The organism is Lysobacter auxotrophicus (assembly GCF_027924565.1).
Lineage (GTDB): Bacteria > Pseudomonadota > Gammaproteobacteria > Xanthomonadales > Xanthomonadaceae > Lysobacter_J > Lysobacter_J auxotrophicus.
The window spans coordinates 1,020,030-1,074,644 of sequence record NZ_AP027041.1 but is presented as its reverse complement, the minus strand read 5'-3'; the positions used below and the strand labels follow the sequence as shown (position 1 = coordinate 1,074,644).

The window sequence follows — 54,615 nt, the reverse complement described above, 5'->3', positions numbered from 1 at the left end:
CTTCGTCGGCGAATGCATGTCGGACAGGCCCTTCAGCGTGGCGCGAACCAGGTTGATCGGGTTGCGCGAACCGACGGCCTTGGCCAGCACGTTCTTGACGCCGACGGCTTCGAGGACGGCGCGCATCGCGCCACCGGCGATCACGCCGGTACCTTCGGAAGCAGGCTGCATGAACACGCGGGCAGCGCCGTGGCCGGCCTTGACCGAGTGCCACAGGGTGCCGTTGTTCAGGTCGACATTCGCCATCGACTTGCGGGCGTATTCCATCGACTTCTGGATCGCGACCGGCACTTCGCGCGCCTTGCCGTAACCGAAGCCGACCTTGCCATTGCCGTCGCCCACCACCGTCAGCGCGGTGAAGGTGAACTGGCGACCGCCCTTGACGGTCTTGCTGACGCGGTTGACCGCGATCAGCTTCTCGATCATGCCGTCGTCGATCTCTTCGCGGTTACGGTCGCGATCACGACCCCGCGGTGCACGTTGCTCTTCTGCCATTTCGATTGCTCGGTAGTTAAGGGATTTGCGGCATCGCCGCTTATCGTTGTGAAGTGCTGCGGGCGCATCGCGACCATGGCAATCCATCGTCGCGCCCGGCATTCCCCATGCCGGCGGGTGGAAACCCTGGCGTGGGGACGAATCCCCACGCCTTCAAGGCATCAGAACTGCAGGCCACCTTCGCGGGCAGCGTCGGCCAGGGCCTTGATGCGGCCGTGGTAACGGTAGCCCGAGCGGTCGAACGCGACCTTCTCGATGCCGGCGGCCTTCGCCTTCTCGGCGATGACACGACCGACCTTGGCGGCGGCGTCGGCGTTCTTGCCGTTCTTCAGGCCGTCCTTGACGTCGGACTGCACGGTCGAGGCCGAAGCCAGGACCTTCGAGCCGTCGGCGGTGAAGACCTGGGCGTACAGATGCTGGCCGGTGCGCAGCACCGACAGGCGCGGCACGCCGAGTTCGCGGATGTGCGCGCGGGTCGACTTGGCGCGGCGCAGGCGGGCGGTGTTCTTGTTCATTTGCGTATCTCCGAAAGCTGAAGAGCCGATTAGGCCTTCTTGGCTTCCTTGCGGATGATGACTTCGCCGGCGTACTTCACACCCTTGCCCTTGTAGGGCTCCGGCGGACGGACGGCGCGGATCTTGGCAGCGAACTCACCCACCGCCTGCTTGTCGGCGCCGGCGATGACGATTTCGGTCTGCGACGGCGTGGCGATCGTGATGCCGGCCGGAGCGGCCAGGACCACCGGGTGGGAATAACCCAGCGCCAGGTTCAGATCCTTGCCCTGCATCGAGGCGCGGTAACCGACGCCGACCAGCTCGAGCTTGCGCTCGAAGCCTTCGGAGACGCCCTTGACCATGTTGGCCAGGATCGCGCGCAGCGTGCCGGCCAGCGGGATCAGCGCGACGTCCTCGGTGGAGAACGTGGCGGTGCCGTTGTCGACGTTGACGTTGATACCAGCCGGCTTCGCGACGTTCAGGGTGCCCTTCGGGCCCTTGGCGCTGATCGAATCGGCCTGGATGTTGAGCTCGACACCCTTCGGGAGGGCGACCGGCTTCTTGGCAACTCGGGACATGTCTATTCCTCCCTTAGGCCACGAAGCACAGAACCTCACCGCCGACGCCCTGCTGGCGCGCCTGCGCATCGGTCATGATGCCCTTCGAGGTGGAGATGATGGCGATACCGAGGCCGCCCAGGACCTTCGGCAGCTTGGCCTTGCCGCGGTACTGACGCAGGCCCGAACGGGAGTAGCGCTCGAGGCGCTCGATCACCGGCTTGCCTTCGTAGTACTTCAGCGAGATTTCGAGTTCGGACTTGCCGCCGCCGACGTCGGTCACGCGGGAGTCCAGGATGTAGCCTTCGTCCTGCAGAACCTTGGCGATGGCCACCTTGATCTTCGAAGACGGCATCTTCACCGTCTGCTTCCGAACAGCCGCCGCATTCTTGATGCGGACCAGCATGTCGGCAATGGGATCAGTCATGCTCATGTATTAATGCACCTATGAGTAGCACCGATATCCGCGGGATTGCGAATTCAGTTGTAGTGCCTGCTTGTTCGGGAAGTTCCCGGCAGGCGCCCCGCCCTGTCGGCCGGGGCCTGACGCGAGCGAGCCGGCAAGTCTAGCAGACTTGCCGGCGCCCGGTGTTACCAGCTGGCCTTGCGCAGGCCCGGAACGTCGCCGTTCATGGTGGCCTTGCGGAGCATGTTGCGGCCGAGGCCGAACTTGCGGTACACGCCACGCGGACGGCCCGACAGCTCGCAGCGGTTGCGCTGGCGGCTCGGCGAGGAGTCGCGCGGCAGCTTCTGCAGCTTGGTGGCCGCGTCCAGCTTGTCTTCGTACGAAGCGGTCTGGCTGGAGATGATCTTCTTCAGCGCTTCGCGCTTGGCGCCGTGCTGCTTCGCCAGCTTCGCCCGCTTGATCTCGCGGTTGACCATGGAGGTCTTAGCCATTGTTCAATCCTCGAGTTAGTTGCGGAACGGGAAGCGGAACGCTTCCAGCAGGGCCTTCGCTTCGGCGTCGGTCTTCGCGGTCGTGGTGATCGCGATGTCCATGCCGCGGATCGCGTCGACGGCGTCGAAGTCGATTTCCGGGAAGATGATCTGTTCCTTGACGCCCATGTTGTAGTTGCCGCGGCCGTCGAACGAACGACCCGACACGCCGCGGAAGTCACGCACGCGCGGCAGCGAGATGTTGATCAGGCGGTCGAGGAACTCGAACATGTGGGCGCGACGCAGCGTCACCTTGCAGCCGATCGGCCAGCCGTCGCGGATCTTGAACGAAGCCACCGACACGCGGGACTTCGTCACGATCGGCTTCTGGCCGGAGATCTTGGTCAGGTCGGCGACCGCGTTCTCCAGGATCTTCTTGTTCGTGGCGGCTTCGCCCACGCCCATGTTGATCGTGATCTTGGTCAGGCGCGGCACTTCCATCGGGTTCGTGTAACCGAACTTCTTGGTCAGGGCCGGGACGACTTCGTCCTTGTAGAACTTTTCGAGACGGGTGGTCATTTCAGCATTCCTCAGGCGTCAACCGCCTCACCGCTGGAGCGGAACACACGCAGTTTGCGTCCATCCTCCAGCACCTTGAAAGCAATGCGCTCACCCTTGCCAGTGGCCGGGTTGAACAGCATCACGTTGGAAATGTGGATCGGCGCTTCGCGCTCGACCACGCCGCCCGGCTGGCCAGCCTGGGGGTTCGGCTTGGTGTGGCGCTTGACGACGTTGATGTTCGACACGACGACCTTCTCGCCGAGCACGCGCACCACTTCGCCCTTCTTGCCCTTGTCCTTGCCGGTGGTGACGATCACCTGATCGCCCTTGCGGATACGGTTCATATAATTCCTCCGCTCAGAGCACTTCAGGAGCGAGCGAGACGATCTTCATGAACTTCTCGGTACGCAGCTCGCGGGTCACAGGCCCGAAGATGCGGGTACCGATCGGTTCCTGCTTGTTGTTCAGGAGCACGGCCGCGTTGCCGTCGAAGCGGATGAGCGAACCATCCGGACGGCGCACGCCCTTGCGGGTGCGCACGACGACGGCGTCATAGACGTCGCCCTTCTTGACCTTGCCACGCGGGATCGCGTCCTTGACGGTGACCTTGATGATGTCGCCGATGCCGGCGTAACGGCGCTTCGAGCCGCCCAGCACCTTGATGCACATCACTTCCTTGGCACCGGAGTTGTCGGCCACATCGAGGTAGCTCTGCATCTGGATCATGACTCAGCTCCTCTTATTCGGCCGCGCGGCTGACGATTTCAACCACGCTCCAGTTCTTGGTCTTCGACATCGGAGCAATCTCCTTCACGCGCACGACATCGCCTTCCTTGCAGGCGTTGTCGGCATCGTGGGCGTGGAGCTTGGTCGAGCGACGGATGTACTTGCCGTACAGCGCGTGCTTGACCTGGCGCTCGACGAGCACGGTGACGGTCTTGTCCATCTTGTTGCTGACGACCCGGCCTTCAACCGTGCGGACAGCCTTCTCTGTATTGTTGTCGGTCATGACTGGGGTCCTTACTTCTTCTCGCCGAGCAGCATGTTGACGCGAGCGATCTCGCGACGCACGCGGCGGGACTCATGGGTCTTGGCGAGCTGGCCAGTGGCCTTCTGCATGCGGAGAGCGAAGCTCTCCTTGTGCAGCTCGGCCAGGTGGGCCTTCAGTTCGTCGGCCGACTTCTCGCGCAGTTGCTTGAGTTCCATTAGCGCACCGTCCGGGTAACGAAAGTGGTGGTCACCGAGAGCTTGGCGGCGGCCAGGCGGAACGCTTCACGTGCCACGTCTTCAGCCACGCCTTCGATCTCGTAAATCATGCGACCGGGCTGGATCTGGGCGACCCAGTACTCGACGTTGCCCTTACCGGAGCCCATTCGGACTTCGATCGGCTTCTTGGTGATCGGCTTGTCGGGGAACACGCGGATCCACATCTTGCCGCCGCGCTTCACGTAGCGGCTGATGGAACGACGCGCGGCCTCGATCTGGCGCGCGGTCAGCTGACCGTGCGCCGTCGCCTTCAGGCCGTACTCGCCGAAGCTGACGGCATTGCCGTTCCAGCTCAGGCCTTCATTGCGGCCCTTGTGTACCTTGCGGTACTTGGTTCGCTTGGGTTGCAACATGGCTTAGTCCCTCGCCTCGCGGTTGGCGCGCGCCGGACGGGCCGGACGCTCGCTGCGCTCTGCACGCGGCGCTGCTTCTTCCTGCTTCTCCTGGCCCACCTGCGAGAAGTCGAACACCTCGCCCTTGTAGATCCAGACCTTGATGCCGATGATGCCGTAGGTCGTCTTGGCTTCAGCGAAGCCGTAGTCGATGTCGGCACGCAGCGTGTGCAGCGGCACGCGACCTTCGCGGTACCACTCCGAACGCGCGATCTCGGCGCCGTTCAGGCGACCGCCAACGTTGACCTTGATGCCCAGGGCGCCCAGGCGCATCGCATTGCCCACGGCGCGCTTCATCGCGCGACGGAACATGATGCGGCGCTCGAGCTGCTGCGCGATCGACTCGGCGACCAGCTGCGCGTCGAGTTCCGGCTTGCGGACCTCGGTGACGTTGATGTGCGCCGGAACGCCCATCACGTCGCTGACTTCCTTGCGCAGCTTCTCGATGTCCTCGCCACGCTTGCCGATCACCACGCCCGGACGGGCGGTGTGGATCGTCACGCGGGCGTTGTTCGCCGGACGCTCGATGAAGATCTTCGAGATGCCGGCCTGAGCCAGCTTCTTGCGCAGCAGGTCACGGACCTTCAGGTCCGCCGCCAGGAACTCGGCGTACTGCTTCTTGTTGGCAAACCACTTGGAGTTCCAATCCTTGGCGATGCCCAGGCGGATGCCGGTGGGATGAACTTTATGACCCATTGTCTGACTCCGCCTTACTTGCCCGCGCCCACAACCACAGTGATGTGGCTGGTGCGCTTGAGGATGCGGGTGCCGCGGCCCTTCGCACGCGCCATGAAGCGCTTCAGTGCGGGACCCTCGTCCACCATGATGGTCTTGACCTTGAGCTCGTCGATGTCGGCGCCCTGGTTGTTCTCGGCGTTGGCAATCGCGGACTCCACCACCTTCTTGATCAGGTGGGCAGCCTTCTTGTCCGAGAACTTCAGCAGGTTGACGGCGCGCTCGGCCGACAGACCACGCACCTGGTCGGCGACCAGGCGGGCCTTCTGCGGGGAGATGCGCGCGGTGCGCAGGATGGCTTTCGCTTCCATGGTCATCTCCTTACTTGCCCGACTTCTTGTCGCCGCCGTGACCCTTGAACGTACGGGTCAGGGCGAATTCGCCAAGCTTGTGGCCAACCATGTTCTCGTTGACCAGCACCGGGATGTGGTTCTTGCCGTTGTGCACCGCGATGGTGAAACCCACCATCTCCGGCAGCACCATCGAGCGACGCGACCAGGTCTTGATCGGCTTCTTGTTGTTGCCCGCGGTCTCCACCTTCTTCATCAGGTGGTGGTCGACGAACGGGCCTTTCTTCAGTGAACGTGCCATGGCCGATTAGCTCCTGCGATCGCGCACGATGAACTGCTGGGTGCGCTTGTTCTTGCGGGTCTTGTAACCCTTGGTCGGCACACCCCACGGGGTGACCGGGTGCGGGTTACCCTGGCCAGCCTTGGCCTCACCACCGCCGTGCGGGTGGTCGACCGGGTTCATGGCCGCACCGCGGACGGTCGGCTTGATGCCGCGCCAACGCGCTGCACCGGCCTTGCCCAGCTTTTCCAGGTTGTGCTCGTCGTTGCCGACTTCGCCGATCGTGGCGCGGCACTCGGCCGGCACCTTGCGCATTTCGCCGGAGCGAAGACGCAGCGTGGCGTAGCCCTGCTCGCGAGCGACCAGGTAGGCGCTGGCGCCGGCCGCGCGGGCCAGCTGGGCGCCCTTGCCCGGCTTCATCTCGACGCAGCACACCGTCGTACCGACCGGGATGTTGGTCAGCGGCAGCGTGTTGCCGACGCGGATCGGGGCGTCACGGCCCGCGATCACCTGATCGCCATCCTTCAGGCCCTTCGGGGCGATGATGTAACGGCGCTCACCGTCGACATAGCACAGCAGCGCGATGTGCGCGGTGCGGTTCGGGTCGTACTCGATGCGCTCGACGCGCGCGGGAATGCCTTCCTTGTCGCGCTTGAAGTCGATGATGCGGTAGTGCTGCTTGTGACCACCACCGATGTGACGGGTGGTGATGCGGCCGTGGTGGTTACGACCACCGGTCTTGCCCTGCTTCTCGACGAGCGCCGCGTGCGGCGCGCCCTTGTGCAGGCCCGGGGTCACCACGCGCACCGCGCTGCGGCGGCCGGCGGAGGTGGGCTTGAAAGTCATCAATGCCATGGGTCTTTCCTCAGGCCTTGGCCATCACGTCGATCGACTGGCCTTCGGCCAGCGTCACGTACGCCTTGCGCCAGCTGCCGCGGCTACCGGCGCGAAAACGGAAGGACTTGTTCTTGCCCTTGACGTTCACGACGTTGACCGCTTCAACCTTCACTTCGAACAGCTTTTCCACGGCGACCTTGATGTCGGCCTTGGTAGCGTCCGTCGCGACTTCGAAGACGTATTGATTGGAAACTTCCTGCAGACGAGCGGTCTTTTCGGACACGCGCGGCGCACGGATGATGTTGTAGAGCTTGGCCTCGTTCATGCCAGCCACTCCTCGATCTTCTTGACCGCGTCGGCGGTGACCACGACCGAGTCGGCGCCGACGAGGGCAACCGGATCCAGGCCCTGGACGTCACGCACTTCGACGTACGGCAGGTTGCGCGCCGAGAGGTACAGGTTCTCGGTGGCGTCTTCGGTGACGATCAGCGGACGACGACCGACTTCCAGGTCCTTGAGCTTGGAAACCAGGCCGGAGGTCTTCGGAGCGTCCAGATCGAACGACTCGACGACCTTGATGCGACCCTGGCGGTTCAGCTCGGACAGGATCGCGGCGATCGCGGCGCGGTACATCTTGCGGTTGACCTTCTGCGCGAAGCTGCGCGGCTTGGCCGCGAAGGTCACGCCGCCGCCGACGAAGATCGGAGCCGTCAGCGCGCCATGACGCGCACCGCCGCCCTTCTGCTTCTTCGACTTCTTGGTCGTACCGTTGACTTCCGAACGGGTCTTCTGCGCCTTGGTGCCTGCGCGACCGGCGTTGCGATAGGCAACGACCACCTGGTGGACCAGGTCTTCGCTGAATTCGCGGCCGAAGATCGCGTCGGAGACCGACACAGTCTTGCTGCTATTGGTGATGGCGAGTTCCATCGTCATCTCTCCTTATGCCTTGCTCGAGGGACGCACGATGACGTCGCCACCCGGCGCACCCGGCACGGCACCCTTGATGGCGATCAGGCCGCGCTCGGCGTCGACCTTCACCACTTCCAGGCGCTGCGTGGTCTGGGTTTCGGCGCCCATGTGACCGGCCATCTTCTTGCCCGGGAACACACGGCCCGGCGTCTGGCGCTGGCCGATGGAGCCCGGCGAACGATGCGACAGCGAGTTACCGTGCGTCGCGTCGCCCATCGTGAAGTTCCAGCGCTTGATCGTGCCCTGGAAGCCCTTGCCCTTCGTGACGCCCTGGACGTCGACCAGCTGGCCGGCGCTGAAGATGTCGGCCTTGATCTCGCCGCCCACTTCAAAGCCGCCGATCTGTTCGGCTTCCACGCGCAGCTCCCACAGGCCGCGACCGGCTTCGACCTTCGCCTTGGCGAGGTGACCGGCTTCCGGCTTGTTGACGAGCGCGGCGCGGCGCACGCCGACGGTGACCTGCACGGCGCTGTAGCCGTCGGTGTCGTCGGTCTTGATCTGGGTGATGCGGTTCGGGGTCGCTTCAATCAGCGTCACCGGAACCGACTTGCCGTCTTCAGTGAAGAAACGGCTCATGCCGGCCTTGCGACCGACGATGCCCAACGAATACTTCTTCGCGGTCATGGTGGTGGCCTCAGGTCAGCTTGATCTGGACGTCGACGCCAGCCGCGAGCTCGAGCTTCATCAGCGCGTCCACGGTCTTGTCGTTCGGATCGACGATGTCGAGCACGCGCTTGTGCGTGCGGGTCTCGTACTGGTCGCGCGCGTCCTTGTCGGCGTGCGGCGACACGAGAATGGTGTAGCGCTCGATCTTGGTCGGCAGCGGAATCGGGCCCTTGACCTGGGCACCGGTGCGCTTAGCCGTCTCGACGATCTCGCTGGCCGAGCGGTCGATCAGGCGATGATCGTACGCTTTGAGCCGGATTCGGATCTTTTGGTCCGCCATGACGGAATTCCTTGGTTAAAAGAGCGACGGGCCGGCCTCTGGGTGTGCCGAACCCCTGAAAAAATGCAGATACCCCGGAGCTGCACCCTCGCTCCGGAGCTTCCATGCCTGAAAAGCAAAGGCAGACCGGTTTCCCGATCCGCCCAGACTGAGTAGAACGCACGAAGAGCCCCGTTTAGCGTTCCTTGGAAGCCCGAAGGCCCGGAACGTACGGAGCGCGCCGTGCGACATGTCCCTGTCTGGCGAATACGAGGCGCTTCCTGCACCTCATTTCGCTGGTTGCGGCAGCTCCCGAAGGGTCCGCCGCAGTGGTCGTGCATTCTAACCGGATATCCACAGCCTGTGCAAGCACTGCGCCCGGCAAGACAAAGCCCGGCGCGGGAAGCGCCGGGCGTCGTTCATTACTTCAGGATCTTCGCCACCACGCCGGCGCCGACGGTACGGCCGCCTTCGCGGATCGCGAAGCGCAGGCCTTCGTCCATCGCGACCGGGTTGATCAGCGTGACGACCATCTTGATGTTGTCGCCCGGCATGACCATCTCGACGCCTTCCGGCAGCTCGACCGCACCGGTGATGTCGGTGGTGCGGAAGTAGAACTGCGGACGGTAGCCCTTGAAGAACGGCGTGTGACGGCCGCCTTCGTCCTTCGACAGCACGTACACCTCGGCTTCGAACGTGGTGTGCGGCGTGATCGAACCCGGCTTGGCCAGCACCTGACCGCGCTCGACGTCGTCACGCTTCGTGCCGCGCAGCAGCAGACCGGCGTTGTCGCCCGCCTGGCCCTGGTCGAGCAGCTTGCGGAACATCTCCACGCCGGTGACCGTCGTCTTCTGCGTCGGGCGGATGCCGACGATTTCGATTTCGTCGCCGACCTTGATGATGCCGCGCTCGATACGACCGGTCACCACGGTGCCGCGGCCCGAGATCGAGAACACGTCTTCCACCGGCATCAGGAACGGCTTGTCGACGTCACGCTGCGGTTCCGGGATGAACGTGTCCAGCGCTTCCACCAGCTTCAGGATCGCCGGCACGCCGATTTCCGACTGGTCGCCTTCCAGCGCCAGACGGGCCGAACCGTGGATGATCGGGGTGTCGTCGCCCGGGAACTCGTACTTGCTCAGCAGTTCACGTACTTCCATCTCGACCAGCTCGAGCAGCTCGGCGTCGTCCACCATGTCGGCCTTGTTCAGGAACACGACGATGTACGGCACGCCGACCTGGCGCGACAGCAGGATGTGCTCGCGCGTCTGCGGCATCGGGCCGTCAGCGGCCGAGCACACCAGGATCGCGCCGTCCATCTGCGCCGCACCCGTGATCATGTTCTTCACGTAGTCGGCGTGGCCCGGGCAATCCACGTGCGCGTAGTGGCGCGTCGGGCTTTCGTACTCGACGTGCGCCGTCGAGATCGTGATGCCGCGCGCCTTCTCTTCCGGCGCCGCGTCGATCGCGTCGTACGCCTTGAACTCGCCACCGAAACGCTCCGCGCCCACCTTCGTCAGCGCCGCCGTCAGCGTGGTCTTGCCGTGGTCGACGTGACCGATCGTGCCCACGTTCACGTGCGGCTTGGTGCGCTCAAACTTACCCTTGGCCATGGCTATCTCTCTTTAAAAAGTTGTTGCTAGTTGATCTGGCGTAACGGATGCCGGCGGGGGCCGGCATCCGGGATCCGGCTATCAGCCGCCCTTCTTCATCACCGCGTCGGCGATGTTGGCGGGGGCTTCGGCGTAGTGGTCGAATTCCATCGTGAACGTGGCGCGGCCCTGCGACATCGAACGCAGCGAGGTCGCGTAGCCGAACATTTCGCCCAGCGGCACCATCGCGTTGATGACCTTGCCCGACGGGCTGTCGTCCTGGCCGGACAGCAGGCCGCGACGGCGGCTCACGTCGCCCATGACGTCGCCGACATAGTCTTCCGGCGTCACGATCTCGACCTTCATCATCGGCTCCAGCAGGACCGGATCGGCCTTGCGGAAGCCTTCCTTGAAGGCCATCGACGAAGCGAGCTTGAACGCCATTTCGGACGAGTCGACGTCGTGGTACGAACCGAAGACGAGCTTGACCTTGACGTTCACCACCGGGAAGCCCGCGAGCGGACCGCTGGTGATCGTCTCGCGCAGGCCCTTCTCGACCGCCGGGATGAATTCCTTCGGGATCACGCCGCCGGTGATGTCATTGATGAACAGGAAATCGTTCTCGACGTCCGGATTGGCGCGATCGGCCTCGGTCATCGGCGACAGCTCGATCACGACGTGACCGTACTGACCCTTACCACCCGACTGCTTGGCGTGCTTGTAGTCCGACTTGACGTCCGACTTGCGGATCGTTTCGCGGTAGGCCACCTGCGGCTTGCCGACGTTCGCTTCCACGTTGAACTCGCGACGCATGCGGTCGACGATGATGTCCAGGTGCAGCTCGCCCATGCCGGCGATGATGGTCTGGCCGGATTCCTCGTCGGTACGAACGCGGAACGAGGGATCTTCCTGCGCGAGACGCGACAGGGCCATGCCCATCTTTTCCTGGTCCGACTTGGTCTTCGGTTCGACCGCCATCGAGATGACGGGCTCCGGGAAGGTCATGCGCTCGAGCGTGATGACGTGGTCGGCGGCGCACAGCGTGTCGCCGGTGGTCACGTCCTTCAGGCCGACGGCGGCAGCGATGTCGCCCGCGCGGACTTCCTTGATTTCGTCACGCTGATTGGCGTGCATCTGCAGGATGCGGCCAATGCGCTCCTTCTTCGACTTGACCGGGTTGAACACCTGGTCGCCGGAGTTGAGCACGCCCGAGTAGACGCGGAAGAACGTCAGCGCGCCGACGAACGGGTCGGTCATGATCTTGAACGCGAGCGCCGAGAACGGCTCGGAATCCGACGCCTTGCGGCTGTCTTCCTTGTCGTTTTCGTCGATGCCCTGCACCGGCGGACGATCGGCCGGCGACGGCAGCAGGTTGATCACGCCGTCGAGCATGGCCTGCACGCCCTTGTTCTTGAACGCCGAGCCGCAGAACACCGGCACGATTTCCACGCGCAGGGTGCGCTCGCGCAGACCGGCGACGATCTCCGCTTCCGACAGCTCGCCTTCGGACAGGTACTTGTCCATCAGCGTCTCGTTCGCTTCAGCCGCGGCTTCGACCATGAAGCTGCGCGCAGCCTCGGACTTCGCCTGCAGATCGGCCGGGATGTCGCGGTACTCGAACTTCGTGCCCTGCGAAGCGACATCCCAATGGATGGCCTTCATCTTGAGCAGGTCGATCACGCCCTCGAAGCCGTCTTCGGCGCCGACCGGCACCTGCATCGGCACGGCGTACGCACCCAGGCGCGACTTCAGCTGTTCGACGACCTTGTCGAAGTTGGCACCGGTGCGGTCCATCTTGTTGACGAACGCCATGCGCGGCACCGAGTACTTGTTGGCCTGGCGCCACACGGTTTCGGACTGCGGCTGCACGCCACCGACGGCGCACAGCACGAACACCGCGCCGTCGAGCACGCGCAGCGAACGCTCGACTTCGATGGTGAAGTCGACGTGGCCTGGGGTATCGATGATGTTGAAGCGGTGCTCCGGCAGGGACTTGTCCATGCCCTTCCAGAACGCGGTCGTCGCGGCCGACGTGATCGTGATGCCGCGCTCCTGCTCCTGCTCCATCCAGTCCATCGTCGCGGCACCTTCGTGCACTTCGCCGATCTTGTGGCTGACGCCGGTGTAGAACAGGATGCGTTCCGACGTGGTGGTCTTGCCGGCATCGATGTGGGCCATGATGCCGAAGTTGCGGTAACGCTCGATGGGAGTGGTGCGAGCCACGGGACCCTCTCGTAAATTTTGGAATTCCAGATGGCCAGATGCCGGCACTGGGCCGGCGTCCGGTTCGCATGGCGGCTCTTGTGCCGCCGCGGCAGCTCAGCAGGCTGCCGGGGCCGGCGACCCCGATATGGGGTCGCCTCGCTCAGATCACCAGCGGTAGTGAGCGAACGCCTTGTTCGCTTCCGCCATGCGGTGGGTTTCTTCGCGCTTCTTGATGGCGCCGCCACGGTTTTCCGAGGCGTCCAGCAGTTCCGCCGCGAGCTTGCGCGGCATGGTGTTTTCACCGCGCTTGCGGGCCGACTCGATCAGCCAGCGCATCGCCAGTGCCATACGGCGCGAGGCGCGCACTTCGACCGGCACCTGGTACGTGGCGCCGCCGACGCGACGCGACTTCACTTCGACAGCCGGCGACACGTTGCCCAGTGCCTTCTCGACGAGCTCGAGGGCGTTCGGGTTCTTCTCGCCGATGACATCCATCGCGCCGTAGACGATCTTCTCGGCGACCGACTTCTTGCCGCTCTGCATGACCATGTTGATGAAACGGGCGATCGTCTCGCTGCCGTGCTTGGGGTCCGGCAGGACCGAACGCTGGGGGGTGGAACCTTTACGCGACATGGTGCGTACCTATTCTTGAATTCTTGTACGAAGGGCCGTTGTAGCGACCGACCGGATTAGGACTTCGGACGCTTGGCGCCGTACTTGGAGCGGCTCTGGCGACGCTTGGTGACGCCGGCGGCGTCCAGCGAACCGCGCACGGTGTGGTAACGCACACCCGGCAGGTCCTTGACGCGACCGCCGCGGATCAGCACGACCGAGTGCTCCTGCAGGTTGTGGCCTTCGCCGCCGATGTACGAGATGACCTCGTAACCGTTGGTCAGGCGCACCTTGGCCACCTTGCGCAGCGCCGAGTTCGGCTTCTTCGGGGTGGTGGTGTACACGCGGGTGCAAACGCCACGACGCTGCGGGCAGTTCGCGAGCGCCGGCGAGGCACTCTTGTAGGTGGTCGCCTGCCGCGGCTTGCGGACCAGCTGATTGATCGTCGCCATCTGGAACTCTTTGAGGAAGGCCGTCGGGCCTACGTGGAAAAACACAAACGGCACGCCGGAACAACCCGGCATACCGAGACGAAAAAGTATAGCCCGCGCCTGACGTTACCGTCAACGCGGACTAAACCGGATGCCCTACCCGGCCACCTTCAGGCGGCGCACGGCAACGGGCCTCACTGCGATCCCGCCCTTCCTGGGCCGAACACGAGGCGCATCCGTTGCGACCTCATTTCGTGATCTGGGCGGACCACGAGGGTCCGCGAAAGCGCCGGAATTGTACCGGCAAACCGGGCGGGTGGGAACCCGCCCGGCAGCCACTTCTTACGACGCGCTGGACTCTTCGCCCTGGACGTCGGCGGTTTCGGCCGCGGGCTCGGCGGTCGTCACCGGGGACGCGAGCGCCTCCAGCTCCGATTCCGTCAGGCCCGTGGCGCCGCGACGGCGCTGGGTGTGGTACGCAAGACCCGTACCGGCCGGGATCAGACGACCCACGATCACGTTCTCCTTCAGGCCACGCAGGCTGTCGCGGGTACCGCGCACGGCGGCCTCGGTCAGCACGCGGGTGGTCTCCTGGAAGGAAGCCGCCGAGATGAACGACTCGGTCGCCAGCGACGCCTTGGTGATGCCGAGCAGCACCGGCTCGAAGCCGGCCACGATCTCGCCGCGGGCGGCCAGACGTGCGTTCTCCTCGATCATGCGCTGACGCTCGACCTGCTCGCCATTGAGGAACTTGCTGTCGCCCTGGTCGGTGATCTCGACCTTGCGCAGCATCTGGCGAACGATCACCTCGATGTGCTTGTCGTTGATCTTCACGCCCTGCAGGCGGTAGACGTCCTGGATTTCCTTGGTCAGGTACACGGCCAGCGGTTCGACACCCAGCAGACGCAGGATGTCCTGCGGGCTCGGCTCGCCGTCCACCACGGTCTCGCCCTTCTCCACGTGCTCGCCTTCGAACACGATGATCTGGCGGTACTTCGGGATGAGCTCTTCGTGCTCGTTTCCGTCGGTGTCCTTGATGATCAGGCGCTGCTTGCCCTTCGTGTCCTTACCGAACGACACGATGCCCGAACGCTCGGCCAGCACCGCCGGATCCTTCGGCTTGCGGGCTTCGAACAGGTCGGCCACGCGCGGCAGACCACCGGTGATGTCGCGGGTCTTCGACGCCTCCTGCGGGATCTTGGCGACCACGTCACCCACGCCCACCGGCGCGCCGTCCTGCAGGTTCACGATCGAGCGCGGCGGCAGCAGGTACTGCGCCGGCAGGTCGGTACCCGGGATGCTCAGGTCCTTGCCGTTCTTGTCGACGATGCGGACGATCGGACGCAGGTCCTTGCCCTGCGAGCCGCGACGCTTCGGATCGGTGATCTCGCGCGAGGCCAGGCCGGTCAGTTCGTCGGTCTTCTCGATGACGGTGACGCCGTCGACGAAGTCGATGAAGCGCACGAAGCCGGCCACTTCCGACACGATCGGGTGGTTATGCGGATCCCAGTTGGCGACCGTCTGGCCCGCCTTGATCTCCGCGCCATCCTTCACGTTGACGGTCGCGCCGTACGGCAGCTTGTAGCGCTCGCGCTCGCGGCCGTGGCCGTCGAGCACCGACAGTTCGCCCGAACGCGAGACCGCCACCAGGTTGCCGCTGGCGTGCTCGACGTGCTTGAGGTTGTTGAACTTGATCGTACCGGTGGTCTTGACCGTCACGTTGTCGATGGCCGCCGCACGCGACGCCGCACCACCGATGTGGAACGTACGCATCGTCAGCTGCGTACCCGGCTCGCCGATCGACTGCGCGGCGACGACGCCGACCGCTTCGCCGTGGTTCACCAGGTGACCGCGACCCAGGTCGCGACCGTAGCAGTGCGAGCACACGCCGAACGAGCTGGAGCAGGTGATGGTCGAACGCACCTTGATCGACTGGACGCTGGCGTCCTCGAGCTTCTGCACCCACGCTTCGTCGAGCAGGGTGTTACGCGTGACGATCGGTTCCTCGTCGTTGCCCGGCAGGAACACGTCCTCGGCCACGACGCGACCCAGCACGCGATCGCGCAGCGGCTCGACCACGTCGCCGCCTTCGACGATCGGGGTCATGGTGAGGCCTTCGAACGTGCCGCAATCGGTCTCGGTGATCACCACGTCCTGCGCGACGTCGACGAGGCGACGGGTCAGGTAACCCGAGTTCGCCGTCTTCAGCGCGGTATCGGCCAGACCCTTACGGGCGCCGTGGGTCGAGATGAAGTACTGGAGGACGTTCAGGCCTTCGCGGAAGTTCGCGGTGATCGGCGTCTCGATGATCGAGCCGTCCGGCTTGGCCATCAGGCCGCGCATACCGGCCAGCTGACGGATCTGCGCCTGCGAACCACGCGCGCCGGAGTCGGCCATGATGTAGATCGAGTTCATCGACTTCTGGTCGATGGTCTCACCCTTCGCGTTCTGCACCTTCTCGGTGCCGATCGCGTCCATCATCGCCTTGGCCACGCGCTCGTTCGTGCGCGACCAGATGTCGACGACCTTGTTATAGCGCTCGCCGGCGGTGACCAGGCCCGACTGGTACTGCTCCTGGATTTCCAGGACCTCGGCTTCGGCCTCGTCCAGGATGCCCTTCTTCTCGACCGGGATCAGCATGTCGTCGATGCCGATGGACACACCGGCACGCGTGGCGTAGCCGAAGCCGGTGTACATCAGCTTGTCGGCGAACACGACCGTGTCCTTCAGGCCGAGCATGCGGTAGCACGAGTTGATCAGGCGGCTGATGTTCTTCTTGGTCAGCTCGACATTGGCCAGCGCGAACGGCAGGCCTTCGGGCAGGATCTCACGCAGCAGGGCGCGACCCACGGTCGTGTCGACGATCGAGGTCTTCTGCTCGCTGGTGCCGTCCTCGTTCTTCACCGTCTCGGTGATGCGCACCTTGCACTTGGCGTGCAGCTGCACGACGCGGTTGTCGTACGCGCGCTTCACTTCGGCGACGTTGGCGAACGCCATGCCCTCGCCCGCCTTGTTCTCCAGGGCGCGGGTCATGTAGTACAGGCCGAGCACGACGTCCTGCGACGGCACGATGATCGGCTCGCCGTTCGCCGGCGACAGGATGTTGTTCGACGCCATCATCAGCGCGCGCGCTTCGAGCTGGGCTTCCAGCGAGAGCGGCACGTGCACGGCCATCTGGTCGCCGTCGAAGTCCGCGTTGAACGCGGTGCAGACCAGCGGATGCAGCTGGATCGCCTTGCCTTCGATCAGCACCGGCTCGAACGCCTGGATGCCCAGGCGGTGCAGCGTCGGCGCGCGGTTCAGCAGGACCGGATGCTCGCGGATCACCTCTTCCAGGATGTCCCACACCTCGGCCTCTTCGCGCTCGACGAGCTTCTTGGCGGCCTTGATGGTCGTGGCGAGACCACGGCGCTGCAGCTTGGCGAAGATGAAGGGCTTGAACAGCTCCAGCGCCATCTTCTTCGGCAGGCCGCATTCGTGCAGGCGCAGGGTCGGACCGACCACGATGACCGAACGGCCCGAGTAGTCCACGCGCTTGCCGAGCAGGTTCTGGCGGAAGCGACCCTGCTTGCCCTTGATCATGTCGGCGAGCGACTTGAGCGGGCGCTTGTTGGTGCCGGTGATGGCACGGCCACGACGGCCGTTGTCCATCAGCGCGTCGACCGACTCCTGCAGCATGCGCTTCTCGTTGCGCACGATGATGTCGGGCGCGTTGAGTTCGAGCAGGCGGCGCAGGCGGTTATTGCGGTTGATGACGCGGCGGTACAGGTCGTTGAGATCGGAGGTCGCGAAGCGGCCACCGTCCAGCGGCACCAGCGGACGCAGGTCCGGCGGCAGCACCGGCAGCACGGTCATGACCATCCACTCCGGACGGTTGCCGGATTCGAGGAAGGCTTCGACCAGCTTGATGCGCTTGGTGAGGCGCTTGAGCTTGGTTTCGCTGTTGGTCGCGGCGATCTCTTCCTTCAGCGTGACCATTTCCGACTGCAGGTCGATCGTGCGCAGCAGCTCATAGACGGCCTCGGCGCCCATCGACGCTTCGAAGTCGTCGCCGTGCTCCTGGCGCGCCTGCAGGAACTGCTCTTCGGTGAGCAGCGTGCCGCGCTCGAGCGCGGTCAGGCCCGGCTCCGTCACCACGTAGGCTTCGAAGTACAGGATGCGTTCGATGTCGCGCAGCGTCATGTCGAGCATCAGGCCGATGCGCGACGGGAGCGACTTCAGGAACCAGATGTGCGCGACCGGCGAGGCCAGGTCGATGTGGCCCATGCGCTCGCGGCGCACCTTGGCCAGCGTCACTTCCGTGCCGCACTTCTCGCACACCACGCCGCGGTGCTTCATGCGCTTGTACTTGCCGCACAGGCACTCGTAGTCCTTGATCGGACCGAAGATCGCGGCGCAGAACAGGCCGTCGCGCTCGGGCTTGAAGGTGCGGTAGTTGATGGTTTCCGGCTTCTTCACTTCGCCGTAGGACCAGGAACGGATCAGGTCCGGCGAGGCCAGCGCGATCTTGATGGCGTCGAAGTCGATCGCCGCGCGCTGCTGGTTGAAGAGGTTGAGCAGGTCTTTCATGTTTTTCTCCAATCGGAGGAATTCGTCGATGGGCCGTAAATCGCTGAGTCAATGCAGCGGGAAGCGCGCGTTCCGCGGCGCTTCCCGCAACCCGATCAGTTCTCTTCCAGCTCCATGTTGATCGCGAGCGAGCGGATTTCCTTCACCAGAACGTTGAAGGACTCCGGCATGCCGGCCACCATCTCGTACTCGCCGTCGACGATGTTCTTGTACATCTGGTTGCGGCCCTGCACGTCGTCGGACTTCACCGTCAGCATTTCCTGCAGGGTGTAGGCCGCGCCGTAGGCTTCCAGCGCCCAGACTTCCATTTCGCCGAAACGCTGGCCGCCGAACTGCGCCTTGCCGCCCAGCGGCTGCTGGGTGACGAGCGAGTACGGACCGGTCGAACGCGCGTGCATCTTGTCGTCGACCAGGTGGTTCAGCTTCAGCATGTGCATGTAGCCGACGGTGACCTTGCGCTCGAACGCTTCGCCGGTACGACCGTCGAAGAGTTCCGTCTGGCCGCTGGACGGAAGGTCCGCCAGTTCCAGCATGCGCTTGATCTCCGACTCGGCCGCACCGTCGAACACCGGCGTCGCCATCGGCACGCCATCGGTGAGGTTCTTCGCCAGGCGCAGCAGTTCCTCGTCCGTGAACTGCGTCAGGTCGACGCGCTCACCCACGACGGAGTTGTCGTGGTTGTAGATGTCGTTGAGGAACTTGCGAAGCTCGCCGATCGCCTGCTGTGCTTCCAGCATGCGCTGGATCTTCTGGCCCAGGCCCTTGGCGGCCCAGCCAAGATGCACTTCGAGGATCTGGCCGATGTTCATACGCGACGGCACGCCCAGCGGGTTCAGGACGATGTCGACGGTCTGGCCGTCGGCCGCATACGGCATGTCCTGCACCGGCACGATGGTCGACACGACACCCTTGTTGCCGTGGCGGCCGGCCATCTTGTCGCCCGGCTGGATGCGGCGCTTCACCGCGAGGAACACCTTCACCATCTTCAGCACGCCCGGTGCGAGGTCGTCGCCCTGGGTGATCTTGCCGCGCTTGTCGGCGAAGCGCTTCTCGAACTCCGCCTTGTGCACTTCGATCTGCTTCTGCGCGCGCTCGATCGCCTCGACGGCTTCGTCGTCCTTCATGCGCAGCGTGAACCAGTCCTTGCGGGACAGGCCATCGAGCACCAGCGAGGTGACGGTGTCGCCCTTCTTCAGGCCACCGCCGCCGTTGGCGACCTTGCCGACCAGCTGCGAACGCAGGCGGTCGTAGATCGCGGCCTCGAGGATGCGGAACTGGTCGTCGAAGTCCTTCTTGACGCGACGGATTTCCGATTCCTCGATCTGGCGGGCGCGCTTGTCCTTCTCGATGCCGTCGCGGGTGAAGACCTGCACGTCGATGACGGTGCCGTCCATGCCCGGCGGCACGCGCAGCGAGCTGTCCTTAACGTCGGACGCCTTCTCGCCGAAGATCGCGCGCAGCAGCTTCTCTTCCGGCGTCAGCTGGCTCTCGCCCTTCGGCGTGACCTTGCCGACGAGGATGTCGCCCGCACGCACTTCCGCGCCGATGTACACCACGCCCGACTCGTCGAGGCGGTTCAGCGCCTGCTCGGAGACGTTCGGGATGTCGGCGGAGATTTCCTCCGGACCCAGCTTGGTGTCGCGCGCGACGCAGGTCAGCTCTTCGATGTGGATCGTGGTGTAGCGATCCTGCTCGACCACGCGCTCGGAGAGCAGGATCGAGTCTTCGAAGTTGTAGCCGTTCCACGGCATGAACGCGACCAGCATGTTCTGGCCCAGCGCGAGTTCGCCGATGTCCGTCGAGGGACCGTCGGCCAGCACGTCGCCGCGCGCGACCACGTCGCCCACGTTCACCAGCGGACGCTGGTTGATGCAGGTGTTCTGGTTCGAACGCGTGTACTTGATCAGCGTGTAGATGTCGACGCCGGCGTCGGTCTCACCAACGATCTCCGACTCGTTCACCTTCACCACGATGCGGCCGGCGTCGATCTGCTCGATCACGCCACCGCGGCGCGCGTTCACCGTCACGCCCGAGTCGCGCGCCACGGCGCGCTCGATGCCGGTACCGACCAGCGGCTTCTGCGCACGCAGCGTCGGCACGGCCTGGCGCTGCATGTTCGCGCCCATCAGTGCGCGGTTCGCGTCGTCGTGCTCGAGGAACGGCACGAGCGCCGCCGCGACCGACACGGTCTGCATCGGCGAGACGTCCATGAAGTGGATTTCGCTCGGCGGACGCAGCATCGACTCGCCCTGGTAACGGCACGCGACGAACTGGGCGGTGATCGTGCCCTTCTCGTCCTGCGGCGCGTTCGCCTGGGCGATGACGTACTCGTTCTCTTCGATCGCCGACAGGTACTCGACGTCGTCGGTCACGCGGCCGTCCACGACCTTGCGGTACGGCGTCTCGAGGAAGCCGTACTTGTTGGTGCGCGCGAACACGGCCAGCGAGTTGATCAGGCCGATGTTCGGGCCTTCCGGCGTCTCGATGGTGCAGACGCGGCCGTAATGGGTCGGATGCACGTCGCGCACTTCGAAGCCGGCGCGCTCACGGGTCAGGCCGCCCGGGCCGAGGGCCGACACGCGACGCTTGTGCGTGACTTCCGACAGCGGGTTGTTCTGGTCCATGAACTGCGACAGCTGCGAGGAGCCGAAGAACTCCTTGATCGCGGCGGCCACCGGCTTGGCGTTGATGAGCTCCTGCGGCGTCAGGCCTTCGGACTCCGCCATCGACAGGCGTTCCTTCACGGCGCGCTCGACGCGGACCAGGCCGACGCGGAACACGTTCTCGGCCATTTCGCCGACCGAACGCACGCGACGGTTGCCCAGGTGGTCGATGTCGTCCACGGTGCCGCGACCGTTGCGGATCTCGGTCAGCACGCGGATGACGTCGAGGATGTCCGACGTCTGGCCGCACTCGCCGCGCAGGCGGACGGACTCTTCGTCCTTGCGCTCGGCGAAGTACTTGGCGTCGTACAGCACCGACGCGCCTTCGGTTTCCTTGCGGCCGAGGCGACGGTTGAACTTCATGCGGCCCACGGCCGAGAGGTCGTAGCGCTCGAAGGTGAAGAACAGGTTGTGGAACAGGTTCTGCGCGGCGTCCTTGGTCGGCGGCTCGCCCGGACGCATCATGCGATAGATCTCGACCAGCGCTTCCAGCTGCGTCTTGGTCGCGTCGATGCGCAGGGTGTGCGACAGGTACGCACCGCGATCCAGGTCGTTCACCCACAGCGTGCCGACCGACTCGATGCCGGCCTTGCGGAACGCAGCCAGATGGTCTTCGGTGATCTCGTCGTTGGCGGTCGCCAGCAGCTCACCGGACTTCGTGTCGACGACGTCGCTGGCCAGGATGCGGCCCACGAGGTATTCGTCCGGCACGGCCAGGGCGGAGATGCCCGACTGTTCCAGCTGCTTGACGTGGCGCGCGGTGATGCGGCGGCCGGCTTCGACGATGACCTTCTCGCCATCGGACAGATCGAAGTTCAGCGTTTCGCCACGCAGGCGCTCCGGCACGAGCTCCAGCTGCACGCCTTCGTTCGGATCGACGTGGAAGGTGTTGATCTCGAAGAACTCACGCAGCATTTCTTCGTTGTTGTAACCGAGCGCGCGCAGCAGCACGGTCACCGGCAACTTGCGGCGACGGTCGATACGGGTGAACAGCGCGTCCTTCGGGTCGAACTCGAAGTCCAGCCACGAGCCGCGGTAAGGAATGATGCGGGCGCTGTACAGCAGCTTGCCCGAGCTGTGCGTCTTGCCGCGGTCGTGGTCGAAGAACACGCCCGGCGAACGGTGCAGCTGCGAGACGATGACGCGCTCGGTGCCGTTAACGATGAAGGTGCCGTTCTCGGTCATGAGCGGGATCTCGCCCATGTAGACCTCCTGCTCCTTCACGTACTTGATGGCCTTGGTCGACGACTCGCGGTCGTAGATCACCAGGCGCACGGTCACGCGCAGCGGCGCGCCGTAGGAGAGGCCGCGGTTGCGGCACTCGCGCTCGTCGAACGGGGGTTCGCCGAGCTTGTAGCCGACATATTCCAGCGCAGCGTTGCCGCTGTAACTGACGATCGGGAACACCGACTTCAGCGCGGCGTGGAGACCGCGATCGGCACGCTTGGCCGGATCGGTGTGTTCCTGCAGGAACTCGCGGTAGGAATCGACCTGGATGGCCAGCAGGAAGGGCACTTCAAGGATCGACTTGCGCTTGCCGAAGTCCTTGCGGATGCGCTTCTTTTCGGTGAACGAATAATTCGTCGTGGAAGCCGTGGTCATGATGAGCTGCCGCCTCGGTTTTCTCTGGATCGAAGGTTCGGATCGAGGAGGAGAACGCGGTGCCTGCGGGCCATGTCATTCCAACCGGACTGACGTGTTTCGCTTGCGGCGTTTCCGTTGTCTCGAATCGCGACCCCTTCAGGGGAATGAACTGTCAGTTGGAAGCCGCGGGTATTGCCGGCACCCGCACGCCCTCTAGTGCTGCTTCCAACTACCAACTCGGTTGGGTTTTCTTTGTTGCCGGGACTAGGGAATCGGGAATGGGGAATCGTGTTGCGGCGAGTCCGGCCGCTGCCGCCCTTGTCAGGCTGGCGGCGACGCTCGTTACTTTTCGACGATTCTCTATTCCCGATTCCCTACTCCCGTTGGAACGGCCAAAGGCCGGGGACTTTCGTCCCCAGCCTTCAGGTGGTCGCCGGTACTGCGCTCTCGGTCAAGAGCTGGCGACGCGGGTACTGCTTACTTCAGCTCGACGGTCGCGCCAGCGGCCTCGAGTTCCTTCTTGAACTTCTCGGCTTCTTCCTTCGAAGCGCCTTCCTTCACGACGCCACCGGCTTCGGTGAGGTCCTTCGCTTCCTTCAGGCCCAGGCCCGTGATGGCGCGGACGGCCTTGATGACGTCGACCTTCTTCGCGCCGGCTTCCTTCAGGATGACGTTGAATTCGGTCTGCTCTTCGACGGCCGGGCCGGCAGCGGCCGGGCCAGCGGCCACGGCAACCGGAGCGGCGGCGGAGACGCCGAACTTGTCTTCGATCGCCTTGACCAGGTCCATGACCTGGCTGATGGTCATGCCGGCAACGGCGTCGACGATCTGTTCGTTGGTAAGGGACATGTTGTTAACCTCTGGAAATATTTGAACGTACGAATCGGTTCAGTCGCATCAACGAGCGGCGGTTACGCCGTCTCGGCTGCGGCCTCGGCAGTTGCTTCTTCGCCACCACCCTGCTTGTCGGCGACCGCCTTGACGGCGCGACCGAACATGGTGACCGGCTCGGCCAAGACACGGGCCAGCATGGCCAGGGCCTGTTCGCGGGTCGGCAGGGCAGCGAGGAACTCGACGTGCGCGCCCGGAAAGAGCTTGCCGTCGATGGAAACGACCTTCGCCTGCAGCTTGTCGTTGGTCTTGGCGAATTCCTTGATCAGACGCCCGGCAGCACCGGGGTCTTCCGACGAGAACGCATACAGCAGCGGACCGACGAGCGCGTCTTTCGTGCACTCGAACTCGGTACCTTCGACGGCACGCGCGGCCAGGGTGTTCTTGACAACCTTCAAGAACACGCCGGTCTCGCGAGCCTTCTTGCGCATCGCGGTCATCTGGCTGACCGTGGTGCCTGCGTACTCGGCAGCGACCAAGGAGTGCGCCTTCGAAGCGACTTCCGCCAGTTCGGCGACTACTTCTTGCTTCTGGGACAGATTGAGAGCCATTGCACTCCTCCAAATGAACTCCGCTCGCGGCTCCAGCCGCTTGCGGTCCTGGGCGGCACCGGATCCCTGGCGCCGGGGATGTCGAGCATCCCGGTGGTGGCCAATCCAGAATGATTTCCAGAAGGCACCATCTACGCAGGCCGACCCGGACGGGTCCGGATTAAGCAGTCCCGCTTCCACCGACGGCGATTCCCTGCCATGTCGAGCATCCCTGCCCGTCGCCGGTAGGCGCAGACCGCACCTGCGGTCTTTGACGGCTGCCGCGCGGACCGTGGTCGTTGCGACGCCCTCAAAAGTTTCGTTCGTCGATTCCGCTGCGCGGGTCGGGAACGGTTGATTCTTTTTCAGCGCCCCGTTGGTTGGAGCCTTGGGACGCTGGATCCCGGCTTTCGCCGGGCTGACGCATTGGCAAAGGCGCTCGCGCTATGCGCGAGCGCGCCAACGCGTTACTTCAGGGTCAGCGAAGCCTGGTCAACGGTCACGCCCGGACCCATGGTCGAGCTGATCGAGATCTTCTGCAGGTATTGACCCTTCGCCGTCGCCGGCTTGGCCTTGATCAGGTCGAGCAGCAGGGCGTGCAGATTGTCCTTCAGCGAGGCGTCTTCGAAGCTGGCCTTGCCGATGGTGCAGTGGATGATGCCGGCCTTGTCGGTGCGGTAGCGCACCTGGCCGCCCTTGGCGTTCTTCACCGCCTCGGCCGGGTTCGGCGACACGGTGCCGACCTTCGGGTTCGGCATCAGGCCGCGCGGACCGAGCACCTGGCCCAGCTTACCGACGACGCGCATGGCGTCCGGCGTGGCGATCACGACGTCGTAGTTCAGGTCGCCGGCCATCATCTTCTCGGCCAGGTCGTCCATGCCGACGGCTTCGGCGCCAGCGGCGAGGGCCTCATCGGCCTTCGCACCGGCCGGGGCGAACACCGCCACGCGCACGGTCTTGCCGGTACCGGCCGGCAGGACGGTGGAACCGCGGACCTGCTGGTCGGACTTCTTCGCGTCCACGCCCAGGCGCACGGCGACGTCGACGGACTCGACGAACTTGGCCTTGGTGGCGGTCTTGACGATCTTGATGGCTTCGTCGAAGGCGTAGGCCTTGCCCGGAACCACTGCGGCCTTGATGGCCTTTTCGCGCTTGGTCATTGCCATGTCTTAACCCTCCACCACCAGACCCATGCTGCGGGCCGAACCCGCAATCGTCTTCACCGCCGCATCCAGGTCGGCCGCCGTCAGATCGGCTTCCTTCTGCTTGGCGATGGCTTCCAGCTGGGCGCGGGTGACCTTGCCCACCTTCTCGGTGTTCGGGCGCTTGGAGCCGGAGGTGATGCCCACGGCCTTCTTCAGCAGCACCGAAGCCGGGGTCGACTTGGTGACGAAGGTGAACGTACGGTCGGAGTACGCGGTGATGATGACCGGGGTCGGAAGACCCGGCTCAAGCTTGGAGGTCGCGGCGTTGAAGGCCTTGCAGAACTCCATGATGTTCAGGCCGCGCTGGCCGAGGGCCGGACCGACCGGCGGCGAGGGGTTGGCCTGACCGGCCTTCACCTGCAGCTTGATGTAACCAACTACTTTCTTAGCCATTGCTCTCTCTCCGGGTGCAAGCGCCTTGACCGCAGGCTCCCCATCGCGCCGGGAAAATCACGTGTCCCGACATCACGTTGAATAGGCTGTGCCGCTGACACGGCAACGGCCGCCCTTGGGCGGCCGGCGTTCCGGCCCGCGCCACAGGCAGCGAGCCGGCAAGTATAGCAGGGTTTTAGGCCTTTTCGACCTGACCGAATTCCAGCTCGACCGGGGTCGAGCGGCCGAAGATCAGCACCGCGACGCGCAGGCGGCTCTTCTCGTAATTGATTTCCTCGACCACGCCGTTGAAGTCGTTGAACGGGCCATCGATGACGCGGACCATCTCGCCCGGCTCGAACAGCACCTTCGGCTTCGGCTTTTCGACGCCTTCCTGAACGCGCTGCAGGATGGCATCGGCCTCACGGTCGGCGATCGGGAGCGGGCGATCGGCGGTGCCGCCGATGAAACCCATGACCTTCGGGGTTTCCTTCACCAGGTGCCAGCTCTCGTTGTCCATGCGCGGGATGCCCGCTTCGTCATGGGTCGCGATCTGGACCAGGACATAGCCCGGGAAGAACTTGCGCTCGGAACGGCGCTTCTGGCCGGAACGCATCTCGACCACTTCTTCGGTCGGGACGAGCACTTCGCCGAACTTGTCCTGCATGCCGTCACGGACGATGCGGTCGCGCAGGGTCTGCGCCACGGACTTCTCGAAGCCCGAATAGGCGTGGACGACGTACCAGCGCTTGTGCACTTCGGTCATTTGCTTACTGCCCCAGAATCAACTTGACCAGGAACTGGATGAACAGGTCCATGGCGGCGAGGATCAGGCTGAGCACCGCCACGGCGATGATCACGACCCAGGTGGTGCGCATGGCTTCCTGACGGGTCGGCCAGACCACCTTGCGCAGCTCGAAGCGCGACTCGGAAAGGAACTCGCGGGTCTGCAGACCCTTGCCGCTGGTCAGGAACACGACGGCCGCGAGGACCAGGCCGACGGCGACGGCCAGCGCGCGGAGCGGGCCCGCCCACTGATCGAAATAGATGTACGCGGCAACGCCAGCGGCCACCAGCAGCACGGCAAGTGCGTACTTGACGATATCGCCGGTGGAGGCGGATCCGGGTTGTTCGACCTTGCTGTTCATCCGATCCATCGCGCGGCAGCCAGGCCGCGTCTGTAGTGGGTAAAGGCCGACCACGTCTGACCGGACTTCTGCGGAGGACCCGCATGGGTTGGCACGCCAGGAGGGACTCGAACCCCCAACCTGCGGTTTTGGAGACCGCTGCTCTGCCAATTGAGCTACTGGCGTATGGAACTAGTTTAGAGCTTTCTGAGACGGCAAAGGCGGACCGAAGTCCGCCCTGCTGCCTTTCCGGCGTCGCCTGGCCGCAGGGCGCGTCCAGGTCGTCGGATCCCGCGATGCGGGAATGCCCCGCGCGCCGAAGCGCACGGGGCCGGTTTCATTACTTCAGGATCTTCGCCACCACGCCGGCGCCGACGGTACGGCCGCCTTCGCGGATCGCGAAGCGCAGGCCTTCGTCCATCGCGACCGGGTTGATCAGCGTGACGACCATCTTGATGTTGTCGCCCGGCATGACCATCTCGACGCCTTCCGGCAGCTCGACCGCACCGGTGATGTCGGTGGTGCGGAAGTAGAACTGCGGACGGTAGCCCTTGAAGAACGGCGTGTGACGGCCGCCTTCGTCCTTCGACAGCACGTACACCTCGGCTTCGAACGTGGTGTGCGGCGTGATCGAACCCGGCTTGGCCAGCACCTGACCGCGCTCGACGTCGTCACGCTTCGTGCCGCGCAGCAGCAGACCGGCGTTGTCGCCCGCCTGGCCCTGGTCGAGCAGCTTGCGGAACATTTCCACGCCGGTGACCGTCGTCTTCTGCGTCGGGCGGATGCCGACGATTTCGATTTCGTCGCCGACCTTGATGATGCCGCGCTCGATACGGCCGGTCACCACGGTGCCGCGGCCCGAGATCGAGAACACGTCTTCCACCGGCATCAGGAACGGCTTGTCGACGTCACGCTGCGGTTCCGGGATGAACGTGTCCAGCGCTTCCACCAGCTTCAGGATCGCTGGCACGCCGATTTCCGACTGGTCGCCTTCCAGCGCCAGACGGGCCGAACCGTGGATGATCGGGGTGTCGTCGCCCGGGAACTCGTACTTGCTCAGGAGTTCACGCACTTCCATCTCGACCAGCTCGAGCAGCTCGGCGTCGTCCACCATGTCGGCCTTGTTCAGGAACACGACGATGTACGGCACGCCGACCTGGCGCGACAGCAGGATGTGCTCGCGCGTCTGCGGCATCGGGCCGTCAGCGGCCGAACACACCAGGATCGCGCCGTCCATCTGCGCCGCACCCGTGATCATGTTCTTCACGTAGTCGGCGTGGCCCGGGCAGTCCACGTGCGCGTAGTGGCGCGTCGGGCTTTCGTACTCGACGTGCGCCGTCGAGATCGTGATGCCGCGCGCCTTCTCTTCCGGCGCCGCGTCGATCGCGTCGTACGCCTTGAACTCGCCACCGAAACGCTCCGCGCCCACCTTCGTCAGCGCCGCCGTCAGCGTGGTCTTGCCGTGGTCGACGTGACCGATCGTGCCCACGTTCACGTGCGGCTTGGTGCGCTCAAACTTACCCTTGGCCATGACAGTCGACTCTCGCTTTAGGACGGAATTACGGGTGGTACGGGAAAGATGGTGCTCACGAAAGGAATCGAACCTTCGACCTCCTCCTTACCAAGGAGGTGCTCTACCGACTGAGCTACGTGAGCAAGTTGTTCCAGCAGATCGTCTGTCGCGGCATCAATGGAGCGGGAGACGGGAATCGAACCCGCACCATCAGCTTGGAAGGCTGAGGTTCTACCATTGAACTACTCCCGCGCCGGACAAACCTGCTTGGGTACTGCGCCGGTGGTGGTAAGTCACCGGGGTGTTGCATCCACCAGACTACTGCTGTTGGAACTGGTGGAGGGAGGTGGATTCGAACCACCGAAGGCGTAAGCCAGCAGATTTACAGTCTGCCCCCGTTGGCCGCTTGGGTATCCCTCCAAAGAGCCCGCAATTTTGGGACTGGCCGGCGAGGTTGTCAACGCGTTTCACGCATCAATTTTCACGCGATGCATCCTGCGGCGTCTTCCGCGCACCCTCGCCCGCCGATGGACGGCGGGCCGGCAGCCTCAGACGTTGAAGCGGAAATGCAGCACGTCGCCTTCCTGGACGCGGTATTCCTTGCCTTCCAGGCGCAGGCGGCCGGCATCGCGCGCGCCGGATTCGCCCTTGTACTTGATGAAATCGTCGTACGCGATGGTTTCGGCGCGAATGAAGCCCTTCTCGAAATCGGTGTGGATCACCGCCGCCGCCTGCGGCGCGGTCGAGCCGGCCTTCACCGTCCATGCGCGGACTTCCTTCACGCCGGCGGTGAAATAGGTCTGCAGGCCCAGCAGCTTGTACGCCGCACGGATCACCCGGTTCAGGCCGGGCTCGTCCAGCCCCAGATCGGTCAGGAACGCATCGCGGTCGGCGTCGTCGAGCTGGCTGAGCTCTTCCTCGATGGCGGCGCACACCGGCACCACTTCCGCGCCCTCGGTGACGGCGCGGGCGCGCACCGCATCGAGGTGCGGGTTGTTCTCAAAGCCATCCTCAAGGACGTTGGCGACGTACATCACCGGCTTGAGCGTGAGCAGGAAAAGATCGCGCAGCACGAGCTTGTCGTCGTCCGACAGGCCGAGCGCGCGCGCGGGCTTGCCGTCGTCGAGGCCGGCGCGCACGCGACCCAGCACTTCCACGCGGATCTTCGCTTCCTTGTCGCCGGTCTTCGCCGAACGCTCGGCGCGCTGCAGCGCCTTTTCCACCGATTCCAGGTCCGCGAGCGCGAGCTCGGTGTCGATGGTGTCGATGTCGGAAATCGGATCGATGCGGTTGTTGACGTGGATGACGTCGTCGTTCTCGAAGCAGCGCACGACGTGCGTGATCGCGTCGACTTCGCGGATGTGCGCGAGGAACTTGTTGCCCAGGCCTTCACCGCTGGCGGCACCGGCGACGAGGCCGGCGATGTCGACGAACTCCACCGCGGTCGGGATGACCTTCTGCGGCTTGACGATTTCCGACAGCGCATTGAGGCGCGGATCCGGCACGGGCACGACGCCGACGTTCGGCTCGATCGTGCAGAACGGGAAGTTGGCGGCGGCGATGCCGGCCTTGGTCAGGGCGTTGAAGAGGGTCGACTTGCCGACGTTCGGCAGGCCGACGATGCCGCATTTGATGCCCATGGCGGTGTTCCGTGATTCGGGATTCGTGATTGGCGACTCGCGGCCATGCAGCTCGAATCGACAATCACCAATCGCGGATCACCTGCTGGTGTGAAGCCGCTTCATGGCTTCGTTGAAATCGCCGGACACGGCCAGCGGTAGCACGTCGTCGGCATCGCCGATGGCGCGAAGGATGGAGGCTTCGTCGTCCGCGCCGGGCTTGCCCAGCACCCAGGACGTCACGCGGTCCTTGTGCCCGGGGTGGCCGATGCCGATGCGCAGGCGGTGGTACTTGCCATGGCCGAGCAGCCTGGTGATGTCGCGCAGACCGTTCTGGCCGCCGTGGCCGCCATCGAACTTCAGGCGCGCGGTGCCCGGTGCGAGATCGAGTTCGTCGTGGACGACCAGCATCTGCTCCGGCTCGATCTTCCAGTAGCGCAGCGCCGCCGTGACCGATTTGCCGGAAAGGTTCATGAACGTGGCCGGCTTGAGCAGCCACACCGGCTTGCCGGCGATCTCGACCTTCGCCGTTTCGCCGAACAGCTTGGATTCCAGACCGAAGCGGGCGCCCTGACGCAGCGCGAGGGCGTCCACAAACCAGAACCCGGCGTTGTGCCGGGTCCGGAGATGTTCGGCACCGGGATTCCCCAAGCCGACGATGAGGCGCAAACCGTCCATCGTGAAGTCACGCCGACGCCTGCCCGCGTGCGCGGGCAGGCGTCGGAACGCGATTACTTCTCGTCCTTCTTGGCGGCCTTGGTGGCCGGCACTTCGGCCGACGGGGCCTCAGCCGACTCTTCGGCTTCGACGCGGCCGTGCTTGGCGATCACGACGGCGACGTCGTGTTCCTTGCCCAGCTTCAGTTCCGGCAGCTCCACGCCCTTGGGCAGCTTGACGTCCGACAGGTGGACGATGTCGCCGACCTTCAGGCCCGACAGGTCGATCTCGATGAACTCCGGCAGGTCGCGCGGCAGGCAGCTGACGGTGACTTCGTTGAGTTCGTGCGTGATCACGACGTCGGCCGACTTGCCAGCCGGCGAGCCTTCCTGGCCGATGAAGTGCAGCGGCACCGACGCCTTCAGCGCGGCGTTCAGATCAACGCGCTGGAAGTCCAGGTGCATGATGATCTGCTTGAACGGATGGCGCTGGATGTCGCGCAGCAGCACGGCTTCGACGGCGCCGTCGATGTCGAGGTTCAGGATAGACGAGTAGAACCACTCGTTCTGCTGGGCCAGCCAGATCTTCTCGTGGTCGAGCTGGATCGCCTTCGGCTCGGACTTGCCGCCGTAGACGATGGCCGGGATGCTGGCGGCATGGCGAAGGCGGCGGCTCGCACCCTTCCCTTCGACCTTGCGGCCAGTGGCCTTGAGGGTATGTTCGGACATTTTCGTTTACTCACTTACTGCGTTATGCCGCCTCGCGGCGGCGATGTGACTCTTCCGCGACCAGAAGAGCCTTTGGACCGGGACCGGAAACCGCTCCCGGAAAACTTCAATCCACGTACAGCGAACTGACCGACTCGCCGAACGCCACGCGTCGGATCGTCTCGGCCAGAAGCTCGGCGACGCTGAGCTGGCGGATCTTGCCGCAGGCCCGCGCCGCGTCGGACAGCTTGATGGTGTCGGTGACCACCAGCTCGTCGAGCTGCGACTTGGTCACGTTGTCCATCGCCGCGCCCGACAACACCGGATGCGTGCAGTACGCGACCACCTTGGTCGCGCCCTGCGCCTTCAGCGCGTTCGCCGCGGCGCACAAGGTGCCGGCGGTGTCGACGATGTCGTCGACCAGCACGCAGGTCTTGCCGGCGACGTCGCCGATGATGTTCATCACCGTGGCAACGTTGGCGCGCGGACGGCGCTTGTCGATGATCGCCAGGTCCGCATCGTCCAGGCGCTTGGCGATCGCTCGCGCGCGCACCACGCCGCCGACGTCGGGCGAGACCACCACCATGTTTTCCGTGCCGTGCGCGCGCCAGATGTCGGCAAGCAGCAGCGGCGAGGCGTACACGTTGTCGACCGGGATGTCGAAGAAGCCCTGGATCTGGTCGGCGTGGAGATCGACCGTCAACACGCGATCGGTACCGACCGCACTGAACATCTTCGCCGCGACCTTGGCCGTGATCGGCACGCGCGAGGAACGCGGGCGGCGATCCTGGCGGGCGTAGCCGAAGTACGGCACCACCGCGGTCACGCTGGCGGCCGAGGCGCGCTTGAGCGCGTCCACCAGCACCAGCAGCTCCATGAAATTCTCCGCCGTGGGCGCGTTCGTCGGCTGGATGACGAACACTTCCTGGCGACGGACGTTCTCCTCGATTTCCACCTGCACTTCGCCGTCGGAGAAACGGCCGACGAGCGCCTTGCCCAGACGGATGCCCAGTTCCCTGCACACCGAGTCGGCGAGCGGGCGGTTGGCGTTACCGCTGAAAATCAGCAGGTTGCGATCGTTCTGCATGGTCTGGCCGGTCGGGGATCAAGGATTCGGGATTGGGGATTCAGCCGTTGCGAATCCCCAATCCCGAATGCCCGACCCTCAAGCTGGATTACGTCGATGGAGTTGGCAGGGGCGGTAGGATTCGAACCTACGAATGCCGGGATCAAAACCCGGTGCCTTGGGCCACTTGGCGACGCCCCTGCAGTGGAGCCCGTCAGGGCGCCGGTCTTGCCTGCTTCGTCCAGTCCGCCAGTGCACGGTGCAGCGGCGAGGCTTGCGCCCCTTCCGCCACCCAGGCGCGAAGCCCGGTCGGCAACGCGGCCAGCGCCGCCTCGGCGGCTTCGCGGGTGGCGAATTCGACGAAACAACCGCTGCCGGAGCCGGTCAGGCGCGGCGAGCCGATCCGCGACAGCGCAGCGAAAACAGCCTCGACGGCGGATTCGCGCGCGCGCAGCACCGGCTCGAACGCATTCCCGAGCGGCACACCCGAAACGAAGTCCGACATTGTCGCGGCCGGGGCATCACGCGTCAATTCAGGGGATTTGAACAAAGTCGCCGTCGGGGCGTGGACGCCGGGATCGGCCAGGACGTACCAGGCGGGCGGCAGCGGGACCGGAGACAATCGCTCGCCCACTCCTTCCGCCCAGGCGTTCTCACCGCGCACGAAGACCGGGACGTCGGCGCCCAGCTGCAAACTGAGCTCCGCGAGCCGATCGAGGCCGAGCCCGGTGCCCCACATCGCGTCCAGCCCAACCAAAACCGTTGCCGCGTCGGACGAACCCCCACCGAAGCCGCCGCCAGCCGGAATGCGCTTATCAATCGCGATGTCCGCACCTTGCGGGCAATTGGCGACTGATCGCAGCAGATTAGCCGCCCGGACCGTCAGATCGTCCGCTTCCTCCACGCCCGCAACGGAGGCGCCACGCCGACGCACCTGACCGTCGTCGCGGACGCGCAGGCGCACGGTATCGCCCCATTCGAGGATGCGGAAAACCGTCTGGAGCAGGTGGTAGCCATCGGGACGCCGGCCGGTGATCCGCAGAAACAGATTCAGCTTGGCCGGCGCGGGCCAGACGGTCCACGCCGCTTCCGGGACCGCGTCGTTCATGGCGTTACGCCAGGGGTCCACTGGTCGATGATGAGTCGGACGCGCGCATCGCCCAGCGTCGCGGTGAGCCGCGCCGGGAGGACCGGACCGCCCGTCGCGGCCGCCTCGGCCTGCCATTGCGCGAAATCGATCGTCCAGCCGGCCTGCACCAGGCGCACCGGGCGATTGCCCTCGCCGTACACGATCCGCGCCTCGCCGAAGCGCGCCGGGTCGGCACCCACGCCCCGCACCCAGTCGGCGAGCGCGCGCACGGGAATGTTCCAGCCCGTGGTTTCGCGCAGGAGCGCCTCGACGTCGGCCGCTTCGCGCGGCCCGCCTTCGATGCCGTCCAGCCGGCCGCCGGTGCCGTCGCCGCTCAGGCGCCAGCTCTGGCGCGTGACCGGCGCGCTCAGCGACACCGTGTAGCGCTCGCCCGACTGCTGCCAGTCGATGCGCCCGCTCCCGCCCTGCTTGCCGTTGGACACGGCGATGCGTCCGGAGAGCGACCAGTTCGTCAGCGCCGCGCGACGTTCGTCCTGTGCACGCGCCTGCGCGTGGTCGACCGGCACGTCGGGAGCGCGGGGCGGCTGCGAAACGCAGCCGGCAAGGATCAGCGCCATCGCGACCGGCGCAAGGAAGGCACGAATCGTCATGCGCCGGTCTTCTCCAGCGCGCGCTTGAGCGAGCGGTTTTCGGGGTCGATCTTGCGCGCCTGTTCGAAGTACTTGCGCGCCTCGTCCTTGCGGCCCAGGTCCCACAGCACTTCGCCGACGTGCGAGGCGATTTCCGCGTCCTTCTGCAGGGTCAGCGCGCGGCGCAGTTCGACCAGCGCCTCCTCCTTGCGGCCCATGCGGTAGAGCACCCAGCCGTAGCTGTCGATGATCGCCGCGTTGTCGGGTTCGGCGGTGCGCGCGCGCTCGATCAGCTGCAGCGCTTCCTGGTAGCGCGTCGTGCGATCGGCGAGCGTGTAGCCCAGCGCGTTGAGCGCGGCCACGTTGTCAGGCTCGGCGACGAGGATCTTGCGAAGGTCGGCTTCGGCGCGCGGGATATCGTCGCGACGTTCCCAGCTCAGGCCGCGCGCGTAGAGGATTTCCGGATCGTCCGGGAACGCCGCCAGCCCGCGCGCGTAAACCTCCATTTCGCCGTTGGCGTCGTCGTCCTTGTCGCGCAACGAAGCCTCCAGCAGGTAGGCGTCGCGACGCGCTTCGTCGTCGGCGGCGGCATCGGCCTGCAGTTCGCGAAGGGACTTGTAGGCTTCATCGCCGCGCTTGAGTTCGTGCAGCACGTTCGCCGCGCGCAGGCGCGCCGACCAGCGCTGGCCGCCGCCGGGCACGCCGCGGTACCAGGCCAGCGCTTCGTCGTAGCGTTCGAGGAATTCGGCGATCTGGCCCAGCAGCAGCCGGCGCTGCGGATCCGGGTCGCTCGACCGCGCGCGCAGTTCGTCGTACAGGCGGCCCAGCGAGCTCTTGTCCTCGGCCTGCGCGAGCAGCGCCGCGCGAAGCGAGTAGCTCTGGTCGTCCTGCGGGCCTTGCGCGAGCACCGCTTCGGCGGCGGCATAGTCGCCAAGGCGGTGGTATTCGTCGGCGATCGCGCGACGTAGCTCGGCGTCGTCGCCCGCCTGCGCGGCGAGCGATTCCAGCAGTTTGCGCGCATCGTCGGTCTTGCCGGCTTCGCGCAGCTGGCTCGCACGCAGCAGGCCGACGCGGGCTTCGCCTGGGAAACGCTCCACGACTTCGGCGACGATGCGTTCGACCAGCTCCGGCTGTTCGAGCGCCTGCGCGAGGCCGCCGAACGCCAGCCACGCCTGCAATTTGTTCGGGATGCGGCCACTGTCGACAAGCTTGTCGAGCAGGCGCGCGGCCTGCTTGGGATCGCGCGCGCCGCCGGACAGCACGCCCAGCGCCTGCCGCCACCCGGCATCGCCCGGGGCCTGCAGGAGGTCGGTCAGGTGCTTGCGGGCCTGGCGCTCGTTGCCGCGACGGATCGCGAGCACGGCTTCGGCCGCGGACAGATTCAGGCCTTCGCCGCCCTGCTTGCGCCACAGCTCAAGCGCCTGCGCGGCGCGCTTGTCGTCCTTCGCCAGCAATGCGATGCGGGTCGCGCGTTCGGCGAGCGCGACGTCGTCCGCCTGGCGGGCCGCATCCAGATAGGCCTGCGCGGCGTCGTCCAGGCGCCCGGACTGCAACGCGAATTCACCGGCGAGCAGGGCTTCCAGCGAAGCGCCGGTGGGATCGGCCGGGGACGAAGGCGGCGCCTTCTCGGCCGCGAGCAGCGGCGTGAAGGCGGGCGTGGCGATGGAAGCCAGGGCGACAAGGGCGAAACAGAGCGTGCGCGAGGCAGCGGGCATTCGAACGGGCCTGAAGGAAGCCGGGACGGAACGGGGCCGGTAGAATATCGGCCTCCGGGTAGCCAGCAGCTTATCGCAAGCACCTGAACGAAGGTCCGGCGTCAATGAGTTTGTTCGTACTAGGCATCAATCACCAGACCGCGCCGGTCAGCCTGCGCGAGCGCGTGGCGTTTTCGGCCGACACGGTGCCGGCCGCGCTGGGTGCCTTGAAGACGCTTCCGCAGGTGCAGGAAGTCGCCCTGCTGTCCACCTGCAACCGGACCGAACTCTACGCGGTGTCGAACGACGACGGCCAGGCGCTCGCCAACTGGCTGGCCACGCATCCGGACGACGTCGGCGACCTGCACGCCTACCTCTACCGCCATCGCGATGCCGATGCGGTGCGCCACCTGTTCCGCGTCGCGACCGGGCTGGATTCGCTCGTGCTCGGGGAACCGCAGATCCTCGGCCAGGTGAAGGATGCCTGGGCCACCGCGCGCCACGCGGGGACGCTGGGCAGCCAGCTCGACCGCCTCTTCCAGCACGCCTTCACCACCGCCAAGCGCGCGCGCACCGACACGCGCATCGGCGCCAATCCGGTGTCGGTCGCCTCGGCGGCAGTGCGCCTGGCGCAGGAGTCGTTCGCGCGGCTGGAAGACTCCACGGTGCTGATGATCGGCGCCGGCGAGACCATCGAACTGGCCGCGCGCCACCTCGTGCAGGCGCGCGCCAAGCGTCTTCTCGTCGCCAACCGCACGCTCGCGCACGCGCAGGAACTCGCCAGCCGCCATGGCGGTGTCGCGTTGCCGCTGAGCGAGATCGACAAGCACCTCGGCGAGGCCGACGTGGTGATCTCCGCCACCGCAAGCCGCGATCCGATCCTGCATCGCCCGCACGTCGCCGCCGCGCTCGCCACGCGCAAGCACCGGCCGATGCTGCTGCTCGACCTCGCCGTGCCGCGCGACATCGCGCCCGACGTGGCCGAGCTGAAGGATGTCTTCCTCTACACGGTCGACGATCTGGAACGCGCCATCGAGGACAACCGCCGCAGCCGCCGCGAAGCCGCGACAGAAGCCGAGGCGATCGTCGAACTGCAGGTGGCGCGTTTTACCGAAACGATGGTCGCCAGCACGCGCACCGAGCCGCTCAAGCGCCTGCGCGCGCACGGCGATGCCGCCAAGGCCGACGTGCTCGCGCGTGCGCAGCAGCAGCTCGCCGCCGGGCAGGATCCGGCGCAGGTGCTGAATTACCTCGCGCACACGCTCACCAACCGCCTGCTGCACGCGCCGACCATCGCGCTGCGCGAAGCCGCGCTCACCGGCAATGCGGAACTGGCGCGCGCCGCCGAAAAACTCTTCGCGGCGAGTGAGGACGAAGTCGAGAGGAATGCGAAGCGCGTGGACGGGAGCGACGAAGGGGAAGCCTAGCGACATCCATGTCGCGGTCCTTGATCGTTCCCACTCTTCCACACCCGTGCCTCGCCCATGACGCCCAGCCTGCGCCGCAAACTCGAAGCCCTCGCCGAACGGCGCGAAGAACTCGAACGCCTCTTGTCCGATCCCGGCGTCATCGGCGATGCGGACCGCTTCCGCCGCTTCTCCCGCGAATTCGCCCAGCTCGAACCGGTGGCGAATGCGCTGAAGGCCGAAGCGCAGGCGAAGGACGACCTCGCCGCCGCGCAGGCGATGCGCGAGGACCCGGAGCTGGCCGAACTCGCCCAGGACGAGATCGCCGCCGCGCAGGCGCGCCTGGAACGCCTCGATGCCGAACTGCTCGCGCACCTGATCCCGAAGGACCCGCGCGACGAAGGCGACCTCTACCTGGAGGTGCGCGCCGGCACCGGCGGCGACGAAGCGGCGATCTTCGCCGGCGACCTGTTCCGCATGTATGCACGTTACGCCGAGCGCCAGGGCTGGAAGGTCGAAATCGAATCGGGCAGTCCCGGCGAACACGGCGGCTTCAAGGAAGTCATCGCGCGCGTGGAAGGCCGCGGCGCCTATTCGAAGCTGAAGTTCGAGTCCGGCACGCATCGCGTGCAGCGCGTGCCGGAAACCGAATCGCAGGGCCGCATCCACACCTCCGCGGCGACGGTCGCGATCATCCCGCTAGAAGCCGAAGGCGAGCCGATCGAGATCAATCCCGCCGACCTGAAAGTGGACACGTTCCGCTCCAGCGGCGCGGGCGGGCAGCACGTCAACAAGACCGAATCGGCGATCCGCATCACCCATGTCCCAAGCGGCCTGGTGGTCGAAAGCCAGACCGAACGCAGCCAGCACGCCAACCGCGACAAGGCGATGAAGCGCCTGGCCGCGATGCTCGCTGAAGCGCAGGCGGCGAAGGCCGCCGCGGCGCAGGCCTCGATGCGCAAACTGCAGGTCGGCAGCGGCGATCGCAGCCAGCGCATCCGCACCTACAACTTCCCGCAGGGCCGCATCACCGACCATCGCGTCGAGGGCCTGACGCTGTACGACCTGCCCAACGTGATCCAGGGCGACATGGACGAACTCGTCGCGCGACTGCAGCACGAACACCAGGCCGACGAACTGGCGCGCCTCACGCAGGAAAGCTGATCCTGCTTCAGCCTCTCGCCCGCCTGCTGGAGAAGGATCGGGCTGAGGGCAAACCCGAAGCCGCGCACCGATATGATCGACGTCAGGGCGCACCCTCCCGCGTTGACTACAATCGCGAAAACCCCGAGCACGGACCCGCCCCATGCCCCTCGCGATCGCACGCGCCACGCTGGACGACCTCGACGCCGTCGTACCGTTGTTCGACGCGTACCGCCGCTTCTACGACCAGCCCTCGGACGAAGCACGCGCACGTGAGTTCCTCGATGCGCGTCTTCGCGCGAACGAGTCGGTGATCCTGCTCGCGACCGACGGCGATCGCGCCATCGGTTTCACGCAGCTCTATCCGATGTGGTCGTCGGTGCGCACCGGCCGGTTGTGGATCCTCAACGATCTCTACGTCGACGCCGACGCGCGCCGCACCGGCGCCGGTCGCGCGCTGCTGGATGCAGCCGCCGGCTTCGCACGCGCCGACGGCGCGGTGGGCATCGTGCTGGAAACCTCGCGCGACAACGCCACCGCCCGCGCGCTCTATCGCAGCGCCGGTTGGGACGAAGCCGACACGCAGTGGTACTCGCTGTCGTTCCCTCGCGCCCACGCATGAACCACGCCGATCCACGCATCGAGCTGCGTCGCGCACTGGAGCGCAATCCGGCCGACGGGTTCGCGTGGATCCTGCTGGCCGAACACGAACTCGATCGCGGGGATGCGGTCGCCGGCGAAGCCGCGTGCCGTCGCGCGCTCGCGCTGCGCCCCGGGCATCCGGAAGCGCTGGCGCGCCTGGGTCGCGCGCAATGGATGCTGGGCCGGCGCGACGAAGCGGTCGCGAGCCTGCGCGCCGCGGCGACGAACGCGCCGAATCATCCCGGCATCGCGGTGTGGCTCGGCCACGTGCTGGAAGACGTGGGCGAAGCCGAAGCCGCGGCCGACGCGTACGCCCGCGCGCATGCGATGGCGCCCGACGAGCCGCAGATCGCCGCGTACCTGCTCGCGTGGCGGCGCAAGCTGTGCGACTGGCGCGACCTCGACACCCTTGCCTCGCAGGTCCGCGCCGCGGTGAATGCAGGCGCGGCCTCGGTCGAACCCTTCGCCTTCCTCAGCGAAGACGCCAGCGCCGCCGAGCAGCTGCGTTGCGCGCGACTTCGCGCCGGCCTGCTCGCGCAGCAGATCCGCCCGATGCTCGCCGCATCGCCGCACGCGCGCGAGCGCCTGCGTGTCGGGTTCCTCTCCAACGGATTCGGCTCGCATCCGACGGGACTTCTGACGGTCGCGTTGTTCGAACACCTGCGCGAACTCGACGCGTTCGACGTCCATCTGTTCGCGCTCAATGCCGACGACGGCAGCCCGATCCGCACGCGATTGCAGGCTGCTGCGCACGCGCTTCATGACGTCGCACAGCAATCGCACGCGCGCGTCGCGCAGCGCATCCGCGATGCCGGCATCGACGTGCTCTTCGACCTGCGCGGCTGGGGCGGCGGCGGCACGCCGGAAGTGCTGGCGATGCGGCCGGCGCGCGTGCAGGTGAACTGGCTCGCGTATCCCGGCACCTCGGGTGCCCCGTGGATCGACTTCGTGCTGGCCGATGCGTACGTGCTGCCCGAGTCGATGCAGCGCGATTTCAGCGAGCGCGTGATGCGCCTGCCGCGCTGCTTCCAGCCGTCGGACACGACGCGCGCGATCCTCGCGCCACCGCCCCGCGCCGAATGCGGTTTGCCCGACGACGGCGTCGTGTTCTGCTGCTTCAACAACAGTTACAAGCTCAATCCGCGCAGCATGGCACGTGCGTTCGCGATCCTGCGGGAGGTGCCCGGCAGCGTGCTGTGGCTGCTGTCCGGTCCGGGGGAGGCCGATGCGCGACTGCGCGCCGCCGCGCAGGCTGACGGCGTGGGCCCGCAGCGACTGGTGTTCATGCCGAAGCAGCCCCACGCGGCGTACATGGCGCGCCTGCAGCACGCCGACCTGTTCCTCGACACCGAGCCCTACAACGCGCACACCACCGCCTCGGATGCGCTCTGGGCCGGTTGCCCCGTGCTGACGCGCCCCGGCGACACCTTCGCCGCGCGTGTCGCCGGCAGCCTCAACCATCATCTGCGCATGGACGGGATGAACGTCGCGACGGACGCGGAGTTCATCGCACGCGCCGTTGCCTTGGCGCGCGATCCGCATGCGCTGCGCGATCTGCGCGAGCGACTGGCCGCACGCAAACGCGACGCCGGGCTGTTCGACATGGCCGGCTTCGCCCGCGACTTCGCCGACGCCGTGCATCGCATGGCGCATTCCCCCATCGCATAGAGCCTGCTTTCCAGGAGTACGCTGCCCCCATGACCGCCACCGCCGACCTGATTGCGCTGAACCTGTGCGTGCTGACCGTGTCCGACACGCGCACGCTGGCCGAAGACAGTTCGGGCGACTACCTCGTGCAGTCGCTGGCCGACGCCGGACACCGGCTCGCCGAACGCGCCCTGCTCAAGGACGATCGCTACCAGCTGCGCGCCGTGGTGTCGCGCTGGATCGCCGACGAGCACGTCGATGGCGTGCTCGTCACCGGCGGCACCGGCTTCACCGGTCGCGATTCCACGCCCGAAGCGCTGCTGCCGCTGCTCGACAAGCAGATGGACGGCTTCGGCGAGTTGTTTCGCGCGGTGAGCTTCGAGGAGATCGGCACCTCGACGCTGCAGTCGCGCGCGTTCGCCGGGCTGGCGAACGGCACGTTCGTGTTCGCGCTGCCGGGCTCGACGTCGGCCTGCCGCACCGCGTGGGAGAAAATCATCCGTGCGCAGCTGGATTCGCGCACGAAGCCGTGCAACCTCGCGACCCTGCGCCCGCGCCTGTGCGAGCGCTGACGCGCGCGTCACCGGCGCGGCGTCACCGTCGTGCCGTTCGTTCCTCCAAGGCGGAGTGAGACATGTCGCTGGACACCACCCTGCGTTTGCTCGCCAAGGCCAGCGGGATGAGCCCCGCGGACATCGCGACGGCCATTCCGCGCGCCGGCGTCGCCACGGTGAGTGCGTGGCTGCGCGGCGAGAAGCTGCCCGGGCGCGAACAGCTGGACGCCCTCGCCCGCGCCTTCGGCGTACCGGCCGGCGCGTTGCTGGCCGAACTGGCGAGCACGCTCGACCCCGCACGCACGCAGGGCGAACACGACCTGCTCGCCGCCTACCGCGCGCTCGACACGCGCCAGCAGGGCGCGCTGCTGGAAGTGGCGCGCAGCATGGCGGGCACGCGCCGGCGCAGCGCATCGAAAACTGCCGCGGGCGCCTCGCGCACGCGCAGCCGCAGGAGCCCCGCGTGATGGCCAAGCTCAAGCGCAAGGAATATGAAGCGCAGCTCGAACCGCTGCAGATCGAACTGGTCGAAATGGCGCGCTGGCTCAGCGACGCGGGCAAGCGGTTGGTGGTGTTGTTCGAAGGGCGCGACACCGCCGGCAAGGGCGGCGCGATCGAGGCGATCGCCGAGCACCTCAACCCGCGCCAGTGCCGCATCGTCGCGCTGCCCAAGCCGACCGATCGCGAGCAGGCGCAATGGTATTTCCAGCGCTACGTGCCGCATCTCCCGGCGGCGGGCGAGATCGCGCTGTTCGATCGCAGCTGGTACAACCGCGCCGGCGTCGAACGCGTGATGGGTTACGCCGACACCGACCAGGTGCACACCTTCCTGCGGCAGGCGCCGGTGTTCGAACAGTTGCTGGTGGACGACGGCGTGCTGCTGTTCAAGTACTGGCTGTGCTGCGACCAGGCCAAGCAGGAAGAGCGTTTCGCCGAGCGACTGGAAGACCCGCTCAAGCGCTGGAAGCTGTCGCCGATCGACGTCGCCTCGCGCGAGCATTACGACGATTACACGAAGGCGCGCGAGGCGATGCTCCGGGCCACGCACACCGACCACGCCCCGTGGACGCTGGTCGATTTCAACGACCAGCGGCGCGGACGCCTGGCGCTGATCCGCGACCTGCTCTCGCGCATTCCAGACAAGCGCGTGCCGGAGCACTGCATCGAGTTCCCGCCATTGGGACGCAAGCCCAAGCGCGAGCACTACACGGTGATCAAGCCGATCGGTCCGGACCGCGGGGACGACGCGTAGCGCGAAGACGAGTCAGATCGCCGAGAAGCCCTCGCCTGCTTCCTCGTCGCGCGCGGGCAGTCGTTCCAGATCGTCCACGCGCGCCTGTGGCGGGCCTTCGCGCAGCCACGCGGCGAGTTCGTCGATCGCCGCCTCGTCGCCGGCGACGAGCACTTCCACGCGGCCGTCCGCCAGGTTCCTCGCGAAACCGCGCAGCCCCAGCGCCTGGGCGCGGTCGCGCGTGGAGGCGCGGAAGAACACGCCCTGCACCTTGCCGCTCACGACGAAGCGCGCGGCGCTCATGACTGCGGCGCCGCTTGCGGACCGCCGGCCTTGGCGATTGCGGCCTCGATGTCCTTGGCCGTCACCGGGCCGAGGAACTTGTCGGCAACGCGGCCGTCGGGCGCGATCAGGTAGGTCATCGGCAGGCCGCGCGGCGTCGCGAAATCCGCCGGCGGATTGAACGTGTCGACGACCGCGATCGGGTAGACCACCGGATGCAGCTTGAGGAAGACCTTCATGTCGTCGGACGTGATGTCCTCGTAGGCGAGGCCGATCACCTCGATGTGCTCGCGCATCGCATCGAGCGCGGAGAGTTCGGGCATTTCCTTCAGGCACGGCTTGCACCACGTCGCCCAGAAATTCACCACGACCCACCTCCCGCGACGCGCCGACAGGTCGAACTGCTTGCCTTCGACGGTGGCGATGACGAGCTTCGGGACGTCCACGCCGCCTTCGCTGAGCGGATGGTCGGCGGTCTGCGGCAGGGTCAGCGCGCCGGTGTCGGACGGTGTCTGCGGCGCGGCGAGGTCGGTGTCGGCGGGCTTGTCCTTCTGGCACCCGGCGAGCAGCGCTCCGGCGACGAGCGCGGCGGCGAGAAGGGAACGCGTGGACGCGCTGGACATGTCAGACCTCGTCGGATTGGATGGAGGACGCGCGCCGCTTGAGCAGCTCGCGCAGGGGAAGGCGCAGTTCGTCGAGCGCGGCGATGGCCGAACGGCCGAGCGAATCGTCGCGGCACGGCAGCACGGCCTCGGCGACCGGGATGCGCAGCTGGCAGGCTTCGTACAGTTCGGCGAGCGTGAGTTCGTCGAGGTCGCGCGTGAGCAGCCACTCGCCGGTTTCGGCGCGGCGCACGACGTTGATCGTGTTCAACTGCGCGAGCATCTGCTGCACCAGCGCGTCGGTGAGCATCGGCTCCATCGTCTCGATCTCATCGCTGTGCAGCCCACGGCCGAGCTTGCGCGATTCGTTGAAGCGGGCGAGCAGGCGCAGCAGGCCGTAGATCTCGAACCCCAGCGGCAAACGCATGCCGACCGGCTGGTAGCGGAACTCCGACATCGACGAGGCGAGCGAGGCGCCGAGCAGGATCGCCACCCAGCTCAGGTAGATCCACAGCAGGAAGATCGGCACGAACGCGAGCGTGCCGTAGATCTTCGAGTACGAATTGAAGTTGCCCAGGTACAGGCCGATGCCCCACTTCACGATCTCGAACAGCACCGCCGCCAGCGCCGCGCCGGCGAACGCGTGGCGCCAGTGGATCGTGCGGTGCGGGACGACGCGGTAGATCGCGGCGAAGGCCAGCAGTTCCAGCGTCATCGGCGACAGGCGCAGCATCAGCGTCTGCAACGTGCGGCCGGCCTGGGTTTCGAACATCGACATCGCGAAGAACTTCGCCGACAGCGCCAGGCTCGCGGCGGCCATCAGCGCGCCGAGCGTGAGCACCGTCCAGTACACGAGGAAGCGGCCGATGCGGGGCCTGGCCGATTCCACCCGCCAGATGCGGTTGAACGCCGATTCCACGCCGTTGAGCGTGATCAGCAGCGACACCACCAGCGCGATGACGCCCGCGGCGGTGAGCTGGCCGGCGTTCGCGGAGAACTGCTTGAGGTAGGCCTCCACCGACCGCGCGGCGCTCGGCACGAAGTTGGAGAAGATGTAATCGCTGAGCCGGTCGCTCCATTCGCCGAAGACGGGGAACGCCGACAGCACGCCGAACACCACCATCGACAACGGCACCAGCGCGAACACGGTCGTGTACGCCAGGGCGCCGGCCGCCTGGAACAGGTTGTCCTCGAGGAAGCGCCGCGCGAGGAAGCGGAAGAACGTGCCCACCCGGGCGCGGTCGCGCGCGCGTTCGCTCCAGCGGTACAGGGAATCCAGTGGCTCCATCCGGCGGAGGGTAACCGATGGGACTGCGTGGCGGAGTCAGCGTGCGAATGCCGCTATCCTTTCCGCCCGGCTTAGGAGGACGAAATGCCCGAGATCCTGGTGCTCTATTACAGCCGCGGCGGTTCGGTGGCGCGGTTGGCGCGGCAGATCGCGCGCGGCATCGGCGAGGTCGAGGGCGTGTCCGCGCGCATCCGCACGGTGCCGCCGGTGTCGGCGGTGACGCAGTCGGCCGCGCCGCCCGTGCCGGAAGACGGCGCGCCCTACGTGGAACCGCGCGACCTCGTCGAATGCGCCGGCCTCGCGCTCGGCAGCCCGACGCGCTTCGGCAACATGGCCGCGCCGGTGAAGTACTGGCTCGACGGCCTGGTCGGCGAATGGACCAGCGGCACGCTGGTCGGCAAGCCCGCCGCGGTGTTCACCTCGACTGCGACGATGCACGGCGGCCAGGAATCCACGCTGCTGACGATGATGGTCCCGCTGCTGCACCACGGCTGCGTGCTCATGGGCATCCCCTACACCGAGGCCGCGCTCAGCACGACTCGCAGCGGCGGCACGCCGTACGGCGCCTCGCACGTGGCCGGCAATTCCGACGATCCGCAGCCGACCGACGAGGAGGCGCAGCTCGCCCGCGCGCTCGGTCGCCGGCTGGCGACGCTGGTCGCGAAGGTGTCCGCATGAACGCCCGGCACGTGCTGGTGATCGCGCTGCTCGCGCTGGCGGCGTTGTTCATCGCCTGGTTCGCGCCGCACCCCTCGCCCGTCGCGGAGCTGGTGGTGTTCGCTTTCCCGCCGCTCGCGCTGGCGATGGGCGCACTGCGGCGGATGCGCACGGCGCCGTTCTGGGCCGGCGTGCTCGGGCTGGCCTGGTTCAGCCATGGCGTGATGGTCGCCTGGTCGCGCCCGGCCGAGCGCGGGTTCGCGCTGGCCGAGGTCGCGCTGGCGCTGGTGGTGATCTTCTCGGCGAGCCTGCCCGGACTGCGCGCCCGGTTCGCGAAGAAGAAGGCGTAGTCCGGCAAGCCGATCGCAGCCGGGCACCGGGGCGGAGGAAGGTCGCACGCGCTGCGGCGCGTTCATCGCCACCACGACCGCATTGCCCCACGCGCGGCTACAATTCCGCCCAATCCACACCGCGCGACCTTCGATGGACCAGCTCTGCATCGTCACCACCGGCGGCACGATCGACAAGATCTACTTCGACGACAAGTCGGACTACCAGATCGGCGAGCCGCAGATCGGCGGCATCCTGCGCGAGCTGGGCGTGGCGTTCCGCTTCAACGTGATCCCGATCCTGCGCAAGGATTCGCTCCACATCACCGCCGAAGACCGCGAGCTGATCCGCGCGACCATCGCCGCCCAGCCGGCGAAGCACGTGCTGCTCACGCACGGCACCGACACGATGGTCGAGACCGCCCGGGTGCTGTCGAGCCTCGCCGACAAGACCATCGTCCTGACCGGCGCGCTGAGCCCGGCGCGTTTCCGAGGTTCGGATGCCGAGTTCAACGTCGGTTGCGCCGTGGGCGCCGTGCAGTCGCTGCCGCCGGGCGTGTACATCGCGATGAACGGGCGCATCTGGGACCCGACGAAGGTCCGCAAGAACGTCGAGGCGAACCGCTTCGAATCGAGCGTCTGACGCCCGGGCGGCGCGGGCCGGCAAGCCGGCCCGCGCGCCTTCCACTCAGAACGTGATCGACCACTGGCGCAGGCGGCCGGTATCGCCGCGCGCGCCGTCGTACACGCGCAGCTTCCACGTGCCGTTGAGCGGCTTGGACGACAGGTCCAGTTCCACCGACTTCACCAGATCGTCCGCGCTGCCGCCGCTGCGGTTGTGCAGGTTGAACAGCGTGCCGTCGGGCGCGACGAGGTCGACCTTCAGATCGCCGCGGTAGGTGTGCGCGATGTCGATGGCGACGGACGCGTTGGCCGGCGCATTGCCGGTGCGGCCGGCGACCACGATGGGGCTTTCGATCGACCCCAGGTCGCGAATCGCAAACTCGGTCGTGTTGCCATACGTGACGCGCGTGGGCACGGCGACGGCGTAGCGGGCGGTGAGCGACACGCCGCTGTACGCCGCATAGCCGCGCAACATCACGTAGTACGTGCCGGCCTGCGCCGTCGCGATGCCGCACGTCTCGGCGTTGCCCGATTTGATCGAACGGCACTGGTAGCTCGTCGTGGTCGGCGCGCTGCCGAACTTCACGTACAGGTCGGCATCGCCGGTGCCGCCGACGGTGGTGAACGTCAGCCCCGTCGCGCCGGCGGGCACGGTCAGCGCGAACAACCGTTCGCTCAACCGCGCGCCCGACAAGCCGGTGACCGGCACGCCGTTGGCCAGCGCGACGATCGGCGGTGGCATCACCGCTTCCACCGCGGCGCGCGCGTTGACGATGCCCGCACCGATCGGCATCGAAGGCGTCGCGGGGAACGGCGTCGCGGTGGATTTCAGCAGCGCCTCGATCTGCGCCGGCGTCTTCGGTGTCGGCGACACCGACTGAATCAGCGCGACGACACCGGCGACGTGGGGCGCGGCCATCGACGTGCCGTGCAGCGCGGCGTAGGTCTCGGCCGTCGGCGAGGTCAGCCCGGCGTTGTACGTCGAGAGGATGCCCACGCCCGGCGCGGCGATGTCGACCAGCGCGCCGTGATTCGAGAACGCGGCACGCTCGCCCGTGGCGGTGCTGGCGCCGACAACGATGACGTTGCGGCAGTTCGAGGGCACCGAGAGGGACGCGTCGATGTTCTCGTTGCCGGCGGCCACGACGACCGTGCTGCCGCGCGAGACGGCCGCGTCGAACGCCTTCTGCAACGTGATGCCGCACGCGCCCTCACCGCCGAGGCTGATGTTGATGACTTCCGCCGGCGTCGTGTTCGCCGGCACGCCGGGCACCGCGCCGCCGGACGCCCAGATCACGCCGTCGGCGATGTCCGAGTCGTAGGCGCCGCAGCGTCCGAGCACGCGCACGGGCAGCAGCTTCGCGCCGTACGCGACGCCCGCCACGCCCTTGCCGTTGTTGGTGACGGCCGCGATGGTGCCGGCCACGTGCGTGCCGTGCCAAAGCGAATTGCTGGCTGCGCTGCCGGCGTAGCACGCGCCCGCCGCAACCCAGTCGCCCGGATCGCGTGCGTCGGCGTCGCGGCCGTCGCCGTCGTTCGCATTCCACGGATCCTCGATGAAGTCGTACCCCGGCAGCACGTTCGCACTGAGGTCGCTGTGATTCACGATGCCCGAATCGACCACGGCGACGACGACGCCGGCGCCGCTCGCGACATTCCACGTCTGGTCGGCGCGGATGCCGTAGGTGCCGGACCAGCCCCACTGTTCGGCGTAGCGCGTGTCGTTGGGAACCAGCAGAGCGTGGTTGAGCTTGTCGACCTCGACGTATTCGACGTCCGGATCGGCGGCGATGCCGCGCATCAGCGCGGCGGCTTCGATGCGATCGAGCTTGCGATCGGCGCGAATCACCTCGGCGCCGGTCGCCATGCGTCGCAGCGATTGCAGCTTCGTGGCCCGGCCCGTGACGGCCGCGGCGGCGCCCAGGGTCGAACGCAGCGCCACGGCATCGCGACGCGGTGCGGAGCCATCGCGGTACCTCACGATGAAGCGATCGGTGCCGCCGGGTATGTCGGTGCCCGAAAGATGGATCCGGGCATCCTGCGCGAATGCGGGCGCCAGGCCCGACAGGGCCGCGAACGCGGCCAGCGAAAGCGCCCACAGGCGCCGGGCGCGCCGTGAAGCGCGTGGTGGGAAGGACATGTTGGAGGTTCCGTTGAGAGCGGGACGCGCGCATGCGCGCGCGCCGATCGTCGACGAACCTTCAATCCGCCTTCCACGCGAAACAATCCCGCGCGACGCCGATGTCCAACGCTCAGCTCACCCGCAGAGCCCCTCCCCCGCGAAGCGGGAGAGGGGTTGCGTCCCGCACGCAGGGGAGGAGGTCGTGCGGGGCTTGCGCTCGGCCCGTTGCATTTGCAACGGGCGTCATGACGCGCCGTTCAAACGTGGAAGCAAACGTCAGAACGTGATCGACCAGCTGTTGATGTAGCCGGTATCGCCGGCGGCGTTGTCGTTCACGCGCAGCTTCCACGTGCCGTTGAGCGGCTCGGTGGTCAGGCTCTTGGTGTACGTGCCGATGAGGTTGTCGGCACTGCCGCCGCTGCGGTTGCTGATGTTGTAGAGCGAGCCGTCCGGCGCGACGAGGTCCACTTTCAGATCGCCACGGTAGGTGTGGACGATGTTGACGTTGATCGACGCATTGCCTGGCGCGTTGCCGGTGCGGCCGGACACGGTGATCGGGCTGTCGACGGTGGCGTTGTCGTTGATCGCGTAGTCGGTGGCGTTGCTGTAGGTCTGCGTGCCGCCGCCGGTGCTGCCACCGCGGAACGCGGCGACGGTCGCCTTCGTGTTCACCAGCACGCGCTGGTTATGGCTCGTCGCTGCGGTGCCCATCGCGACGCCGCCGTAGGTGACGTCGGGGTTCGACCAGTAGTTCAGGCGCGGGCAGCCGCCACTGCAGTCGTAGGCCATGATCGTGCGCCAGGCGTTGTTCGGCGCGCGATAGCCGTGGCCGTACGCATACGGCGACGTGCTCGGGTCGGTCGCCGGATCGTGGCGGGCGGACTGCAGGTGGCCGATTTCATGCGCGAAGGAGTAATAGCCCGTCGCGCAGTCCCAGTACGCCGTGGCGAACGCCGTCGTCGCGGTGGAGCCGATGCCCGACGCCAGTCCGCACGCGGAACCGTCGTTGCCGATCAGCACCGCGACGTCCGCCGCGGTGCTGTCGCGCAGCGCGTGGATGGTGTCCATGTAGCCATCGCTGGTGCCGCGGAAGCGCGACAGGTCCGTGCTCATGCCGACTTCGCTGTAGGTCACGGCGGTGTAGCCGGCCAGTTCCATGTTGATGCCGACGTTCGAATTGACGTAGCCCTGGTTCGATTCGGCAACCGCGAGCTGCGCCAGCGCCTGCATGTCGCCGCCGTAGGCCGACACCGCGGCGTTGGTGGCGACCACGAGCACGCGGATGGTCGCGGTGGCGCCGGGGTCGATCGCCTGCGCCGTCACCATTCCCGACGGTGCGGCCATGTTGATCTGCGGAAGATCGCGGAACGCGGCCGGATGATCCGGCGGCATCGCGCGCTCGTTGACTTCGATCACCGCGTGGCTGCCGTCGGGCAGCGGGCGGATGCGATACAGCTGTCCGTTCACGCGCACGTTGCCGGTGACGCCCTGGCCGTGGCGCACGAGGATCACCGAGTTGTTTTCGTCGTGCCGGACCTCGCGCGTGGTCATCGTGCGCGCCTTGCTGGTCTCGCGCACGTGGCCGACCCAGGTGAGGCTGCCGTCGGTGTTCACCGTGGCTTTCTCGAGCACGGCGGTGACGTTCTTCAGGCCGAGGTCGAGGCCGATCTCGGTGGTCTGCGCGGCCACGGCATCGGGATCGGCACGCAGCGCGCGCACCGACAGGGACGCCGGACGCGCGGCGAGCCTGCCGGCGGTGCTGGCCGACTCGGCCTGCACCTGCGCCGGGCCGAGGAACAGCGGTTGCGCGGCGAATGCGGCGCCGGATACGAGGAATGCGCCGGCCGTCATCAACAGCCGTGCGCGAAGCGAAGCGTTGCGGTTCATGGATGCGTTCTCCTGCGTGATGTGGGTTCCCGCGGTGCTTCGGGCGAGCGGGGCCGCGCTCTGGCGAGCGCCGGCCTCGACACTTCGTTACCCCTCACCCCAACCCCTCTCCCGATGGGAGAGGGGCTTCAAAGCGAAGCGGAGCGTGCCCCGCTCCCGGATCCGGGAGCGGGTGTCGCACATGCGTGGATCAGGCGCCGATCAGAACGTCACCGACCAGCTGTTGATGTAGCCGGTGTCGCCGGCCGCGTTGTCGTTGACGCGCAGCTTCCACGTACCGTTGAGCGCTTCGCTCGACAGGTTGAACGTCACCGTCTTGTTGACGTTGTCCGCGCTGCCGCCGCTGCGGTTGTGGATGTTGTAGAGGCTGCCGTCCGGCGCGACGAGGTCCACCTTCAGGTCGCCCTGGTAGGTGTGCACGATGGCGACCGTCACCGACGCGTTGGTCGGCGCGTTGCCGCTGCGGCCGGACACCGTGATCGGGCTGTCGACCGTGGCGTTGTCGCTGATCGTGTAGTCGGTGCCGTTGGTGTACGTCTGCGTGCCGCCGCCACCGCCGGCCGTGTAGCTGCCGGTGAGGCTCAGGCCCGAGAACGTCGAGTAGCCGCGCACCAGCACGTGGTAGGTGCCGGCCTGTGCCGTGGCGATGTTGCAGGTCTCGGCGTTGGTGCTGCCTTCGGACTTGCAGTCGTAGCTGCTCGTCGTCGGCGCGCTGCCGAACTTCACGAACAGATCCGCATCGCCCGTGCCGCCGGCAGTGACGAACTTCAGCCCGGTGGCGCCCGAGGGGACGACCAGCGTGTAGCGCAGCTCCGTGCCGGCGCTGCCCGACAGCCCCGTCACCGGCGTGCCGTTGGTGAGCGTGCCGGTCGGCGGCGGCGTGGTGCCGTTGGCCGCATCGACCACCGCCTTCGCATTGAGGATGCCCGGGCCGATCGGCTGCGACGGCGTCGACGGGAACGCGGTGACGTTCGCCTTGATGATCGACTCCACCTGCGCCGGCGTCTTCGGCGTGGTCGCCGCGGCCTGCAGCAGCGCGACGACGCCGGCGACGTGCGGCGTGGCCATCGAGGTGCCGTTGTAGGACGCGTAGGTTTCCGCGCCCGGCGAGGTCGAACCGCTGTTGAGCGTGGACAGGATGTTCGAGCCCGGCGCGGCGATGTCGATCAGCGAGCCGTAATTGGAGAAGCTCGAACGCGCACCGGTGCTGGTGATCGACGCCACGGCGATGACGTTGCTGCAGTTCGCCGGCGAGGCGTTGGACACGTTGGTGTTGTCGTTGCCGGCGGCGATGACCAGCGTGGTGCCGCGCGAAACGGCGCTGTTGATCGCGTTCTGCGTGGTGGTGCCGCACGCGCCGCTGCCGCCGAGGCTGAGGTTGATGACCTCGGCCGGATTCGCGTTGGCCGGAACGCCGCTGACTGTGCCGCCGGACGCCCAGATGATCGCGTCGGCGATGTCGGAGTCGTAGCCGCCGCAGGTGCCCAGCACGCGCACCGGCACGATCTTCGCGCCGTACGCGACGCCTGCGACGCCCTTGGCGTTGTTGGTGACAGCGGCGATCGTGCCGGCCACGTGCGTGCCGTGCCAGCTCGACGGCTGCGCGGCGTGCGTGCCGCCGCACTGGTTCGCGCTGACCCAGTCGCCCGGATCGCTCGGGTCGCTGTCGCGGCCGTTGCCGTCGTTGGACACGGTGGTGTCGATGATGAAGTCGTAACCCGGCAGCACGTTCGCCGACAGGTCGCTATGGCTGGTGATGCCCGTGTCGAGCACGGCGACCACCGAGCCCGCGCCGTTGGTCACGTCCCACGCCTGGTTGGCCTTGATGCCGTAGGTGCCCGAATAGCCCCACTGCTCGGAATAGCGCGTGTCGTTGGGCGTGAGGAACGCGCGGTTGATCTTGTCGACCTCGACGTACTCGACATTCGGATCGCTGGCGATCTGGCGCATCAGCGATTCGGCTTCGACGCGGTCGAGCTTGCGGTCGGCGCGCACGACGTCGGCGCCGGTGGCGATGCGGCGCACGTGGCGCACGCCCAGCGCCTTGCCCGCGCCGGCGGTGCGGGCCGCCGTGCTCAGGACGCTTTGCAGGGTTGCGACGTTGGCGCGCTCGGCGCTGCCGTCGCGGTATTTCACGATGAAGCGGTCGCTGCCGGCCTGGGCATCGAGCCCGGACAGGTTGACGCGCGCCTGCTGCGCGAGCGCCGGCGCGGCGAGCGCGGACGACAGGGCGATGGCGGTGGCGATCGAAAGCGCATGGGCGCGGAGACGACGGCTGCGGTCATTCGAAGACATCTGGTGGAACCCCCGAAGTTGGAACTGCGTGATGGAAGGCCCGCCTACCGCCGCGCGAACGCGCCGTGCGACCGGCCTTGTGTGCGGCCGCCGCATCGAGGCGGTCGACCGTTCTTCCAGCTGACACCCCCGGTGCCGCAGAGACTGCGACAGCCCGGCATCACGCCATCCGGGGTCTCGGCGGTCGCCCGCCCCCTGTTCCGCGACCCTGCCTGCGCAGTTGCCGGGACTTCACCCCGCTCCGGCCCGGTACCGGATGGGGTACGCCTCCGGCCAGAAACCGGAACGCGTTTCAACACAACGCGAGATGTACCCGACGCCCCACCGTTCATCGAAGCGACTGTTAACGCAAAGTCGTCATCTGCGGACGTCGTCACTGTTCAGCGGAACGCGGCCGAACATTGCCCCCGGTGGACATCGAAAACGCGAACGCCCCGCAGTGCGGGGCGCTGTGCGTTGCAACATCACGGTGGCGTGAAGAACCGGCGATGCCGGACTTCGGACGACGGCCTAGAACATGCCGGTTTCCAGCCGCGCGGCCTCGGACATCATCGTCCGGTTCCACGGCGGGTCGAACACGAGTTCGACATCGGCATCGACCACGGTCGGGATCATCTCCAGCTTGTCGCGCACGTCGGCGACCAGGATGTCGCCCATGCCGCAAGCCGGCGCGGTCAGCGTCATGCGCACTTCGACGCGGCGTTGCCCCGGGTTTTCCGGATGCGGAAGGATGCGGGCTTCGTAGACCAGGCCCAGATCGACCACGTTGATCGGGATCTCCGGATCGAAGCAGGTGCGCAGCTGGCGCCACACCATCTGCTCGACGGCGTCGTCATCGGCGCCTTCGGGGAGTTCGAGCGGCTCGGGCGGCTCCTTTCCGATGGCGTCGGCATCGCGGCCGGCGACACGGAACAGGTTGCCTTCGACGAACACGGTGTAACTGCCGCCAAGCCCCTGCGTGATGTAGCCCACGCTGCCGGCCGGCAACGTGACCTGTTCGCCCTGGGGGACCATGACTACGGCGCAATCGCGCTCGAATCGGACGGGTTCGCTGCTACGGGAATACATGCCGGGAAGATTGGGGTGCCGGACCCCGGCACAAGAGCGCGCATTCTACCGGCAGCGCCCGCGCCGCGACCGTCCGGCCACGCGACGCTGCGTGCCGCAGGCGGCCTGCGGCGGTTCGCGGCGTGTCCTGCGGGCTTGCCGGCTATGCTGTGCGGCCTGCCGATACTTGAGCGTTCGATGACCGCAGCCGCCCTGCCCGCCCGCCGCGCCACCTGGTTCTCGTGGCTGCTGTTGTTGCTGGGCGCATTCGGTTTCGCCGCGGTCTGGGTCCTTGCGAGCCTCTACACGGGACGCCAGCTGGGCTGGATGGCGGTGCTCGGCGCGCTCGACATCGCTTGGATGCTGCGCCTGGGCGGCTGGCGCCCGGGCCTGGGCCGCCTGCTCGCCGGCGTCGCCGCAACGGCCGCGATCGTGATCGCCTCGAACTGGTTCATCGCCGCGACGCAGCTGGGCGGCATGCTCGGGCTCGACCCGTGGGATTCGGCGATGCGCCTGGGCTGGCACCACGCGTGGATCCTGGTGACGCTGGCGAACCACACGATGGACGCGGTGTGGATCGGCGCGGGGTTGCTGGTCGCGGCGTGGCTGTCGCGCTGACTCAGCCGTCGAACTCGTCCAGGCACTGCGCGAACAACGCCACCGCCTGTTCGATCTCCCCCACCGACAGCCCGCAATACCCCAGCAGCAGCCCCGCGCGATCCGGCGGCGCGCGGTAGTACGGCGCGATCGGATACAGCCCCAGCCCGAGGCTGCGCGCGCGTGCGATGAACGCCTCGCCGTCGGCCGCGGTGCGACCGGTCAGCCAGACGACCAGGTGCATGCCCGCGTGCGAGTCGTTGATCTGCAACCGTCCGCGACTGCAGCGACGCAGTCCGTCGAGCAGCGCGTCGCGTCGCTCCTTCAGCGTCTTCCAGGCGCGTCGCAGGTGGCGTTCGAAACCGCCATCGACGATGAAGCGCGCGAGCGCGGCCTGCTCGATGCCGCTCGAGCCGAAATCGTCCTGCCATTTCGCGTTGACGTAGTCGCCGCGCAATCCTGCCGGCACGACCAGGTAGCCCAGGCGCAGCGACGGGAACATCGCCTTGGAGAACGTGCCGACGTAGATCACGCGATCGGCGTCGTCGAGGGAACGCAACGCCGCGAGCGGACGCGCGTCGTAGCGGAATTCGCCGTCGTAGTCGTCCTCCAGGATCCAGCTGCCGTGCCGTCGCGCGTAGTCCAGCAACTGCAGCCGGCGCGGTAGCGAGAGCACCGCGCCGCTGGGGAACTGGTGCGACGGCGTCACGCAGATCAGCTTCGGCGGCGTTTGGGGAAGCTCGTCGACCTTCAGGCCGTTGTGGTCCACATCGAGCGTGGACACCTTCGCGCCGTGGATCTGCAGCGCCTCGCGCATCGCCGAGTAATG

General features: G+C 66.7%; 56 protein-coding genes, 5 tRNA genes and 5 pseudogenes (2 of these 66 running past the window's edge). 11 read left to right on the top strand and 55 right to left on the bottom strand.

All coding sequences use genetic code 11. The annotated features are described in order from the left end of the window. From rpsE to LA521A_RS04665, 44 genes are all read right to left on the bottom strand, one after another. Window positions 1–495, bottom strand: the 5' portion of a protein-coding gene (rpsE, locus tag LA521A_RS04880; RefSeq protein ID WP_281782017.1) for a 30S ribosomal protein S5. It extends 48 nt beyond the left edge of the window; only the first 495 of its 543 coding nucleotides appear in the window; the start codon lies at window positions 493–495; the stop codon falls past the left edge of the window. 161 nt (window positions 496–656) lie between these two features. Beyond that, on the bottom strand, window positions 657–1,010 hold the full coding sequence (gene rplR / locus LA521A_RS04875) for a 50S ribosomal protein L18 (protein ID WP_281781215.1): 354 nt from the start codon (window positions 1,008–1,010) through the stop codon (window positions 657–659). Window positions 1,011–1,039: 29 nt separating this feature from the next. Continuing rightward, entirely contained in the window at window positions 1,040–1,567 is a 528-nt protein-coding gene (rplF, locus tag LA521A_RS04870; protein WP_281781214.1) for a 50S ribosomal protein L6, read from the bottom strand. Window positions 1,568–1,580: 13 nt separating this feature from the next. Continuing rightward, window positions 1,581–1,979 (bottom strand): 30S ribosomal protein S8, encoded by a 399-nt coding sequence (gene rpsH, locus LA521A_RS04865; RefSeq protein ID WP_281781213.1) that lies wholly within the window; start codon window positions 1,977–1,979, stop codon window positions 1,581–1,583. 158 nt (window positions 1,980–2,137) lie between these two features. Next, entirely contained in the window at window positions 2,138–2,443 is a 306-nt protein-coding gene (gene rpsN, locus LA521A_RS04860) for a 30S ribosomal protein S14 (protein WP_281781212.1), read from the bottom strand. 15 nt (window positions 2,444–2,458) lie between these two features. After that, on the bottom strand, window positions 2,459–3,001 hold the full coding sequence (gene rplE, locus LA521A_RS04855) for a 50S ribosomal protein L5 (protein WP_281781211.1): 543 nt from the start codon (window positions 2,999–3,001) through the stop codon (window positions 2,459–2,461). An 11-nt stretch (window positions 3,002–3,012) separates the two neighbouring features. Then, a complete protein-coding gene (gene rplX, locus LA521A_RS04850) occupies window positions 3,013–3,327 on the bottom strand; it encodes a 50S ribosomal protein L24 (protein ID WP_115843864.1) in 315 nt (104 codons plus the stop codon). Between the two features lie 13 nt (window positions 3,328–3,340). After that, window positions 3,341–3,709: a 50S ribosomal protein L14 gene (rplN, locus tag LA521A_RS04845; RefSeq protein WP_056136003.1), complete on the bottom strand. Its 369-nt coding sequence runs from the start codon at window positions 3,707–3,709 to the stop codon at window positions 3,341–3,343. Window positions 3,710–3,722: 13 nt separating this feature from the next. After that, window positions 3,723–3,992, bottom strand: coding sequence for a 30S ribosomal protein S17 (rpsQ, locus tag LA521A_RS04840; RefSeq protein ID WP_115843866.1), 270 nt, complete (start codon window positions 3,990–3,992; stop codon window positions 3,723–3,725). Window positions 3,993–4,003: 11 nt separating this feature from the next. Then, on the bottom strand, window positions 4,004–4,189 hold the full coding sequence (gene rpmC / locus LA521A_RS04835; protein ID WP_115843868.1) for a 50S ribosomal protein L29: 186 nt from the start codon (window positions 4,187–4,189) through the stop codon (window positions 4,004–4,006). Continuing rightward, the gene (gene rplP, locus LA521A_RS04830) at window positions 4,189–4,602 is read right to left on the bottom strand and encodes a 50S ribosomal protein L16 (RefSeq protein ID WP_055902334.1); all 414 of its coding nucleotides are present in this window, start codon (window positions 4,600–4,602) and stop codon (window positions 4,189–4,191) included. The genes rpmC and rplP overlap by 1 nt, the downstream gene beginning before the upstream one ends. 3 nt (window positions 4,603–4,605) lie before the next feature. After that, entirely contained in the window at window positions 4,606–5,337 is a 732-nt protein-coding gene (gene rpsC / locus LA521A_RS04825) for a 30S ribosomal protein S3 (protein ID WP_281781210.1), read from the bottom strand. 14 nt (window positions 5,338–5,351) lie between these two features. Next, window positions 5,352–5,687, bottom strand: a complete 336-nt coding sequence (gene rplV / locus LA521A_RS04820) for a 50S ribosomal protein L22 (RefSeq protein WP_115843977.1) — start codon at window positions 5,685–5,687, stop codon at window positions 5,352–5,354. 10 nt (window positions 5,688–5,697) lie between these two features. Then, window positions 5,698–5,967 carry a 30S ribosomal protein S19 gene (gene rpsS / locus LA521A_RS04815; protein WP_057943874.1) on the bottom strand — a complete coding sequence of 90 codons (270 nt, stop codon included), beginning with the start codon at window positions 5,965–5,967 and terminating at the stop codon, window positions 5,698–5,700. A gap of 6 nt (window positions 5,968–5,973) precedes the next feature. Further along, a complete protein-coding gene (rplB, locus tag LA521A_RS04810; protein WP_206859822.1) occupies window positions 5,974–6,801 on the bottom strand; it encodes a 50S ribosomal protein L2 in 828 nt (275 codons plus the stop codon). Window positions 6,802–6,811: 10 nt separating this feature from the next. Continuing rightward, window positions 6,812–7,108, bottom strand: a complete 297-nt coding sequence (gene rplW, locus LA521A_RS04805) for a 50S ribosomal protein L23 (RefSeq protein ID WP_115843875.1) — start codon at window positions 7,106–7,108, stop codon at window positions 6,812–6,814. Further along, window positions 7,105–7,710: a 50S ribosomal protein L4 gene (gene rplD / locus LA521A_RS04800; protein ID WP_281781209.1), complete on the bottom strand. Its 606-nt coding sequence runs from the start codon at window positions 7,708–7,710 to the stop codon at window positions 7,105–7,107. The genes rplW and rplD overlap by 4 nt, the downstream gene beginning before the upstream one ends. Window positions 7,711–7,722: 12 nt before the next feature. Continuing rightward, a complete protein-coding gene (gene rplC, locus LA521A_RS04795; protein ID WP_281781208.1) occupies window positions 7,723–8,376 on the bottom strand; it encodes a 50S ribosomal protein L3 in 654 nt (217 codons plus the stop codon). Between the two features lie 10 nt (window positions 8,377–8,386). After that, window positions 8,387–8,698 (bottom strand): 30S ribosomal protein S10, encoded by a 312-nt coding sequence (gene rpsJ / locus LA521A_RS04790; RefSeq protein ID WP_036137876.1) that lies wholly within the window; start codon window positions 8,696–8,698, stop codon window positions 8,387–8,389. 401 nt (window positions 8,699–9,099) lie between these two features. After that, a complete protein-coding gene (gene tuf, locus LA521A_RS04785) occupies window positions 9,100–10,290 on the bottom strand; it encodes an elongation factor Tu (RefSeq protein WP_115843879.1) in 1,191 nt (396 codons plus the stop codon). 81 nt (window positions 10,291–10,371) lie between these two features. Further along, a complete protein-coding gene (fusA, locus tag LA521A_RS04780; RefSeq protein ID WP_281781207.1) occupies window positions 10,372–12,492 on the bottom strand; it encodes an elongation factor G in 2,121 nt (706 codons plus the stop codon). 147 nt (window positions 12,493–12,639) lie between these two features. Then, window positions 12,640–13,107: a 30S ribosomal protein S7 gene (gene rpsG / locus LA521A_RS04775; RefSeq protein ID WP_281781206.1), complete on the bottom strand. Its 468-nt coding sequence runs from the start codon at window positions 13,105–13,107 to the stop codon at window positions 12,640–12,642. 56 nt (window positions 13,108–13,163) lie between these two features. Then, window positions 13,164–13,538, bottom strand: coding sequence for a 30S ribosomal protein S12 (gene rpsL / locus LA521A_RS04770; protein ID WP_115843883.1), 375 nt, complete (start codon window positions 13,536–13,538; stop codon window positions 13,164–13,166). Between the two features lie 321 nt (window positions 13,539–13,859). Beyond that, window positions 13,860–18,086: a DNA-directed RNA polymerase subunit beta' gene (gene rpoC, locus LA521A_RS04765; RefSeq protein ID WP_281781205.1), complete on the bottom strand. Its 4,227-nt coding sequence runs from the start codon at window positions 18,084–18,086 to the stop codon at window positions 13,860–13,862. Between the two features lie 95 nt (window positions 18,087–18,181). Beyond that, entirely contained in the window at window positions 18,182–22,351 is a 4,170-nt protein-coding gene (rpoB, locus tag LA521A_RS04760) for a DNA-directed RNA polymerase subunit beta (protein WP_281781204.1), read from the bottom strand. Window positions 22,352–22,810: 459 nt separating this feature from the next. After that, window positions 22,811–23,182, bottom strand: coding sequence for a 50S ribosomal protein L7/L12 (gene rplL, locus LA521A_RS04755; protein ID WP_281781203.1), 372 nt, complete (start codon window positions 23,180–23,182; stop codon window positions 22,811–22,813). A gap of 62 nt (window positions 23,183–23,244) precedes the next feature. After that, window positions 23,245–23,775 (bottom strand): 50S ribosomal protein L10, encoded by a 531-nt coding sequence (gene rplJ / locus LA521A_RS04750; protein WP_281781202.1) that lies wholly within the window; start codon window positions 23,773–23,775, stop codon window positions 23,245–23,247. Window positions 23,776–24,221: 446 nt separating this feature from the next. After that, window positions 24,222–24,920 (bottom strand): 50S ribosomal protein L1, encoded by a 699-nt coding sequence (rplA, locus tag LA521A_RS04745; protein ID WP_281781201.1) that lies wholly within the window; start codon window positions 24,918–24,920, stop codon window positions 24,222–24,224. A 3-nt stretch (window positions 24,921–24,923) separates the two neighbouring features. Beyond that, window positions 24,924–25,352: a 50S ribosomal protein L11 gene (gene rplK / locus LA521A_RS04740; RefSeq protein WP_115843895.1), complete on the bottom strand. Its 429-nt coding sequence runs from the start codon at window positions 25,350–25,352 to the stop codon at window positions 24,924–24,926. Between the two features lie 175 nt (window positions 25,353–25,527). Then, on the bottom strand, window positions 25,528–26,097 hold the full coding sequence (gene nusG, locus LA521A_RS04735) for a transcription termination/antitermination protein NusG (protein WP_115843897.1): 570 nt from the start codon (window positions 26,095–26,097) through the stop codon (window positions 25,528–25,530). 4 nt (window positions 26,098–26,101) lie between these two features. Further along, entirely contained in the window at window positions 26,102–26,479 is a 378-nt protein-coding gene (gene secE / locus LA521A_RS04730; RefSeq protein ID WP_281781200.1) for a preprotein translocase subunit SecE, read from the bottom strand. 89 nt (window positions 26,480–26,568) lie between these two features. Then, a tRNA-Trp gene (locus tag LA521A_RS04725) sits at window positions 26,569–26,644 on the bottom strand. Window positions 26,645–26,798: 154 nt separating this feature from the next. Next, window positions 26,799–27,989: an elongation factor Tu gene (gene tuf / locus LA521A_RS04720; protein ID WP_115843879.1), complete on the bottom strand. Its 1,191-nt coding sequence runs from the start codon at window positions 27,987–27,989 to the stop codon at window positions 26,799–26,801. Between the two features lie 49 nt (window positions 27,990–28,038). Then, window positions 28,039–28,114: transfer RNA gene (locus LA521A_RS04715), tRNA-Thr, on the bottom strand. Window positions 28,115–28,149: 35 nt separating this feature from the next. Continuing rightward, window positions 28,150–28,223: transfer RNA gene (locus tag LA521A_RS04710), tRNA-Gly, on the bottom strand. An 82-nt stretch (window positions 28,224–28,305) separates the two neighbouring features. Next, a tRNA-Tyr gene (locus LA521A_RS04705) sits at window positions 28,306–28,391 on the bottom strand. A gap of 128 nt (window positions 28,392–28,519) precedes the next feature. After that, entirely contained in the window at window positions 28,520–29,611 is a 1,092-nt protein-coding gene (gene ychF, locus LA521A_RS04700; protein WP_281781199.1) for a redox-regulated ATPase YchF, read from the bottom strand. Between the two features lie 78 nt (window positions 29,612–29,689). Next, window positions 29,690–30,268, bottom strand: coding sequence for an aminoacyl-tRNA hydrolase (pth, locus tag LA521A_RS04695; protein ID WP_281781198.1), 579 nt, complete (start codon window positions 30,266–30,268; stop codon window positions 29,690–29,692). A 53-nt stretch (window positions 30,269–30,321) separates the two neighbouring features. Then, window positions 30,322–30,975, bottom strand: coding sequence for a 50S ribosomal protein L25/general stress protein Ctc (locus LA521A_RS04690; protein ID WP_281781197.1), 654 nt, complete (start codon window positions 30,973–30,975; stop codon window positions 30,322–30,324). Window positions 30,976–31,081: 106 nt separating this feature from the next. Next, window positions 31,082–32,041, bottom strand: a complete 960-nt coding sequence (locus tag LA521A_RS04685; RefSeq protein ID WP_281781196.1) for a ribose-phosphate diphosphokinase — start codon at window positions 32,039–32,041, stop codon at window positions 31,082–31,084. A gap of 103 nt (window positions 32,042–32,144) precedes the next feature. Further along, a tRNA-Gln gene (locus LA521A_RS04680) sits at window positions 32,145–32,221 on the bottom strand. A 13-nt stretch (window positions 32,222–32,234) separates the two neighbouring features. Further along, window positions 32,235–33,128 (bottom strand): 4-(cytidine 5'-diphospho)-2-C-methyl-D-erythritol kinase, encoded by an 894-nt coding sequence (gene ispE, locus LA521A_RS04675; protein WP_281781195.1) that lies wholly within the window; start codon window positions 33,126–33,128, stop codon window positions 32,235–32,237. Then, window positions 33,125–33,760 carry a lipoprotein insertase outer membrane protein LolB gene (gene lolB, locus LA521A_RS04670; RefSeq protein ID WP_281781194.1) on the bottom strand — a complete coding sequence of 212 codons (636 nt, stop codon included), beginning with the start codon at window positions 33,758–33,760 and terminating at the stop codon, window positions 33,125–33,127. Before lolB ends, ispE begins: the two co-directional genes overlap by 4 nt. Beyond that, a complete protein-coding gene (locus tag LA521A_RS04665) occupies window positions 33,757–35,454 on the bottom strand; it encodes a tetratricopeptide repeat protein (RefSeq protein ID WP_281781193.1) in 1,698 nt (565 codons plus the stop codon). Before LA521A_RS04665 ends, lolB begins: the two co-directional genes overlap by 4 nt. A gap of 104 nt (window positions 35,455–35,558) precedes the next feature. Between LA521A_RS04665 and hemA the strand changes: the two genes are divergently transcribed. The 7 genes from hemA to ppk2 all read left to right on the top strand — a co-directional run bounded on the left by hemA (window position 35,559) and on the right by ppk2 (window position 42,077). Then, entirely contained in the window at window positions 35,559–36,860 is a 1,302-nt protein-coding gene (gene hemA / locus LA521A_RS04660; RefSeq protein WP_281781192.1) for a glutamyl-tRNA reductase, read from the top strand. Between the two features lie 57 nt (window positions 36,861–36,917). Continuing rightward, the gene (gene prfA, locus LA521A_RS04655; protein WP_281781191.1) at window positions 36,918–38,003 is read left to right on the top strand and encodes a peptide chain release factor 1; all 1,086 of its coding nucleotides are present in this window, start codon (window positions 36,918–36,920) and stop codon (window positions 38,001–38,003) included. A gap of 142 nt (window positions 38,004–38,145) precedes the next feature. Further along, window positions 38,146–38,604, top strand: coding sequence for a GNAT family N-acetyltransferase (locus LA521A_RS04650; protein ID WP_281781190.1), 459 nt, complete (start codon window positions 38,146–38,148; stop codon window positions 38,602–38,604). Next, a complete protein-coding gene (locus LA521A_RS04645; protein WP_281781189.1) occupies window positions 38,601–40,292 on the top strand; it encodes an O-linked N-acetylglucosamine transferase, SPINDLY family protein in 1,692 nt (563 codons plus the stop codon). Before LA521A_RS04650 ends, LA521A_RS04645 begins: the two co-directional genes overlap by 4 nt. A 29-nt stretch (window positions 40,293–40,321) precedes the next feature. Next, a complete protein-coding gene (gene moaB, locus LA521A_RS04640; protein WP_281781188.1) occupies window positions 40,322–40,843 on the top strand; it encodes a molybdenum cofactor biosynthesis protein B in 522 nt (173 codons plus the stop codon). 62 nt (window positions 40,844–40,905) lie between these two features. Beyond that, a complete protein-coding gene (locus tag LA521A_RS04635) occupies window positions 40,906–41,292 on the top strand; it encodes a helix-turn-helix domain-containing protein (RefSeq protein ID WP_281781187.1) in 387 nt (128 codons plus the stop codon). Next, entirely contained in the window at window positions 41,292–42,077 is a 786-nt protein-coding gene (ppk2, locus tag LA521A_RS04630) for a polyphosphate kinase 2 (RefSeq protein ID WP_281781186.1), read from the top strand. Before LA521A_RS04635 ends, ppk2 begins: the two co-directional genes overlap by 1 nt. A 12-nt stretch (window positions 42,078–42,089) precedes the next feature. On the opposite strand, the gene LA521A_RS04625 is transcribed toward ppk2, so the two are convergent. From LA521A_RS04625 to LA521A_RS04615, 3 genes are read right to left on the bottom strand one after another with little or no spacing between them, the layout of a single operon-like run. Then, window positions 42,090–42,359: an acylphosphatase gene (locus tag LA521A_RS04625; protein WP_281781185.1), complete on the bottom strand. Its 270-nt coding sequence runs from the start codon at window positions 42,357–42,359 to the stop codon at window positions 42,090–42,092. Beyond that, entirely contained in the window at window positions 42,356–42,961 is a 606-nt protein-coding gene (locus LA521A_RS04620) for a TlpA family protein disulfide reductase (RefSeq protein ID WP_425494567.1), read from the bottom strand. Before LA521A_RS04620 ends, LA521A_RS04625 begins: the two co-directional genes overlap by 4 nt. A 1-nt stretch (window position 42,962) precedes the next feature. After that, window positions 42,963–44,228 (bottom strand): YihY family inner membrane protein, encoded by a 1,266-nt coding sequence (locus LA521A_RS04615; protein WP_281781184.1) that lies wholly within the window; start codon window positions 44,226–44,228, stop codon window positions 42,963–42,965. A gap of 84 nt (window positions 44,229–44,312) precedes the next feature. Between LA521A_RS04615 and wrbA the strand changes: the two genes are divergently transcribed. The 3 genes from wrbA to LA521A_RS04600 all read left to right on the top strand — a co-directional run bounded on the left by wrbA (window position 44,313) and on the right by LA521A_RS04600 (window position 45,857). Continuing rightward, on the top strand, window positions 44,313–44,906 hold the full coding sequence (gene wrbA / locus LA521A_RS04610; protein WP_281781183.1) for an NAD(P)H:quinone oxidoreductase: 594 nt from the start codon (window positions 44,313–44,315) through the stop codon (window positions 44,904–44,906). After that, entirely contained in the window at window positions 44,903–45,235 is a 333-nt protein-coding gene (locus LA521A_RS04605; RefSeq protein ID WP_281781182.1) for a DUF2069 domain-containing protein, read from the top strand. Before wrbA ends, LA521A_RS04605 begins: the two co-directional genes overlap by 4 nt. A 133-nt stretch (window positions 45,236–45,368) precedes the next feature. After that, window positions 45,369–45,857, top strand: a complete 489-nt coding sequence (locus LA521A_RS04600) for an asparaginase domain-containing protein (protein WP_281781181.1) — start codon at window positions 45,369–45,371, stop codon at window positions 45,855–45,857. Window positions 45,858–45,902: 45 nt separating this feature from the next. On the opposite strand, the pseudogene LA521A_RS18985 reads toward LA521A_RS04600, so the two are convergent. From LA521A_RS18985 to sufT, 7 genes and pseudogenes are all read right to left on the bottom strand, one after another. Further along, window positions 45,903–46,085 (bottom strand): annotated as a pseudogene (locus tag LA521A_RS18985) (proprotein convertase P-domain-containing protein); the annotation flags it as partial. A 177-nt stretch (window positions 46,086–46,262) separates the two neighbouring features. Then, a pseudogene (locus LA521A_RS04595) lies at window positions 46,263–47,978 on the bottom strand (S8 family peptidase); the annotation flags it as partial. A 258-nt stretch (window positions 47,979–48,236) separates the two neighbouring features. Beyond that, window positions 48,237–48,428: a proprotein convertase P-domain-containing protein gene (locus tag LA521A_RS04590; RefSeq protein ID WP_281782015.1), complete on the bottom strand. Its 192-nt coding sequence runs from the start codon at window positions 48,426–48,428 to the stop codon at window positions 48,237–48,239. A gap of 171 nt (window positions 48,429–48,599) precedes the next feature. Next, window positions 48,600–49,847, bottom strand: a pseudogene (locus tag LA521A_RS04585) (M12 family metallo-peptidase); the annotation flags it as partial. A 201-nt stretch (window positions 49,848–50,048) separates the two neighbouring features. Continuing rightward, window positions 50,049–50,231: pseudogene (locus tag LA521A_RS04580) on the bottom strand (proprotein convertase P-domain-containing protein); the annotation flags it as partial. A 180-nt stretch (window positions 50,232–50,411) separates the two neighbouring features. Beyond that, a pseudogene (locus tag LA521A_RS04575) lies at window positions 50,412–52,142 on the bottom strand (S8 family peptidase); the annotation flags it as partial. A gap of 510 nt (window positions 52,143–52,652) precedes the next feature. Then, entirely contained in the window at window positions 52,653–53,210 is a 558-nt protein-coding gene (sufT, locus tag LA521A_RS04570) for a putative Fe-S cluster assembly protein SufT (RefSeq protein ID WP_281781179.1), read from the bottom strand. A gap of 177 nt (window positions 53,211–53,387) precedes the next feature. Here sufT and LA521A_RS04565 point away from each other — a divergent pair, with 177 nt between their 5' ends. After that, window positions 53,388–53,807, top strand: coding sequence for a hypothetical protein (locus LA521A_RS04565; protein ID WP_281781178.1), 420 nt, complete (start codon window positions 53,388–53,390; stop codon window positions 53,805–53,807). Window position 53,808: 1 nt separating this feature from the next. Here the strand turns inward: LA521A_RS04565 and pdxR are convergent, their stop codons facing one another. Next, on the bottom strand, window positions 53,809–54,615 hold the 3' portion of the coding sequence (gene pdxR / locus LA521A_RS04560) for a MocR-like pyridoxine biosynthesis transcription factor PdxR (protein ID WP_281781177.1). 633 nt of this gene lie beyond the right edge of the window; the window shows 807 of its 1,440 coding nt (coding positions 634–1,440); its start codon lies beyond the right edge, outside the window; its stop codon occupies window positions 53,809–53,811.

Coding starts and splice junctions, on each gene's coding strand:
- rplR (WP_281781215.1), bottom strand. CDS start 1,010: ATGAACAAGAACACCGCCCGCCTGCGCCGCGCCAAGTCGACCCGCGCG.
- rplF (WP_281781214.1), bottom strand. CDS start 1,567: ATGTCCCGAGTTGCCAAGAAGCCGGTCGCCCTCCCGAAGGGTGTCGAG.
- rpsH (WP_281781213.1), bottom strand. CDS start 1,979: ATGAGCATGACTGATCCCATTGCCGACATGCTGGTCCGCATCAAGAAT.
- rpsN (WP_281781212.1), bottom strand. CDS start 2,443: ATGGCTAAGACCTCCATGGTCAACCGCGAGATCAAGCGGGCGAAGCTG.
- rplE (WP_281781211.1), bottom strand. CDS start 3,001: ATGACCACCCGTCTCGAAAAGTTCTACAAGGACGAAGTCGTCCCGGCC.
- rplX (WP_115843864.1), bottom strand. CDS start 3,327: ATGAACCGTATCCGCAAGGGCGATCAGGTGATCGTCACCACCGGCAAG.
- rplN (WP_056136003.1), bottom strand. CDS start 3,709: ATGATCCAGATGCAGAGCTACCTCGATGTGGCCGACAACTCCGGTGCC.
- rpsQ (WP_115843866.1), bottom strand. CDS start 3,992: ATGACCGACAACAATACAGAGAAGGCTGTCCGCACGGTTGAAGGCCGG.
- rpmC (WP_115843868.1), bottom strand. CDS start 4,189: ATGGAACTCAAGCAACTGCGCGAGAAGTCGGCCGACGAACTGAAGGCC.
- rplP (WP_055902334.1), bottom strand. CDS start 4,602: ATGTTGCAACCCAAGCGAACCAAGTACCGCAAGGTACACAAGGGCCGC.
- rpsC (WP_281781210.1), bottom strand. CDS start 5,337: ATGGGTCATAAAGTTCATCCCACCGGCATCCGCCTGGGCATCGCCAAG.
- rplV (WP_115843977.1), bottom strand. CDS start 5,687: ATGGAAGCGAAAGCCATCCTGCGCACCGCGCGCATCTCCCCGCAGAAG.
- rpsS (WP_057943874.1), bottom strand. CDS start 5,967: ATGGCACGTTCACTGAAGAAAGGCCCGTTCGTCGACCACCACCTGATG.
- rplB (WP_206859822.1), bottom strand. CDS start 6,801: ATGGCATTGATGACTTTCAAGCCCACCTCCGCCGGCCGCCGCAGCGCG.
- rplW (WP_115843875.1), bottom strand. CDS start 7,108: ATGAACGAGGCCAAGCTCTACAACATCATCCGTGCGCCGCGCGTGTCC.
- rplD (WP_281781209.1), bottom strand. CDS start 7,710: ATGGAACTCGCCATCACCAATAGCAGCAAGACTGTGTCGGTCTCCGAC.
- rplC (WP_281781208.1), bottom strand. CDS start 8,376: ATGACCGCGAAGAAGTATTCGTTGGGCATCGTCGGTCGCAAGGCCGGC.
- rpsJ (WP_036137876.1), bottom strand. CDS start 8,698: ATGGCGGACCAAAAGATCCGAATCCGGCTCAAAGCGTACGATCATCGC.
- tuf (WP_115843879.1), bottom strand. CDS start 10,290: ATGGCCAAGGGTAAGTTTGAGCGCACCAAGCCGCACGTGAACGTGGGC.
- rpsG (WP_281781206.1), bottom strand. CDS start 13,107: ATGTCGCGTAAAGGTTCCACCCCCCAGCGTTCGGTCCTGCCGGACCCC.
- rpsL (WP_115843883.1), bottom strand. CDS start 13,538: ATGGCGACGATCAATCAGCTGGTCCGCAAGCCGCGGCAGGCGACCACC.
- rpoC (WP_281781205.1), bottom strand. CDS start 18,086: ATGAAAGACCTGCTCAACCTCTTCAACCAGCAGCGCGCGGCGATCGAC.
- rpoB (WP_281781204.1), bottom strand. CDS start 22,351: ATGACCACGGCTTCCACGACGAATTATTCGTTCACCGAAAAGAAGCGC.
- rplL (WP_281781203.1), bottom strand. CDS start 23,182: ATGTCCCTTACCAACGAACAGATCGTCGACGCCGTTGCCGGCATGACC.
- rplJ (WP_281781202.1), bottom strand. CDS start 23,775: ATGGCTCTCAATCTGTCCCAGAAGCAAGAAGTAGTCGCCGAACTGGCG.
- rplA (WP_281781201.1), bottom strand. CDS start 24,920: ATGGCAATGACCAAGCGCGAAAAGGCCATCAAGGCCGCAGTGGTTCCG.
- rplK (WP_115843895.1), bottom strand. CDS start 25,352: ATGGCTAAGAAAGTAGTTGGTTACATCAAGCTGCAGGTGAAGGCCGGT.
- nusG (WP_115843897.1), bottom strand. CDS start 26,097: ATGACCGAAGTGCACAAGCGCTGGTACGTCGTCCACGCCTATTCGGGC.
- secE (WP_281781200.1), bottom strand. CDS start 26,479: ATGAACAGCAAGGTCGAACAACCCGGATCCGCCTCCACCGGCGATATC.
- tuf (WP_115843879.1), bottom strand. CDS start 27,989: ATGGCCAAGGGTAAGTTTGAGCGCACCAAGCCGCACGTGAACGTGGGC.
- ychF (WP_281781199.1), bottom strand. CDS start 29,611: ATGGGCATCAAATGCGGCATCGTCGGCCTGCCGAACGTCGGCAAGTCG.
- pth (WP_281781198.1), bottom strand. CDS start 30,268: ATGGACGGTTTGCGCCTCATCGTCGGCTTGGGGAATCCCGGTGCCGAA.
- LA521A_RS04690 (WP_281781197.1), bottom strand. CDS start 30,975: ATGTCCGAACATACCCTCAAGGCCACTGGCCGCAAGGTCGAAGGGAAG.
- LA521A_RS04685 (WP_281781196.1), bottom strand. CDS start 32,041: ATGCAGAACGATCGCAACCTGCTGATTTTCAGCGGTAACGCCAACCGC.
- ispE (WP_281781195.1), bottom strand. CDS start 33,128: ATGAACGACGCGGTCCCGGAAGCGGCGTGGACCGTCTGGCCCGCGCCG.
- lolB (WP_281781194.1), bottom strand. CDS start 33,760: ATGACGATTCGTGCCTTCCTTGCGCCGGTCGCGATGGCGCTGATCCTT.
- LA521A_RS04665 (WP_281781193.1), bottom strand. CDS start 35,454: ATGCCCGCTGCCTCGCGCACGCTCTGTTTCGCCCTTGTCGCCCTGGCT.
- hemA (WP_281781192.1), top strand. CDS start 35,559: ATGAGTTTGTTCGTACTAGGCATCAATCACCAGACCGCGCCGGTCAGC.
- prfA (WP_281781191.1), top strand. CDS start 36,918: ATGACGCCCAGCCTGCGCCGCAAACTCGAAGCCCTCGCCGAACGGCGC.
- LA521A_RS04650 (WP_281781190.1), top strand. CDS start 38,146: ATGCCCCTCGCGATCGCACGCGCCACGCTGGACGACCTCGACGCCGTC.
- LA521A_RS04645 (WP_281781189.1), top strand. CDS start 38,601: ATGAACCACGCCGATCCACGCATCGAGCTGCGTCGCGCACTGGAGCGC.
- moaB (WP_281781188.1), top strand. CDS start 40,322: ATGACCGCCACCGCCGACCTGATTGCGCTGAACCTGTGCGTGCTGACC.
- LA521A_RS04635 (WP_281781187.1), top strand. CDS start 40,906: ATGTCGCTGGACACCACCCTGCGTTTGCTCGCCAAGGCCAGCGGGATG.
- ppk2 (WP_281781186.1), top strand. CDS start 41,292: ATGGCCAAGCTCAAGCGCAAGGAATATGAAGCGCAGCTCGAACCGCTG.
- LA521A_RS04625 (WP_281781185.1), bottom strand. CDS start 42,359: ATGAGCGCCGCGCGCTTCGTCGTGAGCGGCAAGGTGCAGGGCGTGTTC.
- LA521A_RS04620 (WP_425494567.1), bottom strand. CDS start 42,961: ATGTCCAGCGCGTCCACGCGTTCCCTTCTCGCCGCCGCGCTCGTCGCC.
- LA521A_RS04615 (WP_281781184.1), bottom strand. CDS start 44,228: ATGGAGCCACTGGATTCCCTGTACCGCTGGAGCGAACGCGCGCGCGAC.
- wrbA (WP_281781183.1), top strand. CDS start 44,313: ATGCCCGAGATCCTGGTGCTCTATTACAGCCGCGGCGGTTCGGTGGCG.
- LA521A_RS04605 (WP_281781182.1), top strand. CDS start 44,903: ATGAACGCCCGGCACGTGCTGGTGATCGCGCTGCTCGCGCTGGCGGCG.
- LA521A_RS04600 (WP_281781181.1), top strand. CDS start 45,369: ATGGACCAGCTCTGCATCGTCACCACCGGCGGCACGATCGACAAGATC.
- sufT (WP_281781179.1), bottom strand. CDS start 53,210: ATGTATTCCCGTAGCAGCGAACCCGTCCGATTCGAGCGCGATTGCGCC.
- LA521A_RS04565 (WP_281781178.1), top strand. CDS start 53,388: ATGACCGCAGCCGCCCTGCCCGCCCGCCGCGCCACCTGGTTCTCGTGG.